Genomic DNA, 57,671 nt, shown 5'->3' with positions numbered 1-57,671 from the left:
GATCGTCAGCTTCGGCAGGAAACCTTCCAAGGCGTCACGCTCGGGGCGAATCAGCAGGTTGCGGATGAAGAGCGAGTGCCAGGCGAACTCAGTCACGACCCGCGTTGGCAAGGCGTTGTCAGCGTCGGCGCCGCCGATCAGGTCCTGAACGAAAAGATCGCGGCCTTCGGCATGGGCCAGCATGTCCTGATGCAACACGGCGAAATGCTCCGGCGACATCGGCTTGTTGTTGTCCCACCAGATCTGGCCGTCGGTATTGCCGTCGCGGACGACGAACTTGTCCTTGGCAGAACGGCCGGTGTGCTGACCGGTCAGCGCACGAAGTGCACCATCCGCTGTCAGCTCCGCCTCGCCGCGGCGGATCGCCTCTTCATAAAGAGCCGCTTCCAGGAAGTTGTAGCGAACGCTGGCAGCCTTCCCCAAGCCGATTTCCGCGATCCCCGCAGCCGGGTTCCTCACGCCGAATTCCTCCATGGTGCGCTTTCCTCTCACATGGGCCAGAACTTTGAATGAGCGAAACCTAAACGGCAGAGCAGCGAAAAGCAAGGCTGCAGCGCGAAAAATATAATGATATCAATTATTTAATCGATTTAAAACGGAAAACACTCTTTTTAAATCGTTTAGTTCCGCTTCCATTCCGCTATCATCGGGGGCCGCGATGGACGGAAAACGGCGGACGAAACGAAATCCCCCGTCCCTGCCCCTTCCCCTCTGCCACAATTTGTTCCACCTTTATCCCCATATCGCACTGCCATGGAACCAGAGCTGGGCTGGACAGACCAGGAGCAGCGCAACGATGACGGAGACGTACCCTATGCAGACGATCGCCCTCGTGGATGACGACCGCAATATTCTGACTTCGGTTTCCATCGCACTCGAAGCGGAAGGTTATAAGGTCGAAACCTACACCGATGGCGCCTCGGCTCTCGACGGTCTTCTGGCCCGACCGCCACAGCTCGCCATCTTCGACATCAAGATGCCGCGCATGGATGGCATGGAGCTGCTGCGTCGCCTGCGCCAGAAGTCCGATATCCCGGTGATCTTCCTGACCTCCAAGGATGAGGAAATCGACGAGCTCTTTGGCTTGAAGATGGGCGCTGATGATTTCATCACCAAACCCTTCTCGCAACGCCTGCTGGTCGAGCGCGTCAAGGCGATCCTGCGACGGTCTGCAAGCCGCGAGAGCTTTGCGGCGGGTAACGGCCCCGCCAAGGGCAGCCCGGAGCAACAGGCCCGCACGCTGGAGCGCGGACAGCTGGTGATGGACCAGGAACGCCATACCTGCACCTGGAAGGGTGATCCGGTGACGCTGACCGTGACCGAATTCCTCATCCTGCAGTCGCTGGCGCAGCGCCCCGGCGTGGTCAAGAGCCGTGACGCCTTGATGGACGCGGCCTATGACGAGCAGGTCTATGTTGATGATCGCACGATCGACAGCCACATCAAGCGGCTGCGCAAGAAGTTCAAGATGGTCGATACCGACTTCGACATGATTGAAACGCTTTACGGTGTGGGCTACCGCTTCCGCGAAGCAGCGTAAGGTCCTGCCGTTGCAGCCTTGATGGCTGACAGGACGGGCGAAAGGCAAAGGTTTGACCCAGCAGGTTGACGAGGGACATCTGGAGGAGACGGATTCCGGCTCCGAGCGGCGTCGGCTGTTCAGTCATCCCTTCACGCTCATCCGCCGGATCTTCGGCCACGCGCTGTTTTCCAGCCTGACGCGCCGAATCGTCTTCTTCAATCTGGCCGCACTCATCGTGCTCGTCGGCGGCATCATGTATCTCAACCAGTTCCGCGAGGGGCTGATCGATGCACGCGTCGAGAGCCTTCTGACGCAGGGCGAGATCATCGCGGCGGCCGTATCGGCCTCCGCCTCTGTCGATACGAACTCGATCACCATCGATCCGGAGAAACTGCTCGAACTGCAGGCCGGACAAAGCATCACGCCGGTTCCGAACGACGAGGATCTGGAGTTTCCGATCAATCCGGAACGCGTGGCACCGGTGCTGCGGCGCTTGATCTCCCCGACGCGCATCCGCGCCCGCCTCTTCGACGCCGATGCCAACCTGCTGCTTGATTCGCGGCATCTCTATTCGCGCGGCCAGGTTCTGCGCTTCGACCTGCCGCCGGTCGACAATGATTCCACCAGCTTTACCGACTGGATCACCCGTCTCTTCAACACGATCCTGCAGCCCGGCAATCTGCCGGTCTACCGCGAAGCGCCGGGCGGTGACGGCTCGATCTATCCGGAGGTCATGAACGCGCTGACCGGGGTCCGCGGTGCGGTCGTCCGCGTGACCGACCAGGGAGAATTGATCGTCTCTGTCGCAGTGCCGGTACAGCGCTCGCGTGCTGTCCTCGGTGTGCTGCTGCTATCAACCCAGGCCGGCGACATCGACAAGATCGTCCATGCGGAACGCCTCGCCATCCTGCGGGTATTCGGGGTTGCGACCCTCGTCAACATCGTCGTTTCGCTGCTCTTGTCCTCGACCATCGCAAACCCGCTGCGTCGCCTCTCGGCTGCCGCCATCCGTGTTCGCCGTGGCGCAAAGGAGCGTGAGGAAATCCCCGACTTTTCCGTCCGACAGGACGAGATCGGCAACCTTTCCATCGCGCTGCGCGAAATGACGACAGCGCTCTATGATCGCATTGATGCGATCGAGAGTTTCGCTGCCGACGTCAGCCACGAGCTCAAGAACCCGCTGACCTCGTTGCGGTCGGCCGTCGAAACCCTGCCGCTCGCCAAGACAGACCAGTCCCGACAGCGGCTGATGGATATCATCCAGCATGACGTGCGCCGTCTCGACCGTCTGATCAGCGACATCTCCGACGCCTCACGCCTCGACGCGGAACTTGCGCGCTCGGACGCAAAGCCTGTCGATCTCGGGGTGCTCGTTTCCAGCCTCGTCGACATCTCCAGGGAAATCCGCAGCGGCAAGAAGGCCGTTCAGATCGACTACGTAATCGATCAGAAACCCGGATCGAACCAGCATTTCGTGGTCCACGGGCATGACCTGCGTCTCGGACAAATCGTCACCAACCTGATCGAGAATGCACGGTCCTTCGTGCCAGAAGACAGCGGCCGGATCCTCGTCAAGCTGTCGCGCAATCGCACGCGGTGCCAGATCCAGGTGGAGGACAACGGGCCCGGTATTCAGGCCGAGGACATCGACCGCATCTTCGAACGTTTCTATACCGACCGACCAGAGGGCGAGAGCTTCGGCCAGAATTCCGGTCTCGGACTTTCGATCAGCCGACAGATCGCCGAGGCCCATGGCGGCACCCTGCGGGCCGAAAACGTCATGGACCCGGCATCGGGCCGCATCACCGGCGCCCGCTTCGTCCTGTCCCTGCCCGTAGAAACTGCGGCATGACGGGCGAGACCCACAACATCCACGCGACGGCGATCAGCGTCGATGGTCTTGGCCTCGCATTCGTCGGGCCATCGGGCAGCGGCAAGTCTAGCCTTGCTTTCGACTGCCTCGCAGAAGCCAAGCTCGCCAACATTCCGGCTGCGCTGATCTCGGATGACCGTGTCATCGTATCGCTTGAGAACGGTCAGGTCTTTGCCTCCTGCCCCGAACCGATCCGCGGTCTGATCGAACTCCGATATAGCGGTATCGTCGCCGTCGATCATGTCGACCGGGCCGAACTGAGTTATATCGTGCTGCCGGTCGGCGCGGATGAAAGACATCGGTTGCCGCCGGATGACGAGCACGCCGAGCTTGTCGCGGGACTTAGCCTTCCGGTCGTCAGGGTGCCGATGTGGAGCCGTTTTCCACTCAGCCTGATCTTGGCGCGTATTGGAAGCCTTGCAGCGAACCGGCAATTTACACGCTGATTTGGCTTGCACTTCCCGCTTTGATCGACAAGATGGCGTCCTACTGATGGACGAAACGCCAATCTTGAGCTATTTGGCGAGAGTTGCGCTAAGGGGCAGTAGAGAATGATCGGACTTGTGCTTGTCACGCATGGCAAGCTGGCTGAAGAGTTTCACCACGCGGTGGAGCACGTCGTAGGCCCACAAAAATGCATCGAGACCGTCTCGATCGGCCCCGAAGATGACATGGATCAGCGTCGTCAGGATATTCTTGATGCCGTGTCACGTGCCGATGATGGCCATGGCGTGATCATCCTGACCGACATGTTCGGTGGTACGCCCTCGAACCTCGCGATCTCCGTGATGAACACCGGCCGGATCGAAGTGATCGCCGGGGTCAATCTGCCGATGCTGATCAAGCTTGCCGGCGTTCGCGGCGACAACGACATGGATCGCGCCCTCGTCGAGGCCTCCGAGGCTGGGCGCAAGTACATCAATGTTGCAAGCCGCGTCTTGAGTGGCAAATGACTTCGATGGCCGACCCGATCTCCCGCGATCTTCTGATCATCAACAAGCGTGGACTGCATGCGCGCGCTTCCGCCAAATTCGTACAGACCGTCAGCGGCTTCGATGCGAGCGTCAGCGTCTCCAAGGATGGAACGACTGTCGGCGGCACCTCGATCATGGGTTTGATGATGCTGGCGGCGAGCCCGGGCTGCTCGATCTGCGTCTCGGCATCCGGCAGTCAGGCCGAGGACGTCATGAACGCCCTTGCGGCCCTGGTCGCGGACCGCTTTGGTGAAGAGATGTAAAGCATCGCGACATAAAGACATAAAGACTTCTTTATGTCAGATTGCGTTTGATGCGGTTCCCTGCTAGAAGACGACCAGCCCTGCAGCCAGATCTGCGGGAGAGCCAGTTAATCCATCCGCCATGAGATGCGGATCGGGTCGGATCCAGCCGGAGAATCCCATGAGCAAACATGACTATGTGATCGCTGATATCGGTCTTGCCGATTTCGGCCGCAAGGAAATCAGCATCGCTGAAACCGAAATGCCGGGCCTGATGGCCTGCCGCGAAGAATTCGGCACGAGCCAGCCGCTGAAGGGTGCACGGATCACCGGTTCGCTGCATATGACGATCCAGACCGCTGTTCTGATCGAAACGCTCGTCGCGCTCGGTGCCGATGTCCGCTGGGCATCGTGCAACATCTTCTCCACCCAGGACCACGCCGCTGCAGCGATCGCCGCTGCCGGCATCCCGGTCTTTGCGATCAAGGGCGAGTCGCTCACCGATTACTGGGAATACACCGACAAGATCTTCCAGTGGACCGACGGCGGCTTCTCCAACATGATCCTCGATGATGGCGGCGATGCCACCATGTACATCCTGCTCGGCGCCCGCGCCGAAGCCGGCGAGGACGTTCTTTCCAATCCGCAGTCGGAAGAAGAAGAAATCCTGGTTGCGCAGATCAAGAAGCGTCTCGCCGCTTCGCCTGGCTGGTTCACCAAGCAGCGTGATGCCATCAAGGGCGTGACCGAAGAAACCACCACCGGCGTGCATCGCCTTTATGAACTCGCCAAGAAGGGCCTACTCCCCTTCCCGGCCATCAACGTCAACGACTCGGTCACCAAGTCGAAGTTCGACAACAAATATGGCTGCAAGGAATCGCTGGTCGACGGCATTCGCCGCGGTACCGACGTGATGATGGCCGGCAAGGTCGCTGTCGTCTGCGGTTACGGCGACGTCGGCAAGGGTTCGGCCGCCTCGCTGCGCGGCGCCGGCGCCCGCGTCAAGGTGACGGAAGTCGATCCGATCTGTGCCCTGCAGGCCGCCATGGACGGCTTTGAAGTGGTCACGCTGGAAGACGTGGTCTCCTCGGCCGACATCTTCATCACCACGACCGGCAACAAGGACGTCATCCGCATCGAGCATATGCGCGAGATGAAGGACATGGCGATCGTCGGCAATATCGGCCACTTCGACAACGAGATTCAGGTCGCGTCTCTGAAAAACCTGCGTTGGACGAACATCAAGCCGCAGGTCGACATGATCGAGTTCCCGAAGGGCAACCGCATGATCCTCTTGTCTGAAGGTCGTCTCTTGAACCTCGGCAATGCAACGGGTCACCCGTCCTTCGTGATGTCTGCCTCGTTCACCAACCAGGTTCTCGGCCAGATCGAACTCTTCGCCAAGACCGACGAGTACAAGCCGGGCGTCTACGTCCTGCCGAAGCACCTCGACGAAAAGGTCGCTCGCCTGCACCTCGAAAAGCTCGGCGTGAAGCTGACGACGCTCTCAGACGAACAGGCCGCCTATATCGGCGTCACGGCGCAGGGTCCGTTCAAGGCAGAACACTACCGCTATTAAAATATAGCTGGATAATATCTACATCTAGTGGGCGGCGTCTTGACAAAGGCGCCGCTTTCTTTTTTGGGGCCCGGCCTTCCCGACCCTTCCCATCAAAGGTATTGTTTTAGAACTTGATTCGTGAACTGCACGAGCGGTCCGCGAATACGGATGTCTTGTCGACGATGCGGCACATAATAAGACGGAGACAGACCGAGAATGTCGGTAAATCAACGCGCCCCGCGTCAGCGGGATACGGCTATGACGGCCCGTTTTCCAAGCCTCTGGCGGCCAGTTTCTGAGCGAAAAAACGGGATGCTTCACGAGCTGCCCCATCGTCCCGCCCTGTCCATGACAAGGCGTGTTCTGTCGTGCGGAAGTGCGCTCGCGAGCCTGTTCGTTCCGGGCCTTGCCCAGGCACAGGCAATGACCGCCATGCGTGGCTTCGACAGTGTCGACGTCACCGGATATGCCGTACTTCTCGGTTCGGTTTCTGCTGCCCTGATCTTTGCAGCTGTTCTCCTTCGTCAGCGCAACAAACTCGACGTCGAAGTGCGCGAACTACGCTCCGCCTATTCGGACAGCCAGCAGAAGATCTCGCGCTATCAGACGCTGATTGCCGACAAGAACCGCCGCACGGTGATCTGGGAAGGCCACAACGGCCGGGCCGAGCTTCTCGGGCAGCTTCCGGCGGAGACGGGTGCTCCGCAGCAGGATCCGGAATTTCTGGCGTTCGGACGCTGGCTGAAGCCGCATTCCGCCAGTGAGGTAGAGCGCGCAATCGAGGCACTTCGGCTGAACGCCAAGACTTTCGATCTCGTGGTCGAGACCCAGCGCGGAGACGTTCTGGAGGTTCAGGGCAACCTCTACGGTGGCCGCGCCTATGCGCATTTCGTGGCGCTGGACAACCTGCGCGCCGAACTCGCCGAACTCAAGATCGAACGCAACCGTTTGCGAAGCTCGATTGCGACCTTCGAATCGCTGCTCGATTCGATCGAACAGCCGGTCTGGCAGCGAGATGGCGACGGGCGTCTCGTCTGGGTGAACCAGGCCTATAGCGATGCCGTCGAATCCACATCACCGCAACAGGCTGTGCAGGAAGGACGCGAGATCCTGGGCACTCTGACGCGCGAGAAGATCAAGGCTTCCGCAACGCCGGAATCACCGTTTCACGATACCGTTTCGACCGCAGTCCGCGGCGCACGCACCTTCTTCGACGTCGTCGATGTGCGGGGGCCTGGCGGCTCCTGCGGCATGGCAATCGACGTCTCCTCCTCCGAGACACTCAGGGAGGAACTTGCGCGGACGCTCAAGAGCCACGCCGATACGCTCGATCATCTCGCGACCCCGGTTGCGATCTTCGACGCTGATCGTCGCCTGCAGTTCTACAATCAGGCTTTCCTCCAGCTCTGGGGTCTCGAGACCAAGTTCCTCGAGAGCCGACCGGATCATGCCGAACTGCTTGATCGCCTTCGCGATGCACACAAATTGCCGGAGCAGCTGAGCTGGAAGGCCTGGAAGGACAATTGCCTTTCTGTCTACCGTGCGCTCGAAACCCAGACCGACCTATGGCATCTGCCCAACGGCCAGACGCTGCGCGTGATCGCCTCCGCGCACCCACAAGGCGGCGCGACCTGGGTCTTCGAAAACCTGACCGAACAATTCAATCTGGAAACCCGCTACAACACGCTGGTCCAGGTGCAGGGCGAAACCATCGACCATCTGTCGGAGGGTGTTGCCGTGTTCGGGCCCGATGGCCGGATTCAGCTCTCCAACCCCGCCTTCCGGGCACTATGGGGCATCACCGAGACCCAGGCGGCGGTCGGCACACATATCCGTCTGCTCGAAGCCGCCTGTGCGCCGTCCTATGACAAGCCGGATGGCTGGAAAGCCTATGGCAAGATGATCACCAGCTTCGAGGACGAACGTCCTTCGAGCCAGGGAACACTCGAACTCTATTCCGGCCTGGTGCTCGACTATGCCGTGACGCCGCTACCCAACGCGCAGACCATGCTGACCTTCGTCAACATGACGGACAGCGTCCGGGCGGAACGGGCCTTGAAGGAGAAGAATGAAGCGCTGCGGAAGGCCGACGAGCTGAAGAACGATTTCGTCCAGCACGTCTCCTACGAACTGCGCTCGCCGCTCACCAACATCATCGGCTTCACCGACCTTCTGAAGACACCGACTATCGGTCCCCTCAACGAGCGGCAGGCCGAGTATATCGACCATATCTCGACGTCGTCGTCCGTCCTCCTGACCATCGTCAACGACATCCTCGATCTCGCGACCGTTGATGCCGGGATCATGCAGCTCGACTATTCGGAAATCGATCTGAGCGACCTGCTCGACGATGTCTCGATGCAGATGACCGATCGGCTCCAGGAGGGCAGCGTGACGCTCGAGATCGCTGCCCCTGCCCTGCTCGGTCACCTGATCGCAGACCGGCAGCGGCTGAAGCAGATCCTCATCAAGATCCTGACCAACGCCGTCAATTTCGCACCTGAAGGCAGCGTTGTCTCGATGAAATGCTGGCGCGACGGCACCGATTTTTCGTTCTCGGTCACCGACAATGGCTGCGGCATGAGCGCCGATCTCCTTTCCTCGGCGTTTGATCGTTTCTCGACAAGTGCCAAGGGTGGCAAGCGCAGCGGACCAGGGCTTGGCCTTTCGATCGTCCAGAGCTTCGTCAACCTCCACAGTGGAGACGTGAAGATCGAGAGCGAGCCTGGTCAGGGTACCACGGTCCATTGCCGCATTCCCAATGCCAGCATACCGCAGATGATCGCCGCTGCAGAATGAACTCCGAGCCGTCCACGCTTGTCGTTCACCTTGCCGACGATGCCGCCACGGCACTGTTCGGCGAGGATCTGTTGCTGGCACTTCAGATCGGCGATTGCGTCGCGCTTGACGGTGATCTCGGGGCCGGCAAATCGACTTTGAGCCGGGCCTTCATTCGCGCCCTGGCCGACGATCCCGATCTCGAAGTGCCGAGCCCGACATTCACGCTCGTTCAGAATTACGACCTCAGCATTCCTGTCGCCCACTTCGACCTTTATCGGCTCTCCGATCCGAGCGAACTGGATGAACTGGGCCTGGAAGAAGCCTTGGCCGACGGCATATGCCTCGTCGAGTGGCCGGGCAAGGGAGGCCGCGCGCTTCCGAAAAACCGGATCGAGATCGCGTTTCAATTCGCGTCCGATGGCGGGCGCAACCTCATTATCCGCGCGCCAGAGGCAAAACTGGCTCGGCTTCGGCGCGTGGATGAAATCCGCCGCTTCCTAACGAAGCACGGATACGGAGATGCCCACCGACGGCATTTGACGGGCGACGCTTCCAACCGGGCCTATGAGCACGTCTATCCTGCCGACAGCAGTGCCCGCCTCGTCCTGATGGACGCGCCCAAGCGGCCGAACGGTCCGCCGATCCGGGATGGCAAGCCCTATTCGCAACTCGTGCATCTGGCCGAGGATGTGCGTCCTTTCGTGGCGATCGGACAGGCATTGAGAGAGCGCGGATTTTCAGCACCTAAAGTTGTGGCGCAGGATCTCGACGCGGGGCTGCTGCTGCTTGAAGATCTCGGTGAAGACGGCGTTCTCGACGGAGAGGGAAAGCCGATTGCTGACCGTTACCGTGCCAGTGCGGCCTGCCTGGCTGCCATTCATGACACGCCCTTCGATCGGGAGATCGTCATTGCGGGCGGGCATAAACATGTCATTCCCGATTTCGATCGCGCGGCGATGAAGTTCGAGGTGGAGCTGCTTCTTGACTGGCACCTACCCTGGAAACGTGAAGGGCAACCGGCGACGGCCCAAGAGCGCTCGCGCTACCTCGCCATCTGGGACCAGCTGATCGACGAATTGGCGGGCGCCGATAAATCGATCGTGATGCGGGACTTTCATTCGCCCAACATCATCTGGCGCGATGATCGCGAAGGGCATGACCGGGTCGGCCTCATCGATTTCCAGGATGCGATGATTGGCCCCTCGGCCTACGATCTCGTCTCGCTGGTCCAGGATGCGCGGGTCACCATCGAGCGGCCGCTGATGGATCAGCTGATGGCCGACTATCTTTCGGCGCGCGCCAGGAAAGCGGATTTCAACGAGGCCGCATTCCTGAAAAGCTGGGCGATCATGTCGGCGCAACGCGCCTGCAAGCTTAACGGGCTCTGGGTGCGCCTCAAGGACCGGGACGGCAAGCCGGGCTATATGCGCCATCTTCCCCGCACACTCTGGCACTTGAGCGTTGCTTTTGAGCATCCTGTTCTCGCCCCCTTGCGGAACTGGTGCATAGAGGCTGGAATCGAGCTTCCCGAATCACCGGCCTGAGCAAATGATCATCAAGCAAGCCATGGTGCTCGCGGCCGGACTCGGTACGCGGATGCGCCCCATTACAGAGACGACCCCGAAGCCGCTGGTTCAGATCGGCGGAAAGCCGATGATCGACTATGTGCTCGACGCGCTTGTTGATGCGGGCGTCGAGACGGTCGTAGTCAATGTGCATCACCATGCCGATCAGATGGAGACCCATCTCGCCGGGGAGACACGGGCCGAAATCCGGATCTCCGACGAACGGGAGCGGTTGATGGATTCGGGCGGTGGGCTCACAAAGGGTCTGAAGCTGCTCGACCAGGACCAGCCGGCATTCGTCATGAATGCCGATCTGTTCTGGGTCGGAGAACGAGCTGATGAGCCGAGCAATCTTGTCCGGCTGGCGCAGCAATTCGATGCCCGCCACATGGACATTGCGATGCTCTGCGTCGAGCAGGAACGGACCACGGGCCATAACGGCAAGAACGATTTCTCGATGGCGGATGACGGCAGGCTGACCCGTTACGTCTCCGGCGCACCAAACCCGGTCGTCTATGCCGGGGCCTTAGCGCTGATGCCGCGTCTCTTCGATGGCGCGCCGGACGGTCCCTTCAACCTCAACATCTATTTCGATCGTGCGATTGCCGCTCATCGGCTGTTCGGTACCGACCTTAATGGACAATGGCTGACCGTCGGCACACCCGACGCGATCGCGCCTGCCGAAGCCGTGGTGGCACGCTACGGCGTGGGCCGTTGAGATGGTGAGCAAGGCGCCGCGTCTGCTGACAATCCCACCGGGCCGGCCCTTTCTCAGGACGCTGACGGAAGCGCTGCTCGACGGACGCCTCACCGACGGTTTTCGCTATAACCCCGCCGATCCGCTATCGCTAGCCGGCGTGACACTTCTCGTCCCGACCCGCCGCGCTGCGCGCGTGTTGCGATCCGAATTCGTCGACCTGCTTGGCGGCCGCGCGGCGATCCTTCCGGATATCCGCACGCTCGGCGAGACGGATGACGACAGCGGCTTTTTCGACCTGGATGCGCCGCAGCTGATGGATCTCGCCCCGGCGGTGAGCGGCACCGTCATGCTTCTGGAACTCGCCCGGCTGATCCTTGCCTGGCGAAACCAGCTGCCGGAGATCGTCCGGTCAATCCATTCGGATACGCCGCTCGTCGCGCCAGCGAGCCCGGCAGACGCCGTCTGGCTGGCACGGGCGCTGATCGAACTGATCGAAGCAGCCGAGACGGAGGGTTGCGACTGGACGGAATTGGAGAACCTTCAATCGGCCGACTTCGGATCCTGGTGGCAGCTGACACTGGAGTTTCTGAAAATTGCGACCCTGTTCTGGCCGGCACGGCTGCAGGAACTGGTGCGGTCGTCTCCGGCCCGCCACCGCGATGCGGTGCTGAGGGCCGAGGCGGAGCGATTCCGCAGACAGGGTGCTTCCGGTCCCGTCATTGCTGCAGGTTCGACCGGCTCGATCCCGGCAGCGGCCGAGCTCATTGCCGCAATTGCAGAACTCGACCAGGGTGTCGTAGTGCTGCCCGGGCTCGACCTCGACATGCCAGACGAGGACTGGGCGAAGCTCAACGATCGCGAGATCTCGGTGATACGTCCAAGCCCTGCCGTGCGCGGGCACCCGCAATATGGCCTTGCCCACCTGCTGCGGCATATGAAACTTGAACGCGCCGATGTGCAGGCTCTCGAAGCCTCCGACCCGGCGCTCCGGGATCGAGCCGAATTTCTGTCGCGTGCCATGGCACCCGCCGAGGCTACCGACACCTGGAAGGCCTGGCGGCAGGACATCGACGATTCACGCGTGCTCGCGGCATTTCGCGATGTCGCACTGATCGAGACGGCCAATGAGCGCGAAGAAGCAACGGCGATTGCGATTGCGCTTCGACTGGGGCTCGAGGAGGCCTTCGACAATCCCGAAAGCCGGGTGGCGCTGATCACGCCCGACCGCGCGCTGGCGCGGCGTGTCATGTCCGAACTCGCGCGATTCGGGATCGAGGCGGACGATTCGGCGGGTACGCCGATGACCGGCACCCAGGCTGCGATGCTGACCCAGGTGGTGGCCGAGGCCTGCCTGCGTCCGGGCGATCCCGTGGCCATCGTCTCGCTCATCAAGCATCCGCTGGCACGGTTCGGCTTCACGGCCGAAGACATGCGCAAGGCCGCCGATGCGCTCGAACGCATCGCGCTGCGCGGAGGCCTAAAGAGCCTCGACCTTGCGGAGATGGAACCGCTTTTTGCCGAGGGGCTGGAAGCGCATCTGGCCGACCGCCACAAGCCACAATGGCGCATCTCGATTGCGCCCGAGGAGATCGAGCTTGCTCGTCTTTTGGCCAGCCGGGTAACCAAGGCGGTCGAACCCCTCGTCTCGTCGGTCATCCGGTCGACCGACGGGCGCGTGCTGTCGCAGAGATTGACCGTCAGCGATTGGGCAGAGCGCACGGGCCGCGTGCTGGAAGCTGTCTCGATCGACGAGCGCGGTGACCTTGCTGGTCTCTGGGGCGATGCGGCGGGAGAGGCTCTGGCACGCCTTCTCGCCGAAGTCCTGGAGACGGACGGGCAGATCGAGGCCGACGGCCCGCAATGGGTTGATATCCTGACGGCGCTGATGGCCGGCCAGGCGGTCAAGCCGCGCGCCATGCGGCATCCGCGCGTTTTCATCTTCGGGACGCTCGAAGCACGCCTGCAGAATGTCGACATGATGGTGATCGGGGGCATGAACGAGGGGAGCTGGCCGAGCCAGACCAAGAACAATCCCTTCCTCTCGCGCGTCATGAAGACCGAGGTCGGACTTGAGCCGCCGGAACGGCAGATCGGCCAGGTGGCGCATGACTTCCAGATGGCCTGCGGCACGCGAAAGCTTATCTTCTCGCGCTCGCTGCGTCAGGGCTCTGCGCCGACGGTGGCCTCCCGTTGGATCCAGCGTCTAATGGCGCTCGGAGGCACACTGCTGGAAGACGAGATGCGAAAGCGCGGCCAGATTTATCGGCGGTATGCCGACCTGATCGACCAGGGCGAGAACCAGGCACCGGCACAGCGGCCCGCACCGCGCCCTCGCGTCGAACTGCAACCGCGCTCCTTCAGCTTTTCCGAAGTCGGTCGCTTCCGGCGTGATCCCTATTCGATCTATGCGCGGCGCATCCTGCGTCTCGATCCCGTCGATCCCTTCAACCAGGATCCAGGGGCAGCCGAACGCGGGACGCTCTATCACCGTATCGTCGAGCGCTTCATCCGGGAGGACCATGATCCGGCCCGGCTTGACGCACTCGATATCCTGCACCGGATCACCGACGAAGAGTTTCTGACAGAGGCCCTGCCACTCCACATCGATATCGTCTGGCGGCAGCGCTTCTACAGTGTCGCTTCGGCGTTCCTCAGCTGGGAGCGGCAGCGGAGACCGGAAATCAAGCGGTCGCTCACGGAAGTGCGCGGGAAGGTGCTGCTCGCTCCGGTCGATATCACCATCAGCGGGATTGCCGACCGGATCGATATCCGGGGCGGCGGATTTGCAGACATCATCGACTACAAGACGGGGCTCAACCCGAGCGCCAACCAGGCGCGCAGCCTGCTCGACCCGCAGCTGGCACTCGAAGCTGCAGCCCTTCTCCAAGGCGCCTTCAAGCCAGCCGGGGACGTGAAGCCGCTCAACCTGACCTATGTGCGTCTGCGGCCCGGCGACCGCTTTTCGGCAGACCAGGTGAACAACGAGATGGCAACGCGGGGCGATAGCAAGAAGTCAGCGCTTGAGCTTGCGACGCAATCCGTCGATGAACTTGGCCGCTTCGTTCAGGCGCTGCAAAGCGGCGAGCGCGGTTATGTGTCCCGTCTCATCCCGGCGGAACAGAACAGTTATGGCGGCGAATACGACCATCTGGCGCGTGTTGCCGAATGGTCGACGGCGGAAGCCGAGGAAGGAGCCGGCGATGAGTGATCAGCGCTTTGCCCTGGACGAGCTTCCGACCGGCAGCGATCCCTCCGCCTGGCTCGGCTGGACGACGCTTGCCCAGTCGAAAGCGTCCCATCCCGGCCAGTCGGCCTGGGTGTCGGCCAATGCCGGCTCCGGCAAGACGCATGTGCTGACGCAGCGGGTGATCCGGCTGCTGCTGGCAGGCGCCCGCCCCTCCTCCATTCTCTGCCTCACCTATACCAAGGCCGCGGCATCCGAAATGTCCAACCGCGTCTTCGAGCGGCTGGCTGAATGGGCAACGCTGGATGACCGGGAGTTGGCCAAGCGGATTGCGGCGATCGAGCAGAAGGAGCCGGATCGCGCGACGCTCGCGGCCGCACGCCGGCTTTTCGCCAAGGCGCTGGAAACGCCGGGTGGCCTGAAGATCCAGACGATCCACGCCTTCTGCGAAGCGCTGCTGCACCAGTTTCCGCTCGAAGCGAATGTCGCCGGACATTTCAACGTGCTCGACGATCGGGCGGCCGTCACTGTTCTCGCGGAAGCGCGGCGATCACTGTTGACGGCTACGTCGACGGAGAATGATGCGGCCCTTGCCGAAGCCTTCTCGCAAGTCTTGAGCATTGCCGATGAAAGCGGGCTCGAAGGCTTGATTGCCGATACCGTCGCCAACCGCCATGCTGTCAGGGACTTCCGGCAGCGAGCGGTACGTACCGGTGGCCTCGATCAGACCTTGCGAAAGGGCCTGGGCATCGGCCCTCTGGAGAGCGAGATCAGTCGCGCCGAGGATTACTGGCCGCTCGCCGGTTTGTCGGGGGGCAATTTCAGCCGCTACATCCAGCTTGCCCTCGAAAAGGGCGGCGAGAAGGTGCGGGCCGTCGCGGAAGTGCTGGAGCGGGCACTGGTGGAAGCCGATCCCCTGGAGCGGGCAAAGCTCCTGGAACAGGCTTTCCTGACGGCGCAGGAAGCGCCGAAGGCCGACAGCTCGCTGATTGCCGCCGCGATGACCAAGATGGCGCCTGACCTCAAGGATGCCGTGATCGCTGCCCGCGACCATGTCGTGTCCATGCGGGACCGGCTGCGGATCTTCCGCATGTACGAGGCGACGCGCTCGGCACTGACGCTCGCCGTGCGTCTCGACACGGATTACGAGGAACTGAAAAAACGGCGCTCGCAGCTCGATTTCGAGGATCTGATCGTGCGAACCGCCCGGCTTCTGACTCGCGGCGATGTCGGCGCCTGGGTGCATTACAAGCTCGACCAGGGCATCGACCATATCCTCGTCGACGAAGCGCAGGATACGAGCCCTGTGCAATGGGATGTCATCCGGTCGCTGCGCGAAGACTTCTTTACCGGCCTGAGTGCCCGGCCGGGGATCCGCACCTTCTTTGCCGTGGGGGACGAGAAGCAGTCGATCTATTCCTTCCAGGGCGCGCGCCCGGAGCAGTTCTCGCAGGAAGCGCGCCAGACCGCGCAGGCCGTGACTGAAAGCGGACAGGACTTCAACACGGTGCGCCTGCCGCTGTCCTTCCGCTCGACGCAATCGGTCCTTGCGGCCGTCGACCAGGTCTTCAGCGTGCCGGAAAACAGCCGGGGCCTCAGTGCCGGCGGGGACCCTGTCATCCACCAGTCGAGCCGCATCGGACATCCCGGCACAGTCGACGTCTGGGACATGATTGCGGCGGAGAAGCAGGAAAAGGACGAGGACTGGACGGCCCCCTTCGACGCGACGCCGGAAAGCGCACCTTCGGCAATCCTCGCACGACGCGTCGCGCATCAGATCAGCCAGATCGTCGGACGCGAGACCATCATCGAGAAGGGCAACAAGCGGCTGATCCGCCCGGGCGATATCCTCGTGCTCGTGCGCAAGCGCGACGGCTTCGTCAATGCGCTGACCCGAGCGCTGAAACGCCCGTTTAACATACCGGTCGCCGGTGCGGACCGCCTGAAGCTGACAAGCCATATTGCCGTGCAGGACATGCTGGCGCTTGGGCGTTTCCTGCTGCTGCCGGGAGACGATCTGTCTCTGGCTTCGCTCCTGAAGAGCCCACTGTTCAATCACGGCGAAGATGATTTGATGCAGCTCGCTGCCGAGCGACCGGAAGGACAGAGCCTCTGGACGAGACTCACTGAGCAGGCGCAGACGGACGCTGCGTGGAAGAAGACCTACGACCGGCTCACCCTGTTTCTCGAACAGGCGCGAGACCACTCCGTCCATGATTTCTATGCCCGCGTGCTCAGCGTCCATGGTGGTCGAAGGGCCTATCTCGGCCGCCTCGGCTCCGAGGTCAGCGACATCATCGACGAGTTCCTGACCTTCGCGCTCGCTTTCGAGACCAGCGGCCTGCCCGGGCTGCAGTCCTTCGTTTCGACGCTCGAGATGGAAGCGCCGGAGGTCAAGCGCGAACAGGACAAGGAACGCAACGAAGTCCGCATCATGACGGTGCATGCCTCGAAGGGTCTCGAAGCGCCGATCGTGTTCCTGATCGATGGCGGCTCGAAGCCCTTCAATTCGAACCATGTGGCAAAACTCCGGATCATCGGGACGGCTGAAGGCATGCCCTTCCCGATCTGGGTGCCGTCGAAGTCGCTTGGCAATTCGGTCTCCGCTGCCGACATGGATCGGCGCAAGGATCAGGCCGAGGAGGAATATCGCCGGCTGCTCTATGTCGCGATGACGCGCGCTGCCGACCGTCTGATCGTCGGTGGTTATCGCGGCGTGCAGGACACGGGCGAGATCTGGCACAAGATGATCGCGCGGGCGCTCAGTGCCGACGAAACGCGCTGCAAACAGGTCGAATTCACCGGGCCGGACGGCAGCTGGGCCGGATTGCGCTGGTCTCTCGGCGAGGCAGAGCATGATCTGCCGGTGACCGAAGAGAGCGCCGAAAGCGAGGACAGCCACGGCCTACCGGCTACGCTCTGGAAGCCGCTGCCGCCGCCGATCAGCCTGCCAAGACCACTCAGCCCATCGGGTGCCGGCAGTATCGTCATCGACGAAGACGAGGATGCGTTGACGGCCTCTGCGCTGTTCTCGACGGCGGAAAAGGCGGATCTCGCTCTGCAGCGCGGGCGGCTCATCCATCGGATGCTGCAGAATTTGCCGGGCTTTCCGCAGGGTGACCGCCGTGAGGCAGCCGAGCGTTATGCAGAACGTGCGGCCCGGTTCTGGCCGGTAGAGCAGCGGCAGAGACTGGTATCTACCGTGATCACCGTTCTCGAAGACGAGGCGCTTCGCCCGCTGTTCGATACCGGCAGTCGCGCGGAAGTTTCGGTCATGGGGACAATGCGGCTGAAGGGAGAATTGCGTGCGGTCTCCGGCCGGATCGACCGCATGACAGTGCTTCCGGATCGGGTCATTATCGCCGACTACAAGACGAACCGGAATCCTCCATTGGAGGCTGCGCAAGCCCCCCTCTCCCATAGGGTCCAGCTCGCCATCTATCGCGAGATCCTGCAGCCGCTCTATCCCGGCAAACAAGTCGAATGCTGGCTGATCTATACCGAAAACGGCAGCCTCATTCCGCTGGATGACAGCCTTCTTCAGCGGTCCCTTGCCGACCTCGAAACATCGTGAGATACCGCATATTGAAATTGCTGCCGTGCGGCATCACATATCTAGTCAATTCCGTATTTATGAAGGGAGAGCCCCATGGCTACCGTTAAAGTCGACAAGTCCAATTTCCAGGCCGAGGTTCTCGACGCTTCCGAACCGGTTGTCGTGGATTTCTGGGCCGAATGGTGCGGCCCGTGCAAGATGATTGCCCCGAGCCTCGAAGAAATCTCCAACGAACTCGCCGGCAAGGTGAAGATCGCCAAGCTCAACATCGATGAAAACCCGGAACTGGCTGCCCAGTTCGGCGTTCGCTCGATCCCGACACTTGCCGTCTTCAAGGGTGGCGAAGTGGCTGACATCAAGGTGGGTGCGGCTCCGAAGACTGCGCTGTCCAGCTGGATCGCCGGCGCGGCATAAGCCTCACGTCATTGATGAATAAAGAAAAAGCCCGGCTACAGCCGGGCTTTTTTCATTTGGGGATGGTGCCGTTTTCGGCGAGCACATTGCCCGCCAGATAAAGGGAGCCGCCGATCATGATGCGGGGCGGAACGCTGTCTTCACTCCGTTCACGGATTGCGTCTAGCGCCTGGCCAAGCGACTCCATCGGAAGGGCCTTCAAACCAGCCTCAGCCGCCGACTGAGCAAGTGCCACCGGGTCGAGGCCAACGTCAGATCCTGTTATCGGGACGGTGTAGACGTCATGGGCGATATCGACGAAAGCGCGGAAGAAGCCGATCGGATCCTTGGTGTTGATCATGCCGATGACCAGATGCAGCGGCCGCGCCTGGCGTTCTTCCATGGATGCCATGGCCTCCGCGATCACTTCGCCTGCGCCGGGATTGTGGCCTCCGTCGAGCCAGATTTCAGCGCCGGCCGGCGCACGCTCCACAAGCCGACCTTCGGTCAGCTTTTGCAGGCGACCCGGCCATTCGACCGACAGCATGGCCTTTTCGGCGACCTCTTCGGTGACGGAGTAGCCGGCTGCCTTGACCGCACGGATGGCGGTTGCGGCATTGCCGATCTGGTGCCGACCCGGCAGTCGCGGCAACGGCAGGTCCATCAGACCGAATTCGTCCTGGTAGACGAGCCGTCCGAATTCTTCATACGCCAGGAAATCCTGGGCGAAGACGGTGAGCGGACAGCCAAGGCGCTCGGCCGTGCTGATCAGCACATCCTTGGCACCGTCGAATTCCTGATGACCGATAACCACGGGGACGCCGCGCTTCATGATGCCTGCCTTTTCGGCGGCAATCAGCTCGACGCGGTCGCCGAGATAGGCCTGATGATCGAGCGAGATCGGCTGAATGATGCAGACAGCCGGCTTTTCAACGACATTCGTGGCGTCAAAACGTCCCCCAAGACCGACCTCAAGCACAACGACATCGGCAGGCTGCTCGGAAAAGAGAATGAATGTCACCGCCGTCAGGATCTCGAAGACGGTGATCGGTTTGCCACCGTTTGCCTCGGCCACGCGGCGAAGGACATCGGCAAACAGTTCATCATCAACGATCTGCCCGGGGCCACCCTTTACGCCAATGCGATAGCGCTCATGCCAGCGCACGAGATGCGGTGAGGTGTGGACGTGGACGGACAGGCCCTGGGCCTCGAGAAGCGCGCGGCAAAAGGCCGTCGCCGAGCCTTTGCCGTTGGTGCCGGCCACATGGATGACCGGCGGCAGCTTCAGATGCGGGTTACCCAGAACCTCAAGGAGGCGGCGGATACGGTCGAGCGACAGATCGTAGCCCTTGGGGTGCAGCCCCATGAGTTTTTCGATCTCGGCATCGGCCTGACTGACGATGGGGGCTGTCATCACTTTCGTTCCGCGACCGCGGCCTCACAGAAAACGCGGCTCAGGCCGAGGCCTTCTCGACCTGCTCTGCCACCTTCGCAGGGACCGCCGTGTCGTTGGCAGGGCGCTTGGTCATGATCTTCAGGACGCGCGCGAGCGTGTCAGGAATGTCGTGACGCTTGACCACCATGTCGACCATGCCGTGTTCCAGCAGGTATTCCGAGGTCTGGAAGCCTTCCGGCAGCTTCTCGCGGATCGTCTGCTCGATAACGCGCTTGCCGGCAAAGCAGATCTCGGCACCCGGCTCTGCAATGTGGAGATCGCCCAGCATGGCGTAAGATGCCGTCACGCCGCCCGTGGTCGGGTTGGTGAGGACGACGATGTAAGGCTGGCCAGCTTCCTTCAGCATGTCGACGGCAACCGTCGTGCGCGGCAGCTGCATCAGCGAGAGGATACCCTCCTGCATGCGCGCGCCACCCGAAGCCGGGAACATGACCAGCGGGCACTTTTCCTTGATGGCGCGTTCGAAGGCCTTCACGATCGCTTCGCCAGCGGCAATGCCGAGCGAACCGCCCATGAAGTTGAACTCGTGGACGACGGCAACGAGCTTCAGGCCCTGCACTGTGCCGACGCCGGCAACGATCGTGTCTTCCTGATCCGTCTTCATGCGGCTGTCACGAAGACGGTCGGTGTATTTCTTGGAATCGCGGAACTTCAGCGGATCCTGCGCGACTTTCGGCTGCGGCAGGGCTTCGAACTGGCCACCGTCGAAGAGATCGATCAGGCGCGACTTTGCCGGCATCTTCATGTGATAGCCGGAGGCCGGGATCACCCACTTGTTCTCTTCCAGGTCCTTATGGAAGACCATCTCGCCCGTTTCCGGGCACTTGATCCAGAGGTTTTCCGGAACTTCGCGGCGACCCAGCATGGAATTGATGCGCGGGCGCACATAGTTGGTGATCCAGTTCACGCGGCTTACTCCTGATATTTAAAGCCCATATGGGGTGCTTATTCGGCAGCAGCAAGGCGTGCAGACCGCACGCCTGTTGCCAGTCCGCGCACCAGCGTGGCGACGGCCTGAACCGTATCCGCCGTCGCTTTGCCATCGGCTGTGAGATTGGTGGCAACCTGATTGACGATCGCGGTCCCCACCACGACGCCATCGGCATTGGCGCCGATCAGGCGGGCATGCTCGGCGGTCTTGACGCCAAAGCCGACGCAGATCGGCAGGTCCGTATGCGCCTTGATGCGCTGGACGGCACCGGCAACACGGGAGGGATCCGGCAGTGCCGAACCGGTGATGCCGTTCATCGAGACGTAATAGACGAAGCCCGAGGTGTTCTTGAGAACGGTGGGCAGACGTTTGTCGTCAGTCGTCGGGGTTGCCAGGCGGATAAAGTTGATGTCACGGCTGCGGGCGGGAATGCAGAGTTCGTCATCCATTTCCGGCGGCAGATCGACGACGATCAGGCCATCGATGCCGGCAGCCAATGCGTCGTCAAGGAAACGCTCGACGCCATAGACGTAGATCGGGTTGTAGTAGCCCATCATCACGATCGGCGTTTCGTTGTCCGTCTTGCGGAATTCACGCGCTAGATCAAGCGTGCGAACGAGGGTCTGGCCGGCTTTCAGGGCCCGCTGGCCGGCAAGCTGGATCGCCGGGCCATCGGCCATGGGATCCGAGAAGGGCATGCCGAGCTCGATAACGTCGGCGCCGGCTTCCGGCAGCGCCTTCATGATCGCGAGCGACGTGTCATAGTCCGGGTCGCCACCCATGAAATAGGTGACGAGAGCCGGGCGGCCTTCTGCTTTCAGTGCAGCGAAACGTTGGTCCATACGCGCAGTCATGATCAGAGCCCCATACCGAGAATCTTGCCGACAGTGAAGATGTCCTTGTCGCCGCGGCCGCAGAGGTTCATCACAATGATCTGGTCCTTGTCCATCTTCGGGGCTCGCTTGACGACCTCGGCGAGCGCATGGCTTGGCTCGAGCGCCGGGATGATGCCTTCGGTGCGCGTCAGCAGCTGGAAGGCGGCGAGCGCCTCGTCGTCCCTGATCGGAACATATTCGACGCGGCCCATATCCTTCAGCCAGGAATGCTCCGGGCCAATACCCGGATAATCGAGGCCGGCGGAGATCGAGTGACCTTCCTTGATCTGGCCGTCGCCGTCCTGCAGCAGATAGGTGCGGTTGCCATGCAGGACGCCGGGCGTCCCTGCGGTCAGCGAAGCGCAGTGCTCCTCGCCTTCGAGACCCTTGCCACCGGCTTCGACGCCAACGATACGGACACTCTCGTCATCCAGGAAGGGATGGAAGAGGCCGATCGCGTTCGAACCACCACCGACGGCAGCAATCAGCATATCCGGCAGGCGGCCTTCGGCAGCCAGCATCTGCTCGCGCGTTTCGCGGCCGATGACCGACTGGAAGTCGCGGACCATCTCCGGATAGGGATGCGGGCCGGCGGCTGTGCCGATCATGTAATAGGTGTCATCGACATTGGTGACCCAGTCGCGCAACGCCTCGTTCATGGCGTCCTTGAGGGTGCCATGGCCTGAGGTAACCGGCTTCACCTCGGCACCGAGCAGCTTCATGCGGAAAACGTTCGGCGCCTGGCGCTCGACGTCGGTCGCGCCCATGTAGACGACGCAAGGTATGCCGAAGCGAGCGGCGACCGTGGCAGATGCTACGCCATGCTGGCCGGCGCCGGTTTCAGCGATGATGCGGGTCTTGCCCATGCGCTTGGCGAGCAGGATCTGGCCGAGGCAGTTGTTGATCTTGTGCGAACCGGTGTGGTTCAGCTCATCGCGCTTGAAGTAGATCTTCGCGCCGCCGAGTTCTTCGGTCAGACGCTCGGCGAAATAGAGCGGGCTTGGGCGACCGGTGTAATGGGTGTTGAGATGCGCCAGTTCGGCCTGGAATTCCGGATCCGTCTTCGCCTTTTCCCATTCCGCCTGCAGGTCGAGGATCAGCGGCATCAGCGTCTCGGCGACGAAACGGCCACCGAAGATGCCGAAGCGGCCGTCTTCGTCTGGACCTTCACGGAAGGAATTGGGTTTCGGTGACTGGTTCACTTGACACTCCCTGAAACCGGCTGTGCACGACTTGCCTCGGCAACGGCCGCAAAAAACTCATCCATTGTCTGCAGATCCTTGACGCCCGGCGCAGACTCCACCCCGGAGGACACGTCGATTGCCCGCGCTCCGGTTTCCCGCAGAGCCTCTGCGATATTGGCCTTGTTGAGGCCTCCGGAAAGCATGTAATCGACGCTGTCGTCAAGCGAACGCAAGAGACGCCAATCGAAGGTCACACCATTGCCGCCCGGCAGATCTGAGCCCACAGGCGGTTTGGCATCGAACAGAAAACGATCGGCAATACCGATATAGGGCTCGATGCGCCTCAAATCATCGGCATCGCGGATGGAAAATGCCTTCATGATCGGAAGACCGGTCACGGCCTTGACGGTCAGCAGCCGTTCCGGGCTTTCGTGGCCATGGAACTGCAGGATATCAGGACGCATCAAGGCGATGATCTCGTCGAGATCGTCATTGTCGGCGTCAACAGTCACCGCCACGCTCTTCACACGGCCGCGAACGCGGTCGGCGAGCACGCCGGCGATGTCGGGCTCTATGTTGCGAGGGCTCTTTTCAAAGAAGATGAAGCCGATATGGCTCGCGCCGCAGTCAGCCGCACGATCGACCGCCTCCGGCGTCTTCAGTCCGCAGATCTTTATATCGGGTCTCATGGCAGCGAAGTCGCACGAAATCAAAAAAGAGTCGAGCCAATTTGCGACAGAGGCTGAAAGGTCGCGGGGTCTTTCAGTCGAAGTCGATCGCATGAAGGGCCGAGCCATGACGCTTCAGCCAGGCCTTCGCTTCGTCCATGGGGGGGCAGAGCTCCTTGCAAAGTGCCCAGAAGGCCGGACCGTGGTTCATCTCCCGCAAATGCGCAACCTCGTGGGCAGCGAGATAGTCGATAACCAGAGGCGGCGCCATGACGATGCGCCAGGAGAAGCTCAGCTTGCCGTCCCAGGAACAGGATCCCCATCTGCTGCGGGTATCCTTCAGCGTCATGCTCTTGACGGGCTTGCCGACATTTCTGGCATGCAGAGCCACGAGGCGCTCGAGGTCGTGGCGTGCTTCCTTCTTGAGGAAATCCGCGACGCGCCTCGGCAGATGGTCCTCGAGGCCGCTGACGCTGAGGACATGGCCCATCTCGCTGTCGATCGATTGGGTCAGGCCGCGCAACTGACCTGTATGGACGATACGATGGGGAATGCCTCGGAGTAGAATTTCTCCGCCATCCTCAATGGCGCCCACCGTTTTTTGGCGCTTGAGCTTGGTGCTGAGCCAGCCCTGATGGCGATCGAGAAAGTCGTCGATGTCCCGTTCGCGCAGCCCTGGCGGAATTGTCATCTTCAAAGCGCGCCCGCCGGGCTCGATCCTGAGCGTGATGCGGGTCGCGCGGCTGTTCTTTCTGATGGTCAGCGGAATGGACCGTCCATCCACGGCAATCGCCCGCTCCAGCTGGATCGCCGGGGCTCTCTGCGGTGTCAGCTTTTTCAGCAGGGGAAACATGCGTGTGTTCTAGCCGATTCGGGAGCTCTTCTTGCAACAAAAAAGGCCGGCGCACGAGCGCCGACCCCGGTTGCGACAGGATGGCTCGACCGGTCAGTTGCCGGTGAAACCCTGGGCGGGACCGCCCTCGCCTGAAGTCTTCATCTGCTGACGGTCGCGCATGAAGCGGTCGAACTCTTCCTGGTCCTTCGCCCGACGCAGTTCGCGGGCGTAGTTGTCGAATTCGGCACGCATCTCATCGAGACGGCGACGTTCTTCGTCGAGACGCCCGAGTTCGGTCTTGCGCCACTCGTCAAAGGCGACATTCCCGGTTGAGGCAGGCGCAGTATAGCTGTTGGAGCGGCACCAGGCGAAGGCACTATCCGCCTTCTGATTGGCTTCCCGCTTGAAGTTCTGAAACTTCTCGCCAAACAGGATATAGGCAAGCATGGCCAGACCGAGCGGCCAGAAGACCATGAAGCCGAGCACCATCAAGGCGACGGTTGCCGGAGTCCAATCCGGCCGAAGCAGTGCTGACTGGTTCATCATCGATAACCTCGTTTTGCGCGGACAGCGGAATGCCGTCCGATGGTTTCGATGTGGGAAATGCCGCCCTGCCCTTCAAGAAAGAAGCGGACCCAATCGGAGAACCGACTGAATCCGCTTCTTAAATTCGGAATGACGAAAATGTCAGAGAGCCTTGCCGCCCTTGATGACGCGCTTGACCGGAGTGGTGGTCTTGGCCTTCTTGCCGTGTGTGCGGGCGAATTCGACAATGCGCGGCGCGATTTCGCGACGGAAACGCGAGCCATTGAAGACGCCGTAGTGGCCAACGTCCGGCTGCATGTAATGCAGGCGCATATCGTCAGGAATGTTGGTGCAGATGGTCTGCGCCGCCTTGGTCTGACCGAGACCAGAGATGTCGTCGTTTTCGCCTTCGACTGTCAGGAGCGCGACGTTGCGGATCGCTGTCGTGTCGACGCGCTTGTTGCGATGCATCATCTCGCCCTTGGGCAGGGAGTGCTTGATGAACACCGTCTCGACGGTCTGGAGATAGAATTCTGCCGTCAGGTCCATGACCGCCAGATATTCATCGTAGAAGTCGCGGTGCTTTTCGGCCGGTTCCCCGTCGTTCTTGACGAGGTGCATGTAAAACTCCTTGTGCGCAATCATGTGCCGATCGAGGTTCATCGACATAAAGCCCGAGAGCTGCAGGAAGCCCGGATAGACCTGACGCATGAAGCCGGGCTGCGGCCACGGCACCTGCATGATGACATTGTCGCGGAACCATTCGAGAGGCTTGTCCTGGGCCAGCTGATTGACAGCGGTCGGGTTGATGCGTGTGTCGATCGGGCCGCCCATGAGAGTCATAGATGCCGGAGCACAGGTGTCTCCATCGGCTTCCATGACGGCTACGGCGGCAAGCACGGGCACGGAGGGCTGACAGACGGCAACGACATGGGTGTCGGGGCCGAGATGGTGAAGCATGTCGATGACGTAGTCGATGTAATCGTCGAGATCGAAGTCGCCCTCGGTCACGGGAACCATCCGGGCGTCGATCCAGTCGCTGATATAGATGTCAGCACTTGGCAGCAGCGCCTCGACTGTGCCGCGCAGCAATGTGGCATAGTGGCCGGACATCGGGGCGACGATCAGGATGCGCGGGCCTTTTTCGGCACCGGCCGGCAGATGCCGCTTGAAGTGGATCATGTCACAGAATGGCTTGCGCCAAACGATCTCTTCCTCGACCTTCACGCTCTCACCATCGACGGTGGTTGTCGGGAGGCCGAAGGCGGGCTTGCCATAGCGGCGCGTCACACGTTCGAAAACTTCGAAGCCTGCTGAGAAGGAGCGCCCCACGACGGTGTGCGACCAAGGGTTCAATGGATTTTTCCAGGCGAGGTTCATTGCGTCGGCGGTTGCCCGGAAAGGCGCCATGACTGCATGGTTCAGTTCATAGAGCTGATAGAACATGGGTTCTGTACCTTTTTGTCGGACCAGAGGGTCCGCGTTCATTCGCTACACTAACAGACTTTGTGCATCGCAAAAGCCCGGATTTTCCCTCCTTTCGCAGCACATAAAGTCTCATGACTTCGGATGATGTTCGAAAAGCCTTAAGGTTCCCTCCCCTCGATGGGGTTAATCAACGATCACATTGTTCACCCGAATTTGCAGCCGCGACCCTTTCCGAGGCTTGCGAATTGATGTTTGTTCCATCCGTCATCCCAAGACATGTGTGAAGGAACACCATGACCAGCAGCAATCACCGCCAGTCCGAATACAATGTCGATCCGATCTTTCTCGATCGATGGTCGCCGCGTGCCTTTGACGGAAGCACGATGCCGAAGGAAGATCTCCTGACCATCCTCGATGCCGCGCATTGGGCGCCGTCAGCGTTCAACTACCAGCCCTGGCGCTTCATCTACGCCCTGAAGGGAACACCTGAGTTCGACAAGTTTCTCGATATCCTGATCGAGTTCAACCAGGGTTGGGCCAAGAATGCCGCTGCCCTCGTCTTCATCTTTTCCGACACACTGAGCCGTCCGGCCGATGGTTCGGAGCCGAAGTCCTATCGCAGCCACAGTTTCGACGCGGGTGCGGCCTGGGGTCTGCTCTCGGTTCAGGCCATCAAGTCGGGCTATTTCGCCCACGCAATGACCGGCTTCGACTTCGATCGGGCCGTCTCGGAGCTGGGCGCGCCTGATGGTTTCCACATCAACGCAGCGGTCGCCATCGGCAAGTTGGGTGACAAGGAAGCGCTGCCGGAAGGTCTGCGTTCGAAGGAAACGCCGAATGGTCGCAAGCCGCTTGCAGAGGTGGCATTCGAGGGACGTTTCTGAGCGCCCGCATTCATGGTTTCACGTGAATCACGTTAACCATCTCAACAACTAAACCTGTTGATCAAGAAAAAGGGCCGCTCCCAAGTAGCGGCCCTTTTGATTTGCGATCTACCGATATCAGATGTCGAGGTTGGCGACGCTGAGCGCGTTGTCCTGAATGAACTCGCGGCGAGGCTCGACCTCATCGCCCATAAGGCGCGAGAACAGACCGTCGGCGTCGGTCGCGTCGTTGACCCGGACCTGCAGCAGAGAGCGTACGTTCGGATCGAGCGTGGTTTCCCAGAGCTGCTCGGCATTCATTTCGCCGAGGCCCTTGTAGCGCTGCATGGAGAGGCCCTTGCGGCCGGTCGCAAAGATCGAGTCCAGAAGTGCACGTGGACCAGCCATATCGCTGCGGCCGTCCTTACGGGTGAGAACCGGAGGTTCCGAATAGATCTCGCGCAGGCGGGCGGACATCTGGTCCATGTGGCGAGCGTCCGCCGAACCGATGAGGGCCACATCCACGGCAGCGACTTCCTTGACGCCGCGGACCATGCGCTCGAAGCGAAGGCCGCCTTCGTCGGTGACGAAACCCTGCCAGCCGCGTTCGGTGTCTTCGGCGATCATGTCCAGACGACTCGCGACCAGCGCTGCGGTCGCCTCCGCCTGCTGGCGGTTGCCTGTCAGTTCGGGATTGAGCGCACCGGCAATCGCTGCCTGCTCGATGACATTGCGGTTGTAGCGTGAATGAAGGCCATCGATCAGTGACCGCAGACGCAAGGCATCCTGAATCACGTCGCGCAGGTCCTGGCCGGCGCGGACTTCGCCATTGGCGAGCGTGAGGGTCGCCTCTTCGAGACCCATGGTGATCAGATAGTCTTCCAACGCCTTCTCGTCCTTCAGGTACTGGACGGACTTGCCGCGCGAGACCTTATAGAGCGGCGGCTGGGCGATGTAGAGATGACCGCGTTCGATCAATTCCGGCATCTGACGGAAGAAGAATGTCAGCAGAAGCGTTCTGATATGTGCGCCGTCGACATCAGCATCGGTCATGATGATGATCTTGTGGTAGCGCAGCTTGTCGGCGTTGAACTCGTCCTTGCCGATTGATGTACCCAGCGCTGTGATCAGCGTGCCGATTTCCTGGCTTGAGAGCATCTTGTCGAAGCGGGCGCGCTCAACGTTGAGGATCTTACCACGCAGTGGCAGGATCGCCTGGTTTTCGCGCGAACGTCCCTGCTTCGCGGAGCCACCTGCCGAGTCACCCTCGACGAGGAAGAGTTCGGATTTGGCCGGATCGCGCTCGGAGCAGTCGGCGAGCTTGCCAGGCAGGGAGGCGATATCGAGTGCACCCTTGCGGCGGGTCAGCTCACGCGCCTTGCGGGCGGCTTCGCGGGCAACCGCCGCCTCGACCACCTTGCCGACCAGGATCTTTGCTTCCGTCGGGTGTTCCTCGAACCAAGTGCTGAGCGCCTCGTTGACGAGGTTTTCGACCACTGGGCGCACTTCCGACGAAACGAGCTTGTCCTTCGTCTGCGACGAGAACTTGGGATCCGGTACCTTTACCGAGAGGACAGCCGAAAGACCTTCGCGGCAGTCTTCACCCTGCAGCGACACCTTCTCCTTCTTGGTGATGCCCGAGCTATCCGCATAGGACGTCACCTGACGGGTCAGAGCGGCGCGGAAGCCGGCCATATGGGTGCCGCCGTCGCGCTGGGGAATGTTGTTGGTGAAGCAGAGCACGTTCTCGTGGTAGCTGTCGTTCCACCACATGGCGACTTCGACAGTGATCCCGTCCTTCTCACCCTTGATGGCCACCGGCTTGTCTACGAGCGGCTTCTTGGAGCGATCGAGATAGCGGACGAAGGCTTCAAGGCCGCCGTCATAGAGCATCTCTTCCTGACGGATGTCGGACTTGCGCTTGTCGGTCAGAAGAATGCGGACACCGGAATTCAGGAAGGCGAGCTCGCGAAGGCGATGCTCGAGCGTTCCATAATCGAAATCGACATTGGTGAAGGTCTCGGTGCTGGGCAGGAAGGTTACTTCCGTTCCAGAACGGCCCTCATATTCACCGATCACCTTCAGCGGACCGTCGGCCACGCCATGGGTAAAAGTGATTTCATGCAGCTTGTTGTTGCGGCGGATTTTCAGGTTGAGCTTGACCGAAAGCGCATTGACGACCGATACGCCAACGCCGTGCAGACCACCGGAGACCTTGTAGGAATTCTGGTCGAACTTACCGCCGGCATGCAACTGGGTCATGATGACCTCGGCGGCAGAGACGCCTTCGCCGGTGTGAATGTCCGTCGGAATGCCACGACCGTTGTCCGTCACTGTGACCGAGCCATCGGCATTCAGCGTGACAGTCACGATGTCCGCATGACCGGCCAGCGCTTCGTCGATCGCGTTGTCGACGACTTCGTAGACCATGTGATGGAGGCCGGAGCCGTCGTCGGTATCACCGATATACATGCCGGGGCGCTTGCGGACGGCGTCCAGTCCCTTCAGAACCTTGATCGAGTCAGCGCCATATTCGGCCGGTGCATCATTTTCCGCGATCGGCAAGTCGGTCATTCAGCAATCTTTCCAGTCAATTCTCAAAGGCCCGGCTGATTCGAATCAGCAGCTTCAAGCAGCCCGACTATAGGGGTTTTGGCCTGAGTTCCAAAGGCGAGGGCGTCGTTTCTCGTGGATAGATTGGGCTTTTCAACCCCTTCAAGGCCGTTTTTTGGCGCTATCCAGAATATCCTGCATGTCTCGTATCACATCGGGAGAGAGCTGGCGAATCAGCTTCGCCAGATCGTTGGCGAAGGCCGTGTATTCCGGCTTCATGCCTGAGGTATCCAGCACCACGCGGGGATCGGAACGGCCGGCCGTCGAGAAGAGCTCCTCGGCCTCGTCCCAGATGATGTTGAAGTAGCCGGCAACGCGCTGGAGAAAGTCGAAATTGGGTAAGCCGCGCCTGCCGTGTTCTAGCGCCGAGAGATAGGCGGGCGAGACCCCGATCGCTGCGGCCATCTCCTTCTGAGAGACACCCTTGCGTTCCCGCAACTGCCGCAACGCATCACCAAACGGCGTCATCAGCGCTCCTGTCCGCGGCGGGAGAGCCGCACATAGAGTGCCCCCTCCCCGCCATGCTGACGTGCGGCCGGCTCGTAGGAAGAAATCAGGAAACGGAATTCCGGCAGGGAAAACCAGAGCGGTACCGCGCGCTTCAACGCGCCTTCACTCCCGAGCGAGCTTCCCTTGCCGGTGATTACAAGGACGTGGCGCAGACCCCGATCATGGGCCCGGATGAGGAAATCGAGCAGCATTCCATGCGCCTCACTCTGGATAAGCCCGTGCAAGTCGATCCGCGCCTCAAGCGCCAGATGACCGCGGGAGAGCTTGCGCTTGACCGGCTTTTCCAGCGGGTGGTGGATTCGGGCTGCGGACTTGCGCTCGGCATCTGTGCTTGGGCTCGATGGGGAGACAGCGGCACGATTGAGAGCGGGCACGTCCTTTTCTTCGACCGGAGTCTGGAACTGCTCCTCGAAACTCAGCAGGTCTTCCATACGTCCGGGCATCGGGCGGGTCGAACGCGCGACCTTGCCCCAGAGGATGCGATCTTCCGGATTGAGCTTTGGTCCACCCGACACTCAGACAAACCTCTCTGCCGCCTGCTTCGGGATGAGTATATAGAAGTCGGCCGCGTTGCGCACGGCCCCTGCCAACTCGCCCGCCTGATCTCCGGAGCCCGTAAAGATATCCCCGCGTGCAGGTCCGACGATTGCAGAACCGGTATCGAGCGCCAGCATGGTCCGGGCGAAATCGCGTCCGCCATCCATATGTGTCAGCCCTTTGGCGTTGATGAAAAATGGAAAGCCGAAGGTATGGATCTGACGATCGACCGCGAGTGATCGGCCCGCGATCAGCGGTACCTTGGCGGCGGCAATCGGTCCTCGGGTGAGGTCGTCAACCTCCGCTTCCCGGAAGAAGATATAGGATCGGTTGTGCCAGAGGATCTCGTCCACGCGGTCGGGATGGGTAGAGAGCCAGGCCCGAATCGACTGCATGGAGATATCCGCTTCCGGGATCTCGCCCCTATCGATCAGCAGACGGCCGATGCCGGAAAAGGGATGACCGGCCTTGGCCGCATAGGTTATCCGCCGGACGCGTCCATCGGGATATCGTAATCGTGCGGCACCCTGGACATGAGCGAAGAACACATCGACCTTCGAGCGGGCCCAGGCGATTTCAAGCCCCCTGCGCTCGAGCCAGCCCCGATCAATGTCGCGGCGATCCGGATACGGCTTGAGGCCACTGTCTGTGCGTAGGGCGAATGCGTAACCGGCGTCCAGGTCCGTGGTGCGATTGGCGTCATCCACGTCCACGAGATCCAGAGGACGGCGATAGAAGGGATGGCGGTATTCGTCATCAGGCCGATCGCTGACCGCGACTTCAGGCTCGTAGAATGCCGTAACCAGACCTGCGTTTTGCCCGCTGGGCTCTACCAGGAAGGGTCGCGTTTGCTGTTCGAAGAAAAGCCGCGCCTGAGCTGCGGTGTCCGGACTGTGCGTCGATGCAGCGTCCAGCATAGGCATCAGATCTTCGACGGTCAGTCCCAAAGCACCTGGCTTATATGGTTTGACCGACTGCAGGTATCTCCTACAGTCGGTCAAGGCAGGCCAAAGGGATGAAGGATCGTCGGCTGACCAGCCGGGCAGATCATCGAAGGATGCCGGCCTCAGTCGCCAGGCGCTGAGATCGCTCATTGTTCGGCTTCGGTCGCGATCAGCTTCCAGTTCGGATCGCGCGAGCGCACATCGCGGGCGAAGGTCCACACGTCGTTCACCTCGGACACCGCCTCGGCATCGCCATCAATGATGGCGCCCGTCTTGTCGTAGGTGGCCGTGATCAACTGGCTGACCATGCGAACGGTTACCTGCTCCTCGTTTTCACGAGCGGATGCCTGGATGATGTCCGCCTTCTCGATGCCGACAAAAGTCGACTTCACAATCTCGCCGCGGCTCTCGCGATCGGCGATTGCGCTTTCGAAACCGTCGAAGACCTCGCGGGACAGCAGTCCCTTCAGCGCCTTCCGGTCGCCATCGGCATAGGCCATGACGATCATCTCGTAGGCGATCTTGGCACCGTTCAGGAATTCCTTCGGGTTGAAGCTCGGATCGTGGCGCAGAAGTTCGCGCAACTGATCGTTCAGGGCTGTGCCGGCAGGCGCGTAGGCGTCTACGGCGCCGAAGCGATCTTCAGCGTTGCCATCCTCACGGCGCGGAAGGGTGACAACCTTGCCATCGTCTCGCGCTGCCCCCTTGGCCAGATCGCGCTGTGCGAACGGATCGAACGGCGGCTTTTCATGGCCCGTGCGTCGTCCAAGCACGCTGCGGAGCTGAAAGAAGATCAGAACCGCCGCGACCAGGAAGAACAATGTAACGAAATCGCTAGACCCCATGAATACCGCCAGGCTTGATTGAATTTGATTTTTCTTTCTCCCATATAGTCCGCAGCGCCGCATCATTCAAATGGCGCAATGCATTCTTTGCATCGAGTAAGCGCCGACTCTTGCGATATCCGGATCACAAAGGCGTTTGGAGCAGCCCATGCGCCTTCCCCTGGTGCTTTTTCTCATCGCACCACTCATTGAAATCGCCAGCTTTATCCTGGTCGGACAAGCCATAGGCGTCTTGCCGACCCTGGCACTGATCATTCTCGCAGCCTTCGCAGGTGTCGTACTGCTCCGATATCAGGGGGCGGGTATCCTGCGCCGATTACAGAACGAGGCGCAGCGCGGCATGGATCCCGGACGGGAACTGGTTCACGGTGCCCTTCTGGTGGTTGCTGCCTTTCTTCTGATCGTGCCCGGCTTATTCGGCGATATCATTGGAATTCTGCTCTTCCTGCCCTTCGTTCGTGATCTCGCCTGGCGTCTGATCAAGCCGCGGCTCGTTGTCCGCAGCAGTTTTTCCGACGCCGGTTTCAGGACGAGCCGCCCCAAAGAAGAGAATGTGGTCGACCTCGGCGACGACGAGTATCAGCGTGAACCCGACCCGAACTCGCCTTGGCGCGATCCGCGGATCGGCCGCGACTGACGCTCTGCGGCGCGGGCTCGCAGGGTTGTAAGCGCAAGGTTCAAATGTTAGATGGCCTTAGCAATTCATCTTCAAGGACACGCCCTATGGCCGACAACAATCAGGGAACGGCTTCTCCGTCCCTCAATATTCTCGCCCAGTACATCAAGGATTTTTCGTTTGAAAATCCGGGTGCACCCCGCTCGCTTCAAGCGCGCGACAAGGCGCCGGCCATCAATATCAACGTCAATGTTAATGCAAACCCGCTTTCCGACAACGACTTCGACGTCGTTCTGGCGCTGAATGCGGAAGCCAAGGATGGCGACAAGGTCGTGTTCGTGACCGAGCTGATCTATGGCGGCGTCTTCCGCATCTCGGGCTTCCCGCAGGAACACATGCTGCCGGTTCTCTTCATCGAGTGCCCGCGCCTGCTCTTCCCCTTTGCCCGCCAGATCATCGCCGACGCGACCCGCAACGGTGGCTTCCCGCCGCTTATGATCGATCCGATCGACTTCGCCCAGATGTTCGCTCAGCGTGTTGCCGAAGAGCAGTCCCGCGCGAAGACGCAGTCGGTGCCGAACTGAGACCGCATTCTCTATCTGCCAAAGCAAAGGGCCCTTTTGGGCCCTTTTTTCATGCGTCGTATTTTGACCAGATCGCTTTTCCGCCAAGACGCCCGACGAGTTTGGCATGGCCATCCACCTCGGCCGCGGAGAGACGTGGTGCAAGAGCACGCGGACGGTCGTAGCTGATCTCGACCGCGTCATCGACTTCGCTCGTTTGGCTCCGCCGCGTGTCGATGGTCGTCAGACCTAGTGCTGCCTGCCGGCCGCCGAGCATCTCGATATAGACCTCGGCGAGCAGTTCAGAGTCGAGCAGAGCGCCGTGTTTCGTACGGTGCGAGTTGTCGATGCCGTATCGACGGCAGAGGGCGTCCAACGAGTTCGGCCCCATCGGATGTTTGCGACGCGCGAGCGCCAGCGTGTCGATCACCATGTCGGAGGGGACCGGTGCGAGGCTCAGACGCTCGAACTCAGCGTTGATGAAACCCATGTCGAATGAGGCGTTGTGAGCGATCCACTTGGCGCCTTCAAAGAATTCCTGGAGCTCGGAAACAATCTCGGCGAAGACCGGCTTGTCTTTCAGAAATTCGTCGGTGATGCCGTGCACCGCCAGTGCATCGGGATGAACTTTTCGGTCGGCAGGGTTTATGTAGACATGAAAGGTGCGGCCGGTCGGGAAATGATTGAGCAATTCGATGCCACCGATTTCGATCACCCGGTCAGCCTTGTTGTCGAGCCCGGTCGTTTCCGTATCGAAGATGATCTCACGCATTGTCTGTTCGCTCCGCCTGTTCGCGTAGTTCTCTCACGATCGTTTTGACCTGGGCGCGCGCGCTGTCAATCCCGTGGCCGGTATCAATGACGTAATCGGCCCTGGCGCGCTTTTGCGCATCCGGAACCTGCCTCGAGAGGATCATCTGGAACTTCTCTTCCGTCATTCCGGGCCTTGCGAGCACCCGCGCTCTCTGCATCTCGGGTTCGCAACTCACGACAACGATCCGGTCAACACGCTTTTCGCCGCCAGTCTCGAACAACAAGGGAATGTCGAGCACGACTAAGGCTTGGCCGAGTGCGCTTTGCTGCTCGAGAAAAGTCAGTTCCCTGCTGTGCACCAGAGGATGGACGATGGCTTCGAGCTCTTTGAATTTAGCCGGATTCTTTGCCAGATTCGCCGACAGCTTGGCGCGATCGACAATGCCGTCGACAATGGCACCGGGGAAAAGGCGCGCGACGGGCTCGACGGCTTCCGAGCGGTAGAGTTCGTGAACCACGCGATCTGCATCGTTGACGGGAACACCTTCCTCGGCAAAGAGCGATGCAGTCGTGGACTTGCCCATGCCGATCGAGCCTGTGAGTCCCACGATGATCATGCATGTGCCTCGATGTCATCCAGTACGAGCTGGCGCAACTCAGCTGTCACTTCGGGCTTTTGTCCGAACCATCGTTCAAATCCTGGCGCAGCCTGGTGCAGAAGCATGCCAAGACCATCGACCGTCGGCAGACCAATCTGCTCTGCCTGCTGAAGGAAGGGTGTCTTCAAAGGGACGTAGACGATATCGGTGACAAGGGCGTCGTGCTTCATCCTGTCGAAAGGAAGAGGCGGCGCAGCCGTGCCATCCATGCCCAAAGATGTCGTGTTTACGAAAAGCCCGGCACCGTCCAGAAGGGAATTGAGGGCGTCCATACCATGTGCGTGAAGCGGTGCCCCGAACCTGTCCACGAGTTCCCGTGCGCGATCGACCGTCCGGTTGACGACATGAACTTCTGAGATGCCGCGATCACGAAGCGCCTGCAGAATGGCACGGCTCGCTCCCCCTGCTCCCAGAACCACGGCGCGATCGACCTTATCCCATCCTGGGTGCTGTGCATCGAGATTGGCAACAAAGCCGATGCCGTCCGTGTTGGTCGCGTGCAGCAAGCCGTCTTCACGCCAGAGCGTGTTGGCCGCTCCGAGTTCTTCGGCCACCGGGTCAATCCGATCGGCAAGTCTGCTCGCCGCCTCCTTATGCGGGATCGTGATATTGCCGCCCCGATAGGGACTGTCTGCGTCTTTCAGACGTAGCATGAAGTCGGCAAAGTCCTCCGGTGACACAGCGATCTTCTCATAACTACCGGGTAGATCGTAGGTCTCAAGCCAGTGCCCATGGATCATCGGCGAGCGAGAATGCTTGATTGGATAGCCGGCGACAAAAGCACGGGGCAAAAATGTTTCACGTGAATCACGCATGGTTAATCTCATGCTGACGAAGAGCGGCCAGGAGCGGCAAAAGCGGTAGACCAAGGATGGTGAAATAGTCGCCGGCGATAGCATCAAAGAGCTGAATGCCCTCGCCTTCGAGCTGATAGCAGCCAACGCTGGACAAGATCGACTTTCCAATGCGCTCGATGTAGCCGTCCAGGAACTCATCAGAAAAGTCACGAACCTGCATGCAGGCTTTCGTCACGTCGCTCCAGAGAAGTTCACCGTCTCGCACCAGACAGACTGCACTGTTCAGGAAGTGTGCCTTGCCGCGCAGGCTGATCAAGGTCTGCCGGGCCTCATCCAGCGAAGCGGCCTTGTGAAAGATCTGGTTTCCGAGAGACATGGTCTGGTCGCAACCGATGACAAAGGCGCCTGGAGCGCGCTCCGACACATCCATGGCCTTGGCCAGCGCCAGGTGCCGGGCAACCGATACGGGGTCTCTTCCTGCGAGTGGCAGGTTTTCCTCGATCGCTCTTTCATCCACCGTCGCAGGGATCGCGATGAAGTCGAGGCCGGCATTTTTCAGGAGCATCTGGCGCGCCGTGCTGCCCGACGCGAGAATCAAGGGTGAGCCCATGCTGAGACCTTCGTATTGGTATTGTCCTGAATTAGCGCGGCTTGGGACGCAGAGCAACAATGGCCGCCGCCGTCTCCTCGATCGACCGACGTGTTACGTCGATCAGAGGCCAGTTGTTGCGCGCGCACAGCGAGCGGGCGTATTTCAACTCTTCCGTGATCGATGCGCGGTCGACATATTCGCTGCGGTCATAACCGGTTGTCGCTCCGAGAACCCGGTTCTCGCGAACCTGTGAAATCCGGTCGGACGTTGCGATCAGGCCGACGATGAGGGGGCGTGTTGCTTTCAGCAATCCTTCGGGCAGCGGAACGCCGGGGACGATTGGCAGGTTCGCCGTCTTGATGCCGCGGTTGGCGAGATAGATGCTCGTCGGGGTCTTGGAGGTCCGGCTGATGCCGATGATCACGACGTCGGCCTGATCATAATCTTCCGGCGCCTGGCCATCATCATGGTCCATGGTGAAATTCAACGCTTCGATGCGTGCGAAATATTCGGCGTTCAGAACATGTTGAGCACCGACACGCCCTCGGGACGGCGCACCCAGGTAATCCTGGAACTTCTCGATGATCGGGGCCAGCACGTTGACGCAGGGCAAGCCCAGTTCATGACATCCCGTTTCGACAAGTGCTGCGAGATCCTGGTCGACGATCGTGTAGAGCACGATACCAGGTTCGCGATCGAGCGCATCGATCAAAGCCTTGATCTGTTTCTTGCTTCGGATCAGGGGATAAACATGCTCGATGGCATTGGAACCACGAAATTGCGCCGCTGCTGCTCGGCCTGCCGAGATCAGAGTCTCCCCCGTTGAGTCAGAAATCAGGTGGAGATGAAAGAAGTTTTTCCGGTTCTCCACGTTCTTCACCGCACCCTGTTGATAGTCTGGGATAAACAGAGGCCACGGCGCGCGGGGCGGACCAGAGGCGGGAAAAGTGCCGATTTATCCACAATTGGTCACCATGAGGCTTCCGATTCCAGAGGGCTGTGAATTACGGTGACGACAGAAGATCATTCCTCGCATTTCGACTCTTCCTCCATCGTTAACGTGGATTTTGTTCGGATCGCAAATTGCTGGAATCACGGGTTAATTTGTAGTTATCCCCACTATCCCAAAGACCCGCAGTCTGACTTACTGTCGACACTAGGCTGATATCGTCGATTGGGAACAAGCTGTGATCCCAGATTAATCCTTGATAGTCAGAGACTCTTAGAAATAGAAGAAGAATCAATATCTCTTTTCTTTATTGAAAGGGCTTGAGCCTTGAGCACGCCGAACCTAAAAGTCCTCGACGTTCTGGATGGAAAAACGGTCACGCCACCGCCCATCTGGCTCATGAGACAGGCAGGTCGTTATCTCCCGGAGTATCGGGAAACGAGGAAGAAGGCTGGGAGCTTTCTCGATCTCTGTTATTCGCCTGAGTACGCGACAGAGGTCACCCTTCAACCGATCCGCCGTTATGGCTTTGATGCTGCCATCCTGTTTTCGGATATTCTGGTCATACCGGATGCGCTGCATCGTAACGTGACCTTCACCGAAGGCCATGGTCCGCAGATGGACCCCATCGACCCGGACGGCATACTGGCGCTTTCGGCAGAAGGTGTCCTGGATCACCTCAAGCCGGTCATGGAGACGGTGTCACGGCTGCGTGCGGAATTGCCCAGCGAAACGACCCTGCTTGGCTTCTGTGGCGCTCCCTGGACGGTGGCGACCTACATGATCGCTGGACATGGCACGCCTGACCAGGCCCCTGCCCGTCTCTTCGCCTATCGTCATCCGGAGGTCTTTGCCCGGCTCCTCGATTTTCTCGCTGATGTCTCGGCCGACTACCTCGTCGCGCAGATCGATGCGGGTGCCGACGCCGTGCAGATCTTCGATTCCTGGGCAGGTGTTCTGGGCGAGGCGGAATTCGAGGCGTTTGCCGCGCGGCCGGTTCGGCGGATTATCGACTCGGTCAAGTCGCGTCGTCCGCAGGCAAAGGTGATCGCCTTTGCCAAGGGCGCCGGCATCTTGTTGAAGAATTACCGCCAGGACACCCGTGCGGATGCCATTGGTCTCGATTGGTCGGTTCCCTTGAGCTTTGCTGTCGAGCTGCAGAAGGATGGCCCTGTTCAAGGCAATCTGGATCCAATGCGTGTCGTTGCTGGTGGCGCAGCACTGAAGGAGGGCATCGATGCGATCCTCCAGGCACTCGGCCATGGACCGCTGATCTTCAATCTCGGCCACGGGATTACGCCGCAAGCTGATCCGGAGCATGTGACCGAGCTCGTCGCTCAGGTTCGGGGTTTCGGCTGATTATGGAAAAGCAGATCGACGACAAGCCCGGGATGCGCGCAGCGAGAAAGGCTGCGTCCGCTCTCGTGTTTTTCGGGATCGTCGGTGTCGGTATCATGCTTGCCGGACCGGACCAGGCTTACCCCTGGATCAAGGCGCTGCATGTGATCGCCATCATCTCCTGGATGGCAGGCATGCTCTACCTGCCGCGACTGTTCATCTATCATTCGGACTGTGATCCATCGTCACAGCAGGCGAAGACATTTGCCGTGATGGAAACCAGGCTCATGAAGGTCATCATGACGCCTGCCATGATCGTTTCCTGGATCCTGGGATTATATCTGGCTTGGCAGGTCTTTGCGTTCCAGGGTGGTTGGCTGCATGCCAAGATCGCGGCTGTTGTGGCATTGTCCGGCGTTCACGGTTATTTCGCCAAGGCTGTCAAATCGTTCGGGCGTGGCGAGTACGTGGGAACGCCGCGTTACTGGCGGATGATGAACGAGGCGCCTACCCTGCTGATGATTCTGATTGTGGTTCTTGCGGTCGTGAAGCCGTTCTGATCTCGGCGCGATCACGCATTATTTTCGGTGGTGCGGGCTTTTCGCTTGCGGTCGAATCCGCGAGTCGCTATTTTCGCGCTACTTCCTCCTTTGGCTTGCGTACTATTCAGTCATTTGCGGCTCTCGCGATCGTACCGAATTCCACCAGCTCGCCGTTCCCCTTGAAAATTCTATCTGACGTGGTCCCTCTTCATGGCTGAAATGAAGCTACAAGAACTCAAAAGCAAATCGCCAACCGATCTCCTGACCTTTGCTGAATCGCTCGAAGTTGAAAACGCGAGCACGATGCGCAAGCAGGAGCTGATGTTTGCGATCCTGAAGATGCTGGCGAGCCAGGATGTTGAGATCATCGGCGAAGGTGTCGTGGAAGTCCTGCAGGATGGCTTTGGTTTCCTGCGTTCGGCCAATGCGAACTATCTCCCCGGCCCCGACGATATCTACATTTCGCCTTCGCAGATCCGCCGTTTCTCGCTGAAGACCGGTGATACAGTCGAAGGTCCGATTCGGGGACCGAAGGAAGGCGAGCGCTATTTCGCTTTGCTGAAGGTCAACACGATCAATTTCGAGGATCCAGAAAAGATCCGCCACAAGGTGCATTTCGACAACCTGACGCCGCTCTATCCGAACGAGCGCTTCAAGATGGAACTCGATGTTCCGACGTCGAAGGATCTGTCTGCACGTGTTATCGATCTCGTGGCGCCGCTTGGGAAAGGCCAGCGCGGCCTGATCGTCGCACCGCCGCGCACCGGTAAGACGGTTATTCTGCAGAATATCGCGCATTCGATCACGGCCAACCATCCGGAATGTTATCTGATCGTCCTTCTGATCGACGAACGTCCGGAAGAAGTGACCGACATGCAGCGTTCCGTGCGCGGTGAAGTCGTATCCTCGACCTTTGACGAACCCGCGGTTCGTCACGTGCAGGTGGCCGAAATGGTCATCGAAAAGGCCAAGCGTCTTGTCGAACATGGCCGAGACGTCGTCATTCTGCTTGATTCGATCACGCGCCTCGGCCGTGCTTACAACACCGTGGTCCCGTCCTCGGGCAAGGTCTTGACCGGTGGTGTCGACGCAAATGCATTGCAGCGCCCGAAGCGCTTCTTTGGTGCTGCCCGTAACATCGAAGAAGGCGGTTCGCTGACGATCATCGCAACGGCGCTGATCGACACGGGTAGCCGTATGGACGAAGTCATCTTCGAAGAATTCAAGGGCACCGGTAACTCGGAAATCGTTCTCGATCGCAAGGTCGCAGACAAGCGCATCTTCCCGGCCATGGACATCCTCAAGTCCGGTACGCGTAAGGAAGACCTGTTAGTCCCACGTCAGGATCTCCAGAAGATTTTCGTTCTGCGCCGTATTCTTGCGCCGATGGGCACGACCGACGCCATCGAATTCCTCATCGACAAACTCAAGCAGACGAAGAACAACGGCGACTTCTTCGACTCGATGAACACCTGATGTGGTGCCGGTTTCGGCCGGTAATGCATCTGGGTGGCACTGGGTGACCTCGTGACCACGCGAAAAGATACGATCTGTGCATTAGCGTCCGGTGGCTTGCCATCGGGCGTTGCCGTTGTCAGGATCAGCGGGCCTGCGGCTTTCGATGCCCTGAGCAGCCTGATTGGCCATTTGCCGCCGCCACGCATTGCGTCGCTCCGGACTTTGAGATCGGCGGTGGGCGAAGTACTTGACCGTGGTTTGGTGCTGACGTTTCCCCGCCCAAATTCCTTTACTGGAGAAGACTGCGCCGAGTTGCAGGTTCACGGTGGTCGTGCCGTCGTCAATGCAGTCCTGAAATCGTTAGCCGGATTCTCAGGAGTTCGATTTGCAGAGCCAGGCGAATTCTCTAAGCGGGCTTTCGAAAACGGGAAGATGGATCTCGTCGAGGTCGAAGGCCTCGCTGACCTTCTCGCTGCCGAAACTGAAATGCAGCGTCGTCTGGCGAATGAACAGGCCAACGGTCACCTTTCCACCGTCTACGACGAGTGGCGGGAGAAGCTCATCTATATCAGGTCCATGCTCGAAGCCGAGCTCGACTTCAGTGATGAAGGTGATATTCCAGGCTCTGTGTCGGATAGGGTATGGGCAGAGGTCGCCGTTCTGAAGAGCCAGGTTGACAAGGCCATCACCAATCTACGGGCTGGCGAGATCATTCGAGATGGCTTCAAGGTGGCACTGGCGGGACGCCCGAATGCCGGGAAATCGAGCTTACTGAATGCGCTCGCCCAGCGGGATGTTGCGATTGTCACGCCGATCGCCGGAACGACGCGCGATGTGGTCCGGTGCGAACTCGATATCGAGGGTTACAAATTCGAGCTCTTTGACACTGCGGGCATTCGGGGGACGGATGACGTGGTTGAGCAAGAGGGTATCAAGCGGGCACTGAGAACCATCATTGATGCTGATCTCGTGCTGCAACTGTTCGATATCTCCGGCATTCACGAGGAAGACGCCGAACTTACGCCACGTCCAACGCTCCGTATCGGCACGAAGTCGGATCTTGCTATTGGCGTCGTGCCAGAGAGCGCGAAGCTCGATATGACGATCTCTGTGGTGACCGGCGAAGGGTTAATGCTCTTGCGGGAGCGTCTACTAGACGCGGTGCGCCAAGGGACCCGGGTTGAGAGTCTTGCAATCCCAAGCCGGTTGAGGCATGCAGAGCGCCTGCGCTCAGCTTCGCTCCATTTGGGTTCAGCGCTAGAGGGTCACGCTATGCCCATCGAAATTAGAGCTGAAGACCTGAGACTTGCGACTGCGGAGCTGGCGCGTGTGACGGGTCGAATCGATACCGAAACACTTCTTGGTAAAATCTTCTCCGAATTCTGTGTCGGAAAATGATTCACGTGAAACAGGCTGGATTTGAACCATGTCTGCCAGACATTTTGATGTAATCGTTGTGGGCGGCGGACATGCCGGCACCGAGGCCGCGGCCGCGGCTGCACGTATGGGCGCCAAGACCGCGCTAGTCACCCATAAGGCAGCCACCATCGGTGTGATGTCATGCAACCCTGCTATCGGCGGCCTGGGCAAAGGCCACCTAGTCAGGGAGATAGATGCTCTTGACGGCATCATGGGGCGTGCCGCTGACGAAGGCGGCATCCAGTTTCGGATGCTCAACCGGAAAAAAGGTCCGGCTGTGTGGGGTCCTCGGACTCAAGCTGACCGAAAGCTCTATCGGCTTGCCGTTCAGCGTCTGCTGTCGGAGATACCCAACCTAGATATCATTGAAGGCGGCGTGGTCGGCTTAATTCGTGACTCCTCCGTAATAAAAGGCGTATCACTTCAGAATGGTCTAGAGCTAATTGCTCCCTCCGTAGTTCTGACGACTGGCACTTTCCTGAACGGTCTGATTCATATTGGCGATCAAAAGATTTCAGCGGGAAGAGTGGGCGAAGCACCTGCCTTGGGTTTGAGCTCGGATCTTGCTGCCTTCGGATTGAAGCTCGGACGCCTCAAAACCGGCACACCAGCGCGCCTGGATGGAAAGACGATCGATTGGGCTGCTCTCGAAGTTCAAGAAGCCGATGCTGACCCGATTCCCTTCTCGTTCATGACGGATGCGATCGCTACGCCGCAAATTGCATGTGGGATAACGCGAACTACCCCCGAAACTCACAGGATCATCAGGGACAATATCCATCGTTCCGCGATGTATTCGGGTCAGATTGAGGGGGTTGGACCGCGCTATTGCCCCTCGATTGAGGACAAGATTAATCGGTTTGGTGATCGTGATGGCCACCAGATCTTCCTGGAGCCGGAAGGGCTGGACGACGATACGGTGTACCCAAACGGGATTTCGACGTCCTTGCCGGAAGAGATTCAGGGACAGTTCATTCGGTCCATCCCTGGATTGGAGTCGGTTCGAATTCTCCAGCCTGGCTACGCAATTGAATATGATTTCGTTGATCCGCAGCAACTCGATCTTTCCTTGGCCGTCAAAGGTGTGTCGGGCCTGTTCTTGGCCGGGCAAATCAACGGCACCACGGGATATGAGGAAGCCGGCGCACAAGGCTTGCTGGCGGGGATTAACGCCGCGCGTCACGCCAGTGGGGAGGACCGGATTTCGTTCAGCCGCACTGATTCTTATATCGGCGTGATGGTGGACGACCTGACGTCTAGAGGTGTCGCTGAGCCTTATCGGATGTTCACCTCCCGGGCGGAATACCGACTTTCTCTTCGTTCGGACAATGCGGATATGCGGCTGACGCCTTTTGGAATTTCCCTCGGTTGCGTGGGTAAGGAGCGTACCCGCAAGTTCGTCGGTTATAGGGAACAGCGTGAATCCGTTTATGCTCTTTTGGGTGAATTGACGGCATCGCCGAATGAGATGGCCAGTGCAGAGGTGCCGATCAACCAAGACGGTCGCCGCCGGAGCGCCCGCGAGATTCTGTCCTACCCGGATCGGAACTGGAGCGATATTTCGCGTGTCTGGCCCGAACTGCGCGCGGTCGATCCCAAGATCGCGGAAGCGGTCGCAATCGATTGCCTCTATCATGTCTATCTGGAAAGACAGTCTGCCGACGTTGAGAGCGTTCGCTCCGAGGAAAATAGGGCGATTCCAACGGACTTTGATTATGGCTCGCTCTCGGGCTTGTCGAACGAGCTGAAAACAAAGCTCCTCTCGCAGCGGCCACAGAACGTCGCTCAAGCCAGTCGTATAGAGGGTATGACGCCCGCGGCAGTCGCGCTACTTGTCGCCCATCTTCGAAAAAATGCAACACATAGAATGGCTTCTTGAAATGGCGCATGCGCTTTCAGCCAAATTTGGAATCGATGTTTCACGTGAAACGCAGGAACGGCTCGAACGTTTCGCTGACCTTTTCATCAAATGGGCCGCCAGAATTAACCTGATTGCACCATCCACAAAAGATCAGCTGTGGGCGCGCCACATCGCAGACTCGTTACAACTCCGAAACATTGTTCCCGATGCAGGGCGTTGGATCGACCTCGGAAGTGGCGGCGGTTTTCCGGGGGTCATCACGTCGATCGTGCTCGCTGAGCATGGTGACGGCTGGGTTGATCTGGTCGAGAGCAACAACAAAAAATGTGGCTTTCTGCGCATGGCTTTGGCAGAGACCGGCGGACGCGGGTCGGTGCATCCGGTGCGTATCGAAGATGCAGCAAAATCCCTCCCTGCCCCGGACTTCATCTCGGCGCGGGCCCTGGCTGACCTCGATCTGCTGTTCGCCTATGCCCAACCCTGGGCGACCGCCAATCCACACCTTAAACTCATCCTCCACAAAGGGCGGGATTACCAGTCAGAGATCGATAAAGCGCGTGGTCGCTGGGACTTCGATCTGGTAAAACACCAAAGCGTTGTCGAGGAAGATTCCGTGATCTTGGAGATCTCCTCTCTTACGCGCAGGGTTTAACGGTTCGGGTGCCAAATGAGTCTCGAGAAAAACCGCATTATCACCATCGCCAACCAAAAGGGTGGCGTGGGTAAGACCACGACAGCGATAAACCTGGCGACAGCCCTGGCGGCGATCGGAGAGCGGGTGCTCATCGTTGACCTCGACCCGCAGGGAAATGCCAGTACCGGCCTCGGTATCGACCGTCGTGACCGGCGCTTGTCTTCTTACGATGTGCTGATCGGGACTCATTCGGTCAGCGAAGCGGTCCTCGAAACGGCAGTGCCGAACCTTTCTATCGTCCCATCAACGATGGACCTGCTCGGTTTCGAGATGGAAATCTCGCAGCAGGCGGATCGGGTCTTTCGTCTGAGAAGGGCCCTCAACCAGGACGATGCGCGCGCTTACAGCTACGTGCTGCTCGACTGCCCACCTTCGTTCAACCTTTTGACGATGAATGCAATGGCTGCAGCACATTCGGTTCTGGTGCCATTGCAGTGCGAGTTTTTTGCGCTCGAAGGTCTCAGCCAGTTGCTCGATACCATCAACCAGGTGCGTCAGACGGTGAATCCGACCCTCGATATCCAGGGTATCGTGTTGACGATGTTCGATTCCCGCAACAATCTCGCGCAGCAGGTCGTTAGCGATGTGCGGGAGCATCTCGGCGAGAAGGTTTACGCGACACTTATTCCGCGGAATGTGCGGGTCTCGGAAGCACCATCTTATGGTAAGCCGGCTATCCTTTATGATCTCAAATGTGCCGGTAGCCAGGCCTATCTCCAGCTGGCTTCGGAAGTCATTCAGCGCGAACGGCAGCGCAAGGCTGCCTAATCTTCGTACAAGGGTGTGAGTATGAGCGAAGACGTATCGAAACGGCGCCTCGGGCGTGGACTTGCAGCGCTGATCGGCGAGATGGATCAGCCAGTTCCCGTCGGCGAGACGCGTCCTACCGTTAGCGCGGACCGGACTGTTCCGATCGAATTCGTGGCGCGTAGCCCCAAGAATCCTCGTCGGTATTTCGACGAGGCTGAGCTCCAGGATTTGGCCGGCTCCATCCGACAGCACGGTATCGTGCAGCCTGTCGTCGTGCGGACGACCAGCAGCGATCGCTATGAAATCATCGCTGGGGAGCGACGTTGGCGCGCGGCGCAGCTCGCGGGCCTCATCGAGATCCCAGTCATCGTTCGCGATGTCGATGACCGGACGGCGCTTGAGTTGGCGATCGTCGAAAACGTCCAGCGTGCCGACCTCAATCCACTCGAAGAAGCGCTTGGCTATGAGCAGCTCATTGCCGAACATGGCTATACCCAGAACGATCTCGGGGAAATCATCGGCAAGAGCCGGAGCCATGTCGCCAACAGTCTTCGATTGTTGAAGCTCCCCGATCCGGTTCGGGACATGCTTGCCGACGGAAGTCTGTCGGCGGGTCATGCGCGTGCGCTTGTTTCTACTCCCGATCCCGTCGTTCTTGCCAAGACGATCGCCCAGAAGGGGCTCTCAGTTCGCGACGCCGAGAAGCTGGCACAGAACCACATCAAGGCGCAACATGCCCCTGCCCCCGTGGATGTGCGTGAATCCAAGGATTCCGATACCATCGCGCTTGAGCGCAGCCTTTCGGATCGCCTGGGACTGTCCGTGTCGATCAACCACAAGGGCGGCGGCGGTCAGTTGAAGATCAATTACAAGACGCTCGACCAGCTGGAAGAGATCTGCCGCCTGCTCGAAGCGCGCTGATCAGGCGCGGCGATTCCTTCGAGCCGACTGAAGTGTCGTCGCAAGAAGCGTCTGGATTGCCAGATTGTCTTCAAGCTGCGCGTTCTGGCGGCTTTGCAGGATCGCGGCGTTCAGTCTCGCACTCTCTCGGGCCAGATCAGAACTATTCCAGTTCCGTAACGCTTTCTCGATTACTGGTTTGCGTTTGAAGTGAATCCCCCGCCCATGCGTCTGCATAACCTGCGAAGCCTGTTGCTGGCGCTCTTCCATCTCCAGGCGCATGGTTTCCAGTAGCTGTACCTGTTTCATCGTGCCCTGCAGGACGAGGAAGACAGCGGTCTTGGAGGCAATGACCTTCTGGACGGCATGGAGGAATCCATCGGGATCGCCTGACAGAACCGCATCGACCACCTCGTCGGTCGATACGGCACTTGCATCGCTAACGATCTCGAGCACATGGTTCTCATCGATCAACTCGTCCTTCATGCAGTAGAGGACCAGCTTCTGTATTTCATTGCGGGACGCAATCCGATCGCCACCGATCGATTCCAGCAGAAGTTCGCGTGCTGCCGGCGTAATGCGCAAATTGGAGGCCGCCAGTTCCACGTCGATCAGGCCATTGAGCGCCCTTGCATCATCCTGGTAACAGGCGATGCAGGCGATGCTCCGTTCGCCCTCGGCGACCTTGCGAAGTGCTGATCCCTTCTTGAGATCACCCGCTTCAATCAGAAGATAGCTGCCTTCGGGAGGGTGTGTCGCAAGATGCGCCAGTCCGTCGACCAACTGCTTCTCGTTAGCGGCGCCCCGGACCCAAATCAGCTTCTCACCGCCGAACAGCCCGAAGGCATTCACCTCATCGATGAGGCGACCAGGATCGGATTGGATGTCCGACGCGTCCAGACGGATCAGTGCAAAACCGTCGTTGAGATCGACACCGGTCGTCTTGGCAACCTGAGAGGCGCGCTCTGCAACAAGACCTCGATCCGGTCCGTAGATGACGAACATTCGGTAGTGCCTGGCCGATTTGGCCAAGAACCCTTCGAACTCGTGGGATTTAACTTCAACCATGGCCGCAGATCAGCGACCGAGAGCCATGGCGAGATCGGCATAGATGACTTCGGCAAGCTCGCGGGAAGCGCGTGTCTCGGCATCACGCACGGCGCGGAGCTTTGCGAACTCCTGTCGCGGGTAATCGAAGAGGGCGATACCCGAACGACGACCTGTCTTCAGAACCGTGTCGTCGGATATACGCGTCAGCGTGTAGTTGCCGGTGACGACGGCGCGACCCGAGTTTGCCGTGTCGGAGGTTTCATCGAGAAGGATGCCTTCGACACCACCGCTGACCGTCAACTCGACCCGATATTCCGGGGTCTTCGTTTCGTCACCGCCGCTGGTCAAGAAGATCAATCGGTTGCGCGTCTCGAGGCCGATGCGGCTGGTCGCTTCGGAATATGCGATCGCAGCCAATGCGCCGCGGGTTTCGCCATTGGTGTCCTGATAGAGCGGACGAGCCTGGCAGCCCGCCATCAGCAGAGCCGCGCCGATCAGAACCGAGCGCCGAAGCAGCTTGGAAGGCTTGAATTCAGAGGACAATGTTCACGATCCTTAGCGGGACAACGATGATCTTCTTCGGAGCCTGGCCATTGAGAACGGCCTTGACGGCGTCGAGCGCCAGAACGGCTTCCTGGACGGCATTCTGGTCTGCGTCGCGCGCGATTGTCAATTCAGCACGCTTTTTACCATTGATCTGCACAGGCAGAACGATCTCGTTCTCGGCGACCAACGCCTCGTCGAACTGCGGCCAGTCTGTCCTGGCGATCAGCCCCTCGTTTCCGAGAACTGTCCAGCATTCTTCGGCGAGATGCGGCGTCATTGGCGCAATCAGATGCACCAGGATCTCCGCTGCGTTGCGGGCAGCTGCGACGTAAGCCGCATCTCCCTGCCCTGCTGCAACATTCGTCAGCGGTGCAGCCAGCGCATTGACCAGTTCGTAGATGCGCGCAATCGCCTTGTTGAAGGCCAGCTTGTCGAGGTCACCCTGGACAGCCTTCAAGGTCTTGTGCGCGGCTTGCGAGATCACCAGTCCGTCGCCGTCCTTAGCCGGATTCGAAGGTACGGATTTCAGCCGCTCTGCAGCTTCAGAGACGAGACGCCAGACGCGTTGAACGAAGCGGTGGGCACCTTCGACTCCGGATTCCGACCAGATGACGTCACGATCCGGCGGCGAGTCTGAGAGAACGAAGAAGCGGGCGGTATCGGCGCCGTAGGAGCCGATGATGTCATCGGGATCGACGACATTCTTCTTCGACTTCGACATCTTTTCGATCGAGCCGATCCTGGCTTCCTGACCATTGCTGAGCAGGAACGCACGACGCTCACCATCCGCGTCCTCGATGCGCAGGTCTGCCGGGGCGACCCATTCGCGCTGCAAGCCCTCACCGATGCTGTAGGTCTCGTGCACGACCATGCCCTGCGTGAAGAGCCCCTTGAACGGTTCTTTCAGATCGAGGTGACCGGTTTCGCGCATGGCCCGCGTGAAGAAGCGCGAATAAAGCAGATGCAGGATCGCGTGCTCAATGCCGCCGATATACTGGTCGACGGGCAGCCAGCGGTTGGCAACGGCGGGATCCGTCGGATTGTCTTCCCAGGGTGCGGTGAAACGCGCGAAATACCAGCTCGAATCGACGAAGGTATCCATCGTATCCGTCTCGCGACGGGCGTCTTTGCCGCAGTGGGGGCAGGCAACGTGTCGCCAGGTCGCATGACGGTCGAGCGGATTGCCCGGCTTGTCGAAGCTGACGTCGTCGGGAAGTTTGACCGGCAGATCCTTCTTCGGCACCGGCACGACGCCGCAATCATCGCAATGGATGACCGGGATCGGGCAGCCCCAGTAGCGCTGGCGGGAGATGCCCCAGTCGCGCAGACGGAAGTTGACCTTGCGTTCACCTTGCGGCGCACCGTTCACCTGCTGAGTCGCAAGCCGATTCGCTACTTCTTCAAAGGCTTCCGTTGTCGAGAGACCATCGAGGAAGCGCGAATTGATCATGACACCGTCGTCGGTGAAGGCGGTGTCGCCGATCGCAAAGCTTGCAGCATCGCCGTCGCTCGGCATGACAACCGGGACGACGGACAGGTCATATTTACGGGCAAAATCCAGGTCGCGCTGGTCGCCGGAGGGGCAGCCGAAGATCGCGCCCGTGCCGTATTCCATCAGGACGAAATTCGCGACATAGACCGGCAGCTCCCAGCTCGGATCGAGCGGGTGCTTCACGCGGATACCGGTGTCGATGCCCCTCTTCTCGGCCGTTTCCAGTGCTGCCAGCGACGTGCCGGCATGGCGGCATTCCTGGCAGAAGGCGTCGACCGCTGCGTCGCGCGCGGCGGCTTCCTTGGCCAAGGGGTGATCGGCGGCGATTGCCAGGAAAGAGGCGCCAAACAGGGTGTCGGGCCGGGTGGTGTAAACGGTCACTTCGCTGGCTTCGCTGCCGGAGGCGACTTCCCAGCGGATGGCCATGCCTTCCGAGCGGCCGATCCAGTTCTTTTGCATCAACCGGACCTTTTCCGGCCAGTTATCGAGTTCGTCGAGCGCGTCGAGCAGGTCCTGGCTGAAGTCGGTGATCTTGAAGAACCACTGGGTCAGTTCCCGCTGTTCGACCAGCGCGCCGGAGCGCCATCCACGGCCATCGATGACCTGCTCGTTGGCGAGCACGGTCATGTCTTCCGGGTCCCAGTTGACCTTGGAGTTCTTGCGATAGACCAGGCCCTTTTCCAGGAAGTCCAGGAAGAGGTGCTGCTGACGGTGATAGTAGTCGACGTCGCAGGTCGCGAATTCGCGCGACCAGTCCAGCGACAGACCCATCGACTTCAGCTGGCCGCGCATGGTCGCGATGTTCTCATAGGTCCAGGCCTTGGGGTGGACCTTGTTCTTCATCGCGGCGTTTTCCGCCGGCATGCCAAAGGCATCCCAACCCATCGGATGCAGCACGTTGTAGCCACGAGCACGCTTATAGCGCGCCACGACATCGCCCATCGCATAGTTGCGGACATGGCCCATATGGATGCGTCCCGACGGATAGGGGAACATCTCAAGCACGTAGTATTTCTCGCGCGGGTCAGCATTATCGGTCTCGAAGACCTTGTCTTCGGACCATTTCGCCTGCCAACGGGGCTCGGCGTCGCGCGGATTGTAACGTTCGGTAGCCATGGATCGCATTTCCGGGAATAGCATCAAAAAGAGAGGGCCGACCTTCATCATGAAACCGGCCAAGCGTCAAGTTTTTGAGGCATTCGCAAGGCCTTTCCCGCCCAGCGCTTGCCATGGCCGCAGCCTGCCATTAACCCCTTGCCGAAAGATCTGATCACACCAGATATCGGGCAGATGAACACGAGGGTTGGGCATGTCGGTTGAAGAGCGGCTCCAGGACGTCCGGGGCAAAATCGCTAAGGCTGCGCAGGAGGCCGGTCGTGAGCCGGATTCGATTTCACTCGTCGCGGTTTCGAAGACCTTCGATGCCGAGCATATCCGCCCGACGATTGTTGACGGTCAGCGGGTGTTCGGGGAAAACCGCGTGCAGGAAGCCCAGGGGAAATGGCCTGAACTGAAGGCGGAAAATCCTGATCTCGAACTGCATCTGATCGGCCCGCTTCAGTCGAACAAGGCAGCCGATGCTGTCGCGCTTTTCGATGTCATCGAGACAGTCGATCGCGAGAAGATCGCGCGGGCACTTGCGGAAGAGACGAAGCGGCAGGGCCGGTCGATCCGTTATTACATTCAGGTCAATACCGGTCTCGAGCCTCAGAAGGCCGGGATTGCGCCCGATGACGTTGGGTCCTTTGTCGCTCTCTGCCGCGATGAACTTGCGATGCAGGTCGAGGGCCTCATGTGCATCCCGCCAGTCGATGAGAACCCGGGCCCACATTTCGCGCTGCTGGCCAAACTCGCCGAAGAAAACGGGCTTTCGAAGCTGTCGATGGGCATGTCCGGCGATTTCGAGACCGCCATCGGCTTTGGAGCAACAAGCGTCAGAGTCGGATCGGCAATTTTTGGCACACGTTAAGTTGCCTTAGACCTTCGGCATAGCGCTTTGGTCTCTCTTTCCTCCTTCCTTCGTCGATCCTAAAATGACGGTAAAGGCGAAAGCCTCAAGCGTTGTCATGGGAGGATCGACATGCGCGAGAGCTATCAGGACATCTACGATTCCTGGAAGGCAGATCCGGACGGCTTCTGGGCCACGGCTGCGGAACAGGTTCACTGGTTCAAGGCGCCGGAGGCAGTCTTCGACGCCTCACAAGGCACCTATGGTCGCTGGTTTCCCAGTGGAGAGACCAATACCTGCTACAATTGCATCGACCGTCATGTGGAAGCCGGGCGTGGTGCTGATACGGCCGTCATCTATGACAGTCCGATGACCGGTCAAACGGCACGTTACAGTTATGACCAGGTCCTGACCGAAGTCTCGGCGATTGCGGCCGTCTTGCGCAATCACGGCGTCGCCAAGGGCGATAGGGTCATCATCTACATGCCGATGATCCCGGAAGCCGTCTTCTCGATGCTTGCCTGCGCGCGCATCGGCGCGGTGCATTCGGTCGTCTTCGGCGGCTTTGCGGCGCATGAGCTCGCGACCCGCATCGACGATTCCGGCGCCAAAGTGGTGATCGGCGCAAGCTGCGGTCTCGAGCCCGGACGTATCGTTCCCTACAAGCCGATGCTCGACCAGGCCATCGACATGGCGAAGGTGAAGCCTGATTACTGCCTGATTTTGCAGCGCGACCAGTATCACGCGCCGCTGCGTTACGAGCATGGTGATGTCGATCTGGCGCAGGCGATCGAGCAGGAAAAGCTCAACGGCTCGTCTGTCGAATGCGTGCCGGTGGCCGCGACCGATCCGCTTTATGTTCTTTACACCTCGGGAACCACTGGTCAGCCCAAGGGCGTCGTGCGCGACAATGGTGGCCATATGGTCGCTCTCAACTGGACGATGAAGAACATCTACGGCGTCAAGCCTGGAGAAGTCTTCTGGGCCGCCTCCGACATCGGATGGGTCGTCGGCCATTCCTACATTGTCTATGGGCCGCTTTTGGCCGGCAACGCGACGGTGATCTTCGAAGGCAAGCCGGTGGGCACGCCGGATGCCGGCACCTTCTGGCGTGTGGTGAGCGACCACGACGTGAAGGCGCTGTTCACCGCACCGACGGCCTTCCGCGCGATCCGTCGTGACGATCCGGAGGGTGAACATGTCGCGCGCTATGACATCTCCGGTCTTCGCGCCCTCTTCCTAGCCGGTGAGCGTGCCGATCCGGAAACGCTGAAATGGGCGGAACGGATCCTGAAGATACCTGTGATCGACCATTGGTGGCAGACGGAAACGGGTTGGGCGATCGCCGCGAACCCGTCGGGCCTGGGGCTGCTTCCCGTTAAACACGGATCCCCGACAAAGGCCATGCCGGGTTACGCGCTCGACGTGCTCGACGACGCGGGACATCCTGTAGCTCCAGGCACGCTCGGCAACATCGTCGCGAAGCTTCCGCTGCCTCCGGGTTGTCTGGTCACTTTCTGGAATGCCGACGAGCGTTTTCGCACCTCTTGTCTCGAAGAGTTTCCCGGCTACTACAAGACGGCGGATGCCGGCGTCATTGACGACGATGGCTATGTCTTCGTCATGGCCCGCACCGACGACATCATCAATTGTGCCGGTCACCGTCTGTCGACCGGTGCGATGGAAGAGGTCTGCGCCATGCATCCCGATGTTGCGGAATGCGCGGTCATCGGGATTGCCGACGAATTGAAGGGACAGATCCCCTGCGGCTTCCTGATCCTGAAGAAGAATGTGCATCGCGACCATGCTGTGATCGCCAAGGAAGTCGTTCAGTTGGTGCGCGACGAAATCGGGCCCGTGGCAGCTTTCAAGATGGTACTGATGGTCGATCGTCTGCCGAAGACGCGCTCGGGCAAGATCCTGCGTGGGACGATGCAGAAGATCGCCGACGGTCTACCCTGGAAGATGCCCGCGACGATCGACGATCCTGCAATCCTCGACGAGATCACCGCCGTGTTGCAGGCCCATGGTCAGGTTCCGGCATCCTCCAAAACGGTCGCAAGCGCCTGAGCTTTCAGGCGGACAAGAAAAAACCCCGGCCGCCTTGGGCTGCCGGGGTCCATCGCATGAAACGACTTCTGATCAGTACTGGTCGTCTTCGTCGTCATTGTTGCGGTCGGACTTGAGCGACTGCAGCTTGGCAAAGACGGCGTTGGCGTCAATTTTCTTCTCTTCTTCGCGCTCATAGCCGAAGCCGAGGTTCTCAGTCTCGCTGGCAGCCTGGAGCGTCGCGCCGAGTTCGGCAGCGGTCGGCAGCGGACGACCCTTCGATGCCTTTTCGACTTCGAGATCGAGATCGATCTGGCTGCAGAGGCCGAGCGTGACGGGGTCCATCGGGGCGAGGTTGGCAGAGTTCCAGTGCGTGCGTTCGCGGATCTGCTCGATGGTCGACTTCGTGGTGCCGACGAGACGCGAAATCTGGGCGTCCTTCAGTTCCGGATGATTGCGAACCAGCCAGAGGATTGCGTTCGGACGATCCTGGCGCTTCGAGACCGGCGTATAACGCGGGCCGCGACGCTTCGAGTCAGGCACGCGAACCTTGGGTTCCGAGATCTTCAGCTTGTAGTTCACGTCCTTTTCGGCGCGGCCAATCTCGTCGCGCGAGAGCTGGCCGGTTGCGATCGGGTCGAGGCCCTTGATGCCCTGTGCTGCTTCGCCGTCCGCAATTGCCTTCACCTCGAGCGGGTGCAGCTTGCAGAACTGCGCGATCTGATCGAATGACAGCGCGGTATTGTCGACGAGCCATACAGCGGTCGCCTTCGGCATGAGCAGTGTCTGTGCCATGGATACAATCCTTCTGAGGGTCCGCGCCGGTTGTCGCGGGCCGTGGGTTTAAACCACTATTTCCGGGAATTCGGCGTCCTTATAGCGATTATGTAACGAAATTGCAATTCGCGAAGTCACGAATGACCTTTGTCTAATTGCTGGCCATGTTGCACCTGCTATGAATGGCGGCGATAGGCCGGGGAGGACGGTCCTGGTCGCCAGTAGTGGCCCGTCAACATGAGGAGGAATTCATGTCAGCCAAAACCTATCCGGTGCTGAAATCGGCAAAAACCCGCGCTCTGATCGATGAAGACAAGTACCAGAAATGGTATCAGGAGAGCATCGAAGACCCTGAAAAGTTCTGGGGCAAGCACGGCAAGCGGATCGACTGGTTCAAGCCCTACACGAAAGTCAAGAACACGTCGTTTAAGGGCAAAGTCCCGGTCAAGTGGTTCGAGGATGGCCTGACGAACGTCTCCTACAACTGCATCGACCGCCACCTCAAGACGCATGGCGAACAGACCGCCATCATCTGGGAAGGTGACAACCCCTATATCGACAAGAAGATCACCTATAACGAGCTTTACGAGCATGTTTGCCGCATGGCGAACGTCTTGAAAAAGCACGGCGTCAAGAAGGGTGACCGCGTCACCATCTATATGCCGATGATCCCGGAAGCGGCCTATGCGATGCTCGCCTGCGCCCGTATCGGTGCCATCCACTCGGTCGTCTTCGGCGGCTTCTCGCCGGAAGCCCTCGCAGGCCGTATCGTCGACTGCGAATCAACCTTCGTGATTACCTGCGATGAGGGCGTTCGCGGCGGCAAGCCGGTGCCGCTCAAGGAAAATACTGACATTGCGATCGACATCGCCGCCAAGCAGTATGTCATCGTCAACAAGGTTCTCGTCGTGCGCCGCACGGGCGGCAAGATCGGCTGGGCGCCGGGCCGCGACATTTGGCATCACCAGGAAGTGCACACGGTCAAGGCAGACTGCCCCCCCGTAAAGATGAAGGCGGAAGATCCGCTGTTCATCCTCTACACCTCCGGTTCGACGGGCAAGCCGAAGGGCGTCATGCACACGACGGGCGGTTACCTTGTCTATGCCTCGATGACGCATGAATATGTGTTCGATTACCATGAGGGTGACGTCTACTGGTGCACGGCCGATGTCGGCTGGGTCACAGGTCACTCCTACATCGTCTACGGGCCGCTCTCGAACTGCGCTACGACGCTGATGTTCGAAGGCATTCCGACCTTCCCCGATCAGGGACGGTTCTGGGAAGTGATCGAGAAGCACAAGGTCAACATCTTCTACACCGCACCGACCGCGATCCGCTCGCTGATGGGTGCGGGTGATGATTTCGTCAAGCGTTCGGACCGTTCGTCGCTCCGTCTTCTGGGGTCCGTCGGCGAGCCGATCAATCCGGAAGCCTGGGAATGGTATTACAACGTCGTCGGCGAGCAGAAGTCGCCTGTTGTCGATACCTGGTGGCAGACCGAAACCGGCGGGATCATGATCACGCCGCTGCCGGGTGCGACCAATCTCAAGCCCGGTTCGGCAACCAAGCCATTCTTCGGGATCAAGCCCGAGCTTGTCGACAACGAAGGCAATGTTCTGGAGGGGGCGACCGACGGCAATCTGTGCATCACCGACAGCTGGCCGGGACAGGCACGCTCCGTCTATGGCGACCACGACCGTTATGTGCAGACCTACTTCTCCACCTACAAGGGCAAGTACTTCACAGGTGACGGCTGCCGCCGGGACGAAGATGGCTATTACTGGATCACCGGTCGCGTCGACGACGTCCTGAACGTGTCCGGTCACCGCCTGGGAACGGCGGAGGTCGAATCGGCGCTTGTTTCGCACCACCTCGTTTCGGAAGCCGCCGTCGTCGGGTACCCGCACAATATCAAGGGCCAGGGCATCTATTGCTATGTCACCCTGATGTCGGGTCACGAGGGCAATGATGCGCTCCGAGCCGATCTGGTGAAGCATGTGCGGACGGAAATCGGGCCGATCGCGACACCGGACAAAATCCAGTTCTCACCCGGCCTGCCGAAGACGCGCTCGGGCAAGATCATGCGTCGCATTCTGCGCAAGATCGCCGAGGATGATTTCGGTGCGCTCGGCGATACCTCGACGCTGGCCGATCCGGCTGTCGTTGATGACCTGATCGCGAACCGCCAGAACAAGATCGCCTGATCAAAACAGAGCTCAATCAAAAAAGGGGCTTCCGCCGGGAGCCCCTTTTTTTCGTGTCAGTCGCCCGGGCAGGGCCGCTTGCTTTTCGTCCGCCCGTTATAGGGCTCAACCAGACCTGCCTGTAGGAGAAGCTCCGCCGGTCGAGTGCCGTTAGACAATTTGAGATCGGCGACTACGCGGCCGAAATACTTGTCGCCGGAGATTGCGGTCAACTGCACCATCCGCTCGCCCTCGACCAGGCTCGTGAGCTCGCTCTTCGCCTGAAGGGCCACCTCACGGAAGGCCGGGCATTTCGACCGTAGCTCGGGTGCATCGATGCCGCGCAGGCGCACATAGGTGCTGACCTTGTGATCTGGCCAAGGCATTGCTTCCACAAGGACCGTGTCGCCATCGATGACCTTCACCACTTCGGCCGTGACTGGTCCCTTGATCTGGCGGTTCGCTGCACTTACCGGCGCCACGGACGCAAGCATCAGGAAGATTGTCACAGGAGCGAGTGATGATCGGAACATGGTAGGAATGTATTCCGATACTCGACCCAAATCAATAGGTAATCATTCCTCAAAAGTCTATCGCGCGACCCTTGATCTCCCAATCCCCGAAGCGTGCAGGATCGGCACCGCCGCGTCCGCCGATTTCGGGCGGCATCTGCTGAGCCTCCTCCTTCCGGCGTCGCTCTTCCGCTTCGGAGAGTGCCCGTTTCGCAGCCGGGCTCAGTTCACGCGGCTTTTCCTCGACACTGACTTCGGCTTTACGATCTTCTGACATCACATCGTCCTTTGCTGAGAAGGCATTTCGTGCGCAAACATTGAAATTGGGGTCGGCGCTTTTTAAATCAACAGGCGAAAACGGCAATAGAATTGCCAAGAGCGCTGCTTTTAGAGGACCACGACATGAATACCATGCGGACTGCCATGTTGCTTGCCTTCATGACTGCCCTCTTCATGGGCGTCGGCTTCCTGATCGGAGGCAGGGGCGGCATGATGATTGCCTTCGTTGTCGCTGCGGGCATGAACTTCTTTTCCTACTGGAACTCCGACAAGATGGTGCTGCGTGCCTATCGCGCCCAGGAGGTCGACGAGCGGACGGCCCCCGAATTCTACATCATGGTGCGGGACTTGGCGCGCAACGCCGGCCTGCCCATGCCGA

52 protein-coding genes (2 of these 52 cut by a window edge) are annotated in these 57,671 nt (G+C 59.9%); 27 read left to right on the top strand and 25 right to left on the bottom strand.

What is annotated here, in order from left to right; all coding sequences use genetic code 11:
• On the bottom strand, positions 1-474 hold the 5' end (the start) of the coding sequence (locus tag BW978_RS17405) for a phosphoenolpyruvate carboxykinase (RefSeq protein WP_076397076.1). The gene continues 1,137 nt to the left of window position 1, outside the view; 474 of the gene's 1,611 nt are visible here — the first part of the coding sequence; it begins with the start codon at positions 472-474; its stop codon lies beyond the left edge, outside the window.
• A gap of 340 nt (positions 475-814) precedes the next feature.
• Between BW978_RS17405 and BW978_RS17400 the strand changes: the two genes are divergently transcribed.
• From BW978_RS17400 to trxA, 12 genes are all read left to right on the top strand, one after another.
• Positions 815-1,540: a response regulator transcription factor gene (locus BW978_RS17400; RefSeq protein WP_006724182.1), complete on the top strand. Its 726-nt coding sequence runs from the start codon at positions 815-817 to the stop codon at positions 1,538-1,540.
• A 52-nt stretch (positions 1,541-1,592) separates the two neighbouring features.
• Positions 1,593-3,374 (top strand): sensor histidine kinase, encoded by a 1,782-nt coding sequence (locus tag BW978_RS17395; RefSeq protein WP_076397075.1) that lies wholly within the window; start codon positions 1,593-1,595, stop codon positions 3,372-3,374.
• On the top strand, positions 3,371-3,841 hold the full coding sequence (locus BW978_RS17390; protein ID WP_076397074.1) for an HPr kinase/phosphorylase: 471 nt from the start codon (positions 3,371-3,373) through the stop codon (positions 3,839-3,841). Before BW978_RS17395 ends, BW978_RS17390 begins: the two co-directional genes overlap by 4 nt.
• Positions 3,842-3,946: 105 nt before the next feature.
• Positions 3,947-4,348: a PTS sugar transporter subunit IIA gene (locus BW978_RS17385; protein ID WP_006724185.1), complete on the top strand. Its 402-nt coding sequence runs from the start codon at positions 3,947-3,949 to the stop codon at positions 4,346-4,348.
• Positions 4,345-4,632 (top strand): HPr family phosphocarrier protein, encoded by a 288-nt coding sequence (locus tag BW978_RS17380; RefSeq protein WP_083697620.1) that lies wholly within the window; start codon positions 4,345-4,347, stop codon positions 4,630-4,632. The genes BW978_RS17385 and BW978_RS17380 overlap by 4 nt, the downstream gene beginning before the upstream one ends.
• 160 nt (positions 4,633-4,792) lie before the next feature.
• Positions 4,793-6,190, top strand: a complete 1,398-nt coding sequence (ahcY, locus tag BW978_RS17375; RefSeq protein ID WP_076397073.1) for an adenosylhomocysteinase — start codon at positions 4,793-4,795, stop codon at positions 6,188-6,190.
• Positions 6,191-6,484: 294 nt separating this feature from the next.
• Complete coding sequence (locus BW978_RS17370) at positions 6,485-8,971, top strand: sensor histidine kinase (protein ID WP_244551982.1); 2,487 nt, start codon at positions 6,485-6,487, stop codon at positions 8,969-8,971.
• The gene (tsaE, locus tag BW978_RS17365; protein ID WP_076397071.1) at positions 8,968-10,497 is read left to right on the top strand and encodes a tRNA (adenosine(37)-N6)-threonylcarbamoyltransferase complex ATPase subunit type 1 TsaE; all 1,530 of its coding nucleotides are present in this window, start codon (positions 8,968-8,970) and stop codon (positions 10,495-10,497) included. Before BW978_RS17370 ends, tsaE begins: the two co-directional genes overlap by 4 nt.
• A gap of 4 nt (positions 10,498-10,501) precedes the next feature.
• Positions 10,502-11,236, top strand: coding sequence for a nucleotidyltransferase family protein (locus BW978_RS17360; RefSeq protein WP_076397070.1), 735 nt, complete (start codon positions 10,502-10,504; stop codon positions 11,234-11,236).
• Between the two features lies 1 nt (position 11,237).
• Positions 11,238-14,426 carry a double-strand break repair protein AddB gene (gene addB, locus BW978_RS17355; protein WP_076397069.1) on the top strand — a complete coding sequence of 1,063 codons (3,189 nt, stop codon included), beginning with the start codon at positions 11,238-11,240 and terminating at the stop codon, positions 14,424-14,426.
• The gene (gene addA, locus BW978_RS17350) at positions 14,419-17,976 is read left to right on the top strand and encodes a double-strand break repair helicase AddA (protein ID WP_076397068.1); all 3,558 of its coding nucleotides are present in this window, start codon (positions 14,419-14,421) and stop codon (positions 17,974-17,976) included. Before addB ends, addA begins: the two co-directional genes overlap by 8 nt.
• Before the next feature lie 75 nt (positions 17,977-18,051).
• Positions 18,052-18,372 carry a thioredoxin gene (trxA, locus tag BW978_RS17345; RefSeq protein WP_069042721.1) on the top strand — a complete coding sequence of 107 codons (321 nt, stop codon included), beginning with the start codon at positions 18,052-18,054 and terminating at the stop codon, positions 18,370-18,372.
• A 52-nt stretch (positions 18,373-18,424) separates the two neighbouring features.
• On the opposite strand, the gene BW978_RS17340 is transcribed toward trxA, so the two are convergent.
• The 8 genes from BW978_RS17340 to BW978_RS17305 all read right to left on the bottom strand — a co-directional run bounded on the left by BW978_RS17340 (position 18,425) and on the right by BW978_RS17305 (position 26,271).
• Positions 18,425-19,765: a bifunctional folylpolyglutamate synthase/dihydrofolate synthase gene (locus BW978_RS17340; protein ID WP_076397067.1), complete on the bottom strand. Its 1,341-nt coding sequence runs from the start codon at positions 19,763-19,765 to the stop codon at positions 18,425-18,427.
• Positions 19,766-19,805: 40 nt separating this feature from the next.
• On the bottom strand, positions 19,806-20,714 hold the full coding sequence (gene accD / locus BW978_RS17335; RefSeq protein WP_076397066.1) for an acetyl-CoA carboxylase, carboxyltransferase subunit beta: 909 nt from the start codon (positions 20,712-20,714) through the stop codon (positions 19,806-19,808).
• Between the two features lie 38 nt (positions 20,715-20,752).
• Entirely contained in the window at positions 20,753-21,592 is an 840-nt protein-coding gene (gene trpA / locus BW978_RS17330) for a tryptophan synthase subunit alpha (RefSeq protein ID WP_069042723.1), read from the bottom strand.
• Positions 21,593-21,594: 2 nt separating this feature from the next.
• Positions 21,595-22,815, bottom strand: coding sequence for a tryptophan synthase subunit beta (gene trpB, locus BW978_RS17325; RefSeq protein WP_054149999.1), 1,221 nt, complete (start codon positions 22,813-22,815; stop codon positions 21,595-21,597).
• On the bottom strand, positions 22,812-23,486 hold the full coding sequence (locus tag BW978_RS17320; RefSeq protein WP_076397130.1) for a phosphoribosylanthranilate isomerase: 675 nt from the start codon (positions 23,484-23,486) through the stop codon (positions 22,812-22,814). The genes trpB and BW978_RS17320 overlap by 4 nt, the downstream gene beginning before the upstream one ends.
• 73 nt (positions 23,487-23,559) lie before the next feature.
• The gene (locus BW978_RS17315; protein WP_076397065.1) at positions 23,560-24,318 is read right to left on the bottom strand and encodes a M48 family metallopeptidase; all 759 of its coding nucleotides are present in this window, start codon (positions 24,316-24,318) and stop codon (positions 23,560-23,562) included.
• A 93-nt stretch (positions 24,319-24,411) separates the two neighbouring features.
• The gene (locus BW978_RS17310; RefSeq protein WP_076397129.1) at positions 24,412-24,843 is read right to left on the bottom strand and encodes a DUF2852 domain-containing protein; all 432 of its coding nucleotides are present in this window, start codon (positions 24,841-24,843) and stop codon (positions 24,412-24,414) included.
• Positions 24,844-24,987: 144 nt separating this feature from the next.
• Positions 24,988-26,271 (bottom strand): polyhydroxyalkanoate depolymerase, encoded by a 1,284-nt coding sequence (locus BW978_RS17305; protein ID WP_076397064.1) that lies wholly within the window; start codon positions 26,269-26,271, stop codon positions 24,988-24,990.
• A 275-nt stretch (positions 26,272-26,546) separates the two neighbouring features.
• Here BW978_RS17305 and BW978_RS17300 point away from each other — a divergent pair, with 275 nt between their 5' ends.
• Positions 26,547-27,137, top strand: coding sequence for a nitroreductase family protein (locus tag BW978_RS17300; RefSeq protein ID WP_076397063.1), 591 nt, complete (start codon positions 26,547-26,549; stop codon positions 27,135-27,137).
• 117 nt (positions 27,138-27,254) lie between these two features.
• Here BW978_RS17300 and gyrB read toward each other — a convergent pair whose 3' ends face one another.
• The 5 genes from gyrB to BW978_RS17275 all read right to left on the bottom strand — a co-directional run bounded on the left by gyrB (position 27,255) and on the right by BW978_RS17275 (position 32,565).
• Positions 27,255-29,690 (bottom strand): DNA topoisomerase (ATP-hydrolyzing) subunit B, encoded by a 2,436-nt coding sequence (gyrB, locus tag BW978_RS17295; protein WP_076397062.1) that lies wholly within the window; start codon positions 29,688-29,690, stop codon positions 27,255-27,257.
• Positions 29,691-29,831: 141 nt separating this feature from the next.
• On the bottom strand, positions 29,832-30,197 hold the full coding sequence (locus BW978_RS17290) for a helix-turn-helix domain-containing protein (protein WP_076397061.1): 366 nt from the start codon (positions 30,195-30,197) through the stop codon (positions 29,832-29,834).
• The gene (locus BW978_RS17285; protein ID WP_076397060.1) at positions 30,197-30,754 is read right to left on the bottom strand and encodes a Smr/MutS family protein; all 558 of its coding nucleotides are present in this window, start codon (positions 30,752-30,754) and stop codon (positions 30,197-30,199) included. Before BW978_RS17285 ends, BW978_RS17290 begins: the two co-directional genes overlap by 1 nt.
• Positions 30,755-31,870 (bottom strand): murein transglycosylase A, encoded by a 1,116-nt coding sequence (locus BW978_RS17280; RefSeq protein WP_076397059.1) that lies wholly within the window; start codon positions 31,868-31,870, stop codon positions 30,755-30,757.
• Entirely contained in the window at positions 31,867-32,565 is a 699-nt protein-coding gene (locus tag BW978_RS17275; protein ID WP_076397058.1) for a Tim44/TimA family putative adaptor protein, read from the bottom strand. The genes BW978_RS17280 and BW978_RS17275 overlap by 4 nt, the downstream gene beginning before the upstream one ends.
• 148 nt (positions 32,566-32,713) lie before the next feature.
• Here BW978_RS17275 and BW978_RS17270 point away from each other — a divergent pair, with 148 nt between their 5' ends.
• Positions 32,714-33,202: an FxsA family protein gene (locus BW978_RS17270; protein ID WP_076397057.1), complete on the top strand. Its 489-nt coding sequence runs from the start codon at positions 32,714-32,716 to the stop codon at positions 33,200-33,202.
• Positions 33,203-33,288: 86 nt separating this feature from the next.
• Complete coding sequence (gene secB / locus BW978_RS17265; RefSeq protein WP_054150010.1) at positions 33,289-33,765, top strand: protein-export chaperone SecB; 477 nt, start codon at positions 33,289-33,291, stop codon at positions 33,763-33,765.
• Between the two features lie 49 nt (positions 33,766-33,814).
• Here secB and dnaQ read toward each other — a convergent pair whose 3' ends face one another.
• Genes dnaQ through BW978_RS17240 form a run of 5 tightly spaced genes read right to left on the bottom strand, consistent with a single transcriptional unit; the run spans position 33,815 to position 37,416 of the window.
• Complete coding sequence (gene dnaQ / locus BW978_RS17260) at positions 33,815-34,516, bottom strand: DNA polymerase III subunit epsilon (protein WP_076397056.1); 702 nt, start codon at positions 34,514-34,516, stop codon at positions 33,815-33,817.
• Positions 34,509-35,114 carry a dephospho-CoA kinase gene (gene coaE / locus BW978_RS17255; RefSeq protein ID WP_076397055.1) on the bottom strand — a complete coding sequence of 202 codons (606 nt, stop codon included), beginning with the start codon at positions 35,112-35,114 and terminating at the stop codon, positions 34,509-34,511. The genes dnaQ and coaE overlap by 8 nt, the downstream gene beginning before the upstream one ends.
• A complete protein-coding gene (locus BW978_RS17250; protein ID WP_076397054.1) occupies positions 35,111-35,971 on the bottom strand; it encodes a shikimate dehydrogenase in 861 nt (286 codons plus the stop codon). Before BW978_RS17250 ends, coaE begins: the two co-directional genes overlap by 4 nt.
• On the bottom strand, positions 35,964-36,563 hold the full coding sequence (locus BW978_RS17245) for a Maf-like protein (RefSeq protein WP_076397053.1): 600 nt from the start codon (positions 36,561-36,563) through the stop codon (positions 35,964-35,966). The genes BW978_RS17250 and BW978_RS17245 overlap by 8 nt, the downstream gene beginning before the upstream one ends.
• A gap of 31 nt (positions 36,564-36,594) precedes the next feature.
• On the bottom strand, positions 36,595-37,416 hold the full coding sequence (locus tag BW978_RS17240) for a pyruvate, water dikinase regulatory protein (RefSeq protein WP_006724214.1): 822 nt from the start codon (positions 37,414-37,416) through the stop codon (positions 36,595-36,597).
• Positions 37,417-37,821: 405 nt separating this feature from the next.
• Here BW978_RS17240 and hemE point away from each other — a divergent pair, with 405 nt between their 5' ends.
• From hemE to BW978_RS17200, 8 genes are all read left to right on the top strand, one after another.
• On the top strand, positions 37,822-38,853 hold the full coding sequence (gene hemE, locus BW978_RS17235; RefSeq protein WP_076397052.1) for a uroporphyrinogen decarboxylase: 1,032 nt from the start codon (positions 37,822-37,824) through the stop codon (positions 38,851-38,853).
• 2 nt (positions 38,854-38,855) lie between these two features.
• A complete protein-coding gene (gene hemJ, locus BW978_RS17230; RefSeq protein ID WP_076397051.1) occupies positions 38,856-39,392 on the top strand; it encodes a protoporphyrinogen oxidase HemJ in 537 nt (178 codons plus the stop codon).
• A 192-nt stretch (positions 39,393-39,584) separates the two neighbouring features.
• Positions 39,585-40,850, top strand: a complete 1,266-nt coding sequence (gene rho, locus BW978_RS17225; protein WP_085942900.1) for a transcription termination factor Rho — start codon at positions 39,585-39,587, stop codon at positions 40,848-40,850.
• A gap of 51 nt (positions 40,851-40,901) precedes the next feature.
• Complete coding sequence (mnmE, locus tag BW978_RS17220; protein ID WP_076397128.1) at positions 40,902-42,230, top strand: tRNA uridine-5-carboxymethylaminomethyl(34) synthesis GTPase MnmE; 1,329 nt, start codon at positions 40,902-40,904, stop codon at positions 42,228-42,230.
• A gap of 28 nt (positions 42,231-42,258) precedes the next feature.
• Entirely contained in the window at positions 42,259-44,130 is a 1,872-nt protein-coding gene (mnmG, locus tag BW978_RS17215; protein WP_076397050.1) for a tRNA uridine-5-carboxymethylaminomethyl(34) synthesis enzyme MnmG, read from the top strand.
• Between the two features lies 1 nt (position 44,131).
• On the top strand, positions 44,132-44,764 hold the full coding sequence (rsmG, locus tag BW978_RS17210) for a 16S rRNA (guanine(527)-N(7))-methyltransferase RsmG (protein WP_076397049.1): 633 nt from the start codon (positions 44,132-44,134) through the stop codon (positions 44,762-44,764).
• A gap of 15 nt (positions 44,765-44,779) precedes the next feature.
• Complete coding sequence (locus BW978_RS17205; RefSeq protein ID WP_054150020.1) at positions 44,780-45,574, top strand: ParA family protein; 795 nt, start codon at positions 44,780-44,782, stop codon at positions 45,572-45,574.
• A gap of 21 nt (positions 45,575-45,595) precedes the next feature.
• Complete coding sequence (locus tag BW978_RS17200; protein ID WP_076397048.1) at positions 45,596-46,477, top strand: ParB/RepB/Spo0J family partition protein; 882 nt, start codon at positions 45,596-45,598, stop codon at positions 46,475-46,477.
• On the opposite strand, the gene holA is transcribed toward BW978_RS17200, so the two are convergent.
• Genes holA through leuS form a run of 3 tightly spaced genes read right to left on the bottom strand, consistent with a single transcriptional unit; the run spans position 46,478 to position 50,660 of the window.
• Entirely contained in the window at positions 46,478-47,524 is a 1,047-nt protein-coding gene (gene holA, locus BW978_RS17195; protein ID WP_076397047.1) for a DNA polymerase III subunit delta, read from the bottom strand.
• Positions 47,525-47,533: 9 nt separating this feature from the next.
• Positions 47,534-48,049, bottom strand: a complete 516-nt coding sequence (locus BW978_RS17190; protein WP_076397046.1) for an LPS assembly lipoprotein LptE — start codon at positions 48,047-48,049, stop codon at positions 47,534-47,536.
• Positions 48,039-50,660 (bottom strand): leucine--tRNA ligase, encoded by a 2,622-nt coding sequence (gene leuS, locus BW978_RS17185; RefSeq protein WP_076397127.1) that lies wholly within the window; start codon positions 50,658-50,660, stop codon positions 48,039-48,041. The genes BW978_RS17190 and leuS overlap by 11 nt, the downstream gene beginning before the upstream one ends.
• A 193-nt stretch (positions 50,661-50,853) precedes the next feature.
• Between leuS and BW978_RS17180 the strand changes: the two genes are divergently transcribed.
• Both BW978_RS17180 and BW978_RS17175 read left to right on the top strand, forming a co-directional pair.
• Positions 50,854-51,513 (top strand): YggS family pyridoxal phosphate-dependent enzyme, encoded by a 660-nt coding sequence (locus BW978_RS17180; protein WP_076397045.1) that lies wholly within the window; start codon positions 50,854-50,856, stop codon positions 51,511-51,513.
• Between the two features lie 111 nt (positions 51,514-51,624).
• Positions 51,625-53,562: a propionyl-CoA synthetase gene (locus tag BW978_RS17175; RefSeq protein ID WP_076397044.1), complete on the top strand. Its 1,938-nt coding sequence runs from the start codon at positions 51,625-51,627 to the stop codon at positions 53,560-53,562.
• A 72-nt stretch (positions 53,563-53,634) separates the two neighbouring features.
• Here BW978_RS17175 and BW978_RS17170 read toward each other — a convergent pair whose 3' ends face one another.
• Positions 53,635-54,336, bottom strand: coding sequence for a DUF1013 domain-containing protein (locus tag BW978_RS17170; RefSeq protein ID WP_076397043.1), 702 nt, complete (start codon positions 54,334-54,336; stop codon positions 53,635-53,637).
• Positions 54,337-54,569: 233 nt separating this feature from the next.
• On the opposite strand from BW978_RS17170, the gene acs reads away from it, so the two are divergent.
• On the top strand, positions 54,570-56,522 hold the full coding sequence (acs, locus tag BW978_RS17165) for an acetate--CoA ligase (protein ID WP_076397042.1): 1,953 nt from the start codon (positions 54,570-54,572) through the stop codon (positions 56,520-56,522).
• 56 nt (positions 56,523-56,578) lie between these two features.
• Here the strand turns inward: acs and BW978_RS17160 are convergent, their stop codons facing one another.
• Together BW978_RS17160 and BW978_RS17155 are read right to left on the bottom strand one after the other, a co-directional pair.
• The gene (locus tag BW978_RS17160) at positions 56,579-57,034 is read right to left on the bottom strand and encodes a thermonuclease family protein (RefSeq protein ID WP_076397041.1); all 456 of its coding nucleotides are present in this window, start codon (positions 57,032-57,034) and stop codon (positions 56,579-56,581) included.
• 49 nt (positions 57,035-57,083) lie between these two features.
• Entirely contained in the window at positions 57,084-57,290 is a 207-nt protein-coding gene (locus BW978_RS17155; RefSeq protein WP_076397040.1) for a DUF1674 domain-containing protein, read from the bottom strand.
• A 125-nt stretch (positions 57,291-57,415) separates the two neighbouring features.
• Here BW978_RS17155 and htpX point away from each other — a divergent pair, with 125 nt between their 5' ends.
• On the top strand, positions 57,416-57,671 hold the 5' end (the start) of the coding sequence (htpX, locus tag BW978_RS17150; RefSeq protein ID WP_076397039.1) for a zinc metalloprotease HtpX. Its footprint extends 707 nt past the window's final position; the window shows 256 of its 963 coding nt (coding positions 1-256); the start codon lies at positions 57,416-57,418; its stop codon lies off the right edge, out of view.

This window comes from Rhizobium sp. RU33A (assembly GCF_900156055.1).
In the GTDB taxonomy this organism is placed as follows: Bacteria; Pseudomonadota; Alphaproteobacteria; order Rhizobiales; family Rhizobiaceae; genus Allorhizobium.
The sequence above is the reverse complement of the archived record's forward strand: the minus strand, read 5'-3'. Positions and strand labels throughout refer to the sequence as shown.

What these genes read in the sequence shown, in the direction of transcription:
- BW978_RS17310 (WP_076397129.1), bottom strand. Translation starts at nt 24,843, where the DNA reads ATGAACCAGTCAGCACTGCTTCGGCCGGATTGGACTCCGGCAACCGTC.
- BW978_RS17305 (WP_076397064.1), bottom strand. Translation starts at nt 26,271, where the DNA reads ATGTTCTATCAGCTCTATGAACTGAACCATGCAGTCATGGCGCCTTTC.
- trxA (WP_069042721.1), top strand. Translation starts at nt 18,052, where the DNA reads ATGGCTACCGTTAAAGTCGACAAGTCCAATTTCCAGGCCGAGGTTCTC.
- BW978_RS17300 (WP_076397063.1), top strand. Translation starts at nt 26,547, where the DNA reads ATGACCAGCAGCAATCACCGCCAGTCCGAATACAATGTCGATCCGATC.
- secB (WP_054150010.1), top strand. Translation starts at nt 33,289, where the DNA reads ATGGCCGACAACAATCAGGGAACGGCTTCTCCGTCCCTCAATATTCTC.
- BW978_RS17250 (WP_076397054.1), bottom strand. Translation starts at nt 35,971, where the DNA reads ATGCGTGATTCACGTGAAACATTTTTGCCCCGTGCTTTTGTCGCCGGC.
- BW978_RS17155 (WP_076397040.1), bottom strand. Translation starts at nt 57,290, where the DNA reads ATGTCAGAAGATCGTAAAGCCGAAGTCAGTGTCGAGGAAAAGCCGCGT.
- addA (WP_076397068.1), top strand. Translation starts at nt 14,419, where the DNA reads ATGAGTGATCAGCGCTTTGCCCTGGACGAGCTTCCGACCGGCAGCGAT.
- addB (WP_076397069.1), top strand. Translation starts at nt 11,238, where the DNA reads ATGGTGAGCAAGGCGCCGCGTCTGCTGACAATCCCACCGGGCCGGCCC.
- BW978_RS17320 (WP_076397130.1), bottom strand. Translation starts at nt 23,486, where the DNA reads ATGAGACCCGATATAAAGATCTGCGGACTGAAGACGCCGGAGGCGGTC.
- BW978_RS17160 (WP_076397041.1), bottom strand. Translation starts at nt 57,034, where the DNA reads ATGTTCCGATCATCACTCGCTCCTGTGACAATCTTCCTGATGCTTGCG.
- coaE (WP_076397055.1), bottom strand. Translation starts at nt 35,114, where the DNA reads ATGATCATCGTGGGACTCACAGGCTCGATCGGCATGGGCAAGTCCACG.
- BW978_RS17180 (WP_076397045.1), top strand. Translation starts at nt 50,854, where the DNA reads ATGTCGGTTGAAGAGCGGCTCCAGGACGTCCGGGGCAAAATCGCTAAG.
- rsmG (WP_076397049.1), top strand. Translation starts at nt 44,132, where the DNA reads ATGGCGCATGCGCTTTCAGCCAAATTTGGAATCGATGTTTCACGTGAA.
- BW978_RS17315 (WP_076397065.1), bottom strand. Translation starts at nt 24,318, where the DNA reads ATGTTTCCCCTGCTGAAAAAGCTGACACCGCAGAGAGCCCCGGCGATC.
- BW978_RS17270 (WP_076397057.1), top strand. Translation starts at nt 32,714, where the DNA reads ATGCGCCTTCCCCTGGTGCTTTTTCTCATCGCACCACTCATTGAAATC.
- BW978_RS17390 (WP_076397074.1), top strand. Translation starts at nt 3,371, where the DNA reads ATGACGGGCGAGACCCACAACATCCACGCGACGGCGATCAGCGTCGAT.
- gyrB (WP_076397062.1), bottom strand. Translation starts at nt 29,690, where the DNA reads ATGACCGACTTGCCGATCGCGGAAAATGATGCACCGGCCGAATATGGC.
- BW978_RS17400 (WP_006724182.1), top strand. Translation starts at nt 815, where the DNA reads ATGCAGACGATCGCCCTCGTGGATGACGACCGCAATATTCTGACTTCG.
- BW978_RS17280 (WP_076397059.1), bottom strand. Translation starts at nt 31,870, where the DNA reads ATGAGCGATCTCAGCGCCTGGCGACTGAGGCCGGCATCCTTCGATGAT.
- acs (WP_076397042.1), top strand. Translation starts at nt 54,570, where the DNA reads ATGTCAGCCAAAACCTATCCGGTGCTGAAATCGGCAAAAACCCGCGCT.
- BW978_RS17385 (WP_006724185.1), top strand. Translation starts at nt 3,947, where the DNA reads ATGATCGGACTTGTGCTTGTCACGCATGGCAAGCTGGCTGAAGAGTTT.
- BW978_RS17275 (WP_076397058.1), bottom strand. Translation starts at nt 32,565, where the DNA reads ATGGGGTCTAGCGATTTCGTTACATTGTTCTTCCTGGTCGCGGCGGTT.
- rho (WP_085942900.1), top strand. Translation starts at nt 39,585, where the DNA reads ATGGCTGAAATGAAGCTACAAGAACTCAAAAGCAAATCGCCAACCGAT.
- ahcY (WP_076397073.1), top strand. Translation starts at nt 4,793, where the DNA reads ATGAGCAAACATGACTATGTGATCGCTGATATCGGTCTTGCCGATTTC.
- mnmG (WP_076397050.1), top strand. Translation starts at nt 42,259, where the DNA reads ATGTCTGCCAGACATTTTGATGTAATCGTTGTGGGCGGCGGACATGCC.
- trpA (WP_069042723.1), bottom strand. Translation starts at nt 21,592, where the DNA reads ATGACTGCGCGTATGGACCAACGTTTCGCTGCACTGAAAGCAGAAGGC.
- BW978_RS17380 (WP_083697620.1), top strand. Translation starts at nt 4,345, where the DNA reads ATGACTTCGATGGCCGACCCGATCTCCCGCGATCTTCTGATCATCAAC.
- BW978_RS17245 (WP_076397053.1), bottom strand. Translation starts at nt 36,563, where the DNA reads ATGGGCTCACCCTTGATTCTCGCGTCGGGCAGCACGGCGCGCCAGATG.
- BW978_RS17360 (WP_076397070.1), top strand. Translation starts at nt 10,502, where the DNA reads ATGATCATCAAGCAAGCCATGGTGCTCGCGGCCGGACTCGGTACGCGG.
- BW978_RS17170 (WP_076397043.1), bottom strand. Translation starts at nt 54,336, where the DNA reads ATGGCACAGACACTGCTCATGCCGAAGGCGACCGCTGTATGGCTCGTC.
- BW978_RS17340 (WP_076397067.1), bottom strand. Translation starts at nt 19,765, where the DNA reads ATGACAGCCCCCATCGTCAGTCAGGCCGATGCCGAGATCGAAAAACTC.
- leuS (WP_076397127.1), bottom strand. Translation starts at nt 50,660, where the DNA reads ATGGCTACCGAACGTTACAATCCGCGCGACGCCGAGCCCCGTTGGCAG.
- hemJ (WP_076397051.1), top strand. Translation starts at nt 38,856, where the DNA reads ATGGAAAAGCAGATCGACGACAAGCCCGGGATGCGCGCAGCGAGAAAG.
- tsaE (WP_076397071.1), top strand. Translation starts at nt 8,968, where the DNA reads ATGAACTCCGAGCCGTCCACGCTTGTCGTTCACCTTGCCGACGATGCC.
- BW978_RS17200 (WP_076397048.1), top strand. Translation starts at nt 45,596, where the DNA reads ATGAGCGAAGACGTATCGAAACGGCGCCTCGGGCGTGGACTTGCAGCG.
- holA (WP_076397047.1), bottom strand. Translation starts at nt 47,524, where the DNA reads ATGGTTGAAGTTAAATCCCACGAGTTCGAAGGGTTCTTGGCCAAATCG.
- BW978_RS17205 (WP_054150020.1), top strand. Translation starts at nt 44,780, where the DNA reads ATGAGTCTCGAGAAAAACCGCATTATCACCATCGCCAACCAAAAGGGT.
- BW978_RS17175 (WP_076397044.1), top strand. Translation starts at nt 51,625, where the DNA reads ATGCGCGAGAGCTATCAGGACATCTACGATTCCTGGAAGGCAGATCCG.
- dnaQ (WP_076397056.1), bottom strand. Translation starts at nt 34,516, where the DNA reads ATGCGTGAGATCATCTTCGATACGGAAACGACCGGGCTCGACAACAAG.
- BW978_RS17290 (WP_076397061.1), bottom strand. Translation starts at nt 30,197, where the DNA reads ATGACGCCGTTTGGTGATGCGTTGCGGCAGTTGCGGGAACGCAAGGGT.
- BW978_RS17370 (WP_244551982.1), top strand. Translation starts at nt 6,485, where the DNA reads ATGCTTCACGAGCTGCCCCATCGTCCCGCCCTGTCCATGACAAGGCGT.